52 protein-coding genes (2 of these 52 only partly in view) are annotated in these 57,671 nt (G+C 64.7%); 37 read left to right on the top strand and 15 right to left on the bottom strand.

Annotation, left to right across the window (positions count from 1 at the left end):
• The 5 genes from CXY74_RS08785 to CXY74_RS08765 all read left to right on the top strand — a co-directional run.
• On the top strand, positions 1-2,533 hold the 3' portion of the coding sequence (locus tag CXY74_RS08785) for an FtsK/SpoIIIE domain-containing protein (protein ID WP_104200087.1). The gene continues 398 nt to the left of window position 1, outside the view; 2,533 of the gene's 2,931 nt are visible here — the last part of the coding sequence; its start codon lies beyond the left edge, outside the window; its stop codon occupies positions 2,531-2,533.
• Between the two features lie 240 nt (positions 2,534-2,773).
• Positions 2,774-3,988 carry a PotD/PotF family extracellular solute-binding protein gene (locus CXY74_RS08780; RefSeq protein WP_104200086.1) on the top strand — a complete coding sequence of 405 codons (1,215 nt, stop codon included), beginning with the start codon at positions 2,774-2,776 and terminating at the stop codon, positions 3,986-3,988.
• Complete coding sequence (locus tag CXY74_RS08775; protein ID WP_104200085.1) at positions 3,988-5,187, top strand: ABC transporter ATP-binding protein; 1,200 nt, start codon at positions 3,988-3,990, stop codon at positions 5,185-5,187. Before CXY74_RS08780 ends, CXY74_RS08775 begins: the two co-directional genes overlap by 1 nt.
• A gap of 2 nt (positions 5,188-5,189) precedes the next feature.
• Complete coding sequence (locus CXY74_RS08770; RefSeq protein ID WP_104200084.1) at positions 5,190-6,107, top strand: ABC transporter permease; 918 nt, start codon at positions 5,190-5,192, stop codon at positions 6,105-6,107.
• On the top strand, positions 6,104-6,910 hold the full coding sequence (locus CXY74_RS08765) for an ABC transporter permease (protein WP_199183180.1): 807 nt from the start codon (positions 6,104-6,106) through the stop codon (positions 6,908-6,910). Before CXY74_RS08770 ends, CXY74_RS08765 begins: the two co-directional genes overlap by 4 nt.
• A 5-nt stretch (positions 6,911-6,915) precedes the next feature.
• Here CXY74_RS08765 and CXY74_RS08760 read toward each other — a convergent pair whose 3' ends face one another.
• Both CXY74_RS08760 and gabT read right to left on the bottom strand, forming a co-directional pair.
• The gene (locus CXY74_RS08760) at positions 6,916-7,908 is read right to left on the bottom strand and encodes an asparaginase (RefSeq protein WP_233193295.1); all 993 of its coding nucleotides are present in this window, start codon (positions 7,906-7,908) and stop codon (positions 6,916-6,918) included.
• Between the two features lie 4 nt (positions 7,909-7,912).
• Positions 7,913-9,313: a 4-aminobutyrate--2-oxoglutarate transaminase gene (gene gabT, locus CXY74_RS08755; RefSeq protein ID WP_104200082.1), complete on the bottom strand. Its 1,401-nt coding sequence runs from the start codon at positions 9,311-9,313 to the stop codon at positions 7,913-7,915.
• Between the two features lie 77 nt (positions 9,314-9,390).
• On the opposite strand from gabT, the gene CXY74_RS08750 reads away from it, so the two are divergent.
• From CXY74_RS08750 to CXY74_RS08740, 3 genes are all read left to right on the top strand, one after another.
• The gene (locus tag CXY74_RS08750; protein WP_104200081.1) at positions 9,391-9,873 is read left to right on the top strand and encodes an OsmC family protein; all 483 of its coding nucleotides are present in this window, start codon (positions 9,391-9,393) and stop codon (positions 9,871-9,873) included.
• Between the two features lie 164 nt (positions 9,874-10,037).
• On the top strand, positions 10,038-10,397 hold the full coding sequence (locus CXY74_RS08745) for a PadR family transcriptional regulator (RefSeq protein ID WP_104200080.1): 360 nt from the start codon (positions 10,038-10,040) through the stop codon (positions 10,395-10,397).
• Complete coding sequence (locus CXY74_RS08740; protein WP_104200079.1) at positions 10,394-11,515, top strand: hypothetical protein; 1,122 nt, start codon at positions 10,394-10,396, stop codon at positions 11,513-11,515. The genes CXY74_RS08745 and CXY74_RS08740 overlap by 4 nt, the downstream gene beginning before the upstream one ends.
• Before the next feature lie 106 nt (positions 11,516-11,621).
• On the opposite strand, the gene CXY74_RS08735 is transcribed toward CXY74_RS08740, so the two are convergent.
• On the bottom strand, positions 11,622-12,968 hold the full coding sequence (locus tag CXY74_RS08735; protein WP_104200078.1) for an aminotransferase class III-fold pyridoxal phosphate-dependent enzyme: 1,347 nt from the start codon (positions 12,966-12,968) through the stop codon (positions 11,622-11,624).
• 52 nt (positions 12,969-13,020) lie between these two features.
• Positions 13,021-13,860, bottom strand: coding sequence for a lysophospholipid acyltransferase family protein (locus tag CXY74_RS08730; RefSeq protein ID WP_370446136.1), 840 nt, complete (start codon positions 13,858-13,860; stop codon positions 13,021-13,023).
• A 44-nt stretch (positions 13,861-13,904) separates the two neighbouring features.
• Here CXY74_RS08730 and dxr point away from each other — a divergent pair, with 44 nt between their 5' ends.
• A complete protein-coding gene (gene dxr, locus CXY74_RS08725) occupies positions 13,905-14,987 on the top strand; it encodes a 1-deoxy-D-xylulose-5-phosphate reductoisomerase (RefSeq protein WP_104200077.1) in 1,083 nt (360 codons plus the stop codon).
• Positions 14,988-14,999: 12 nt separating this feature from the next.
• Here dxr and CXY74_RS08720 read toward each other — a convergent pair whose 3' ends face one another.
• Both CXY74_RS08720 and CXY74_RS08715 read right to left on the bottom strand, forming a co-directional pair.
• Positions 15,000-15,530, bottom strand: a complete 531-nt coding sequence (locus CXY74_RS08720) for a mucin-associated surface protein (RefSeq protein WP_104200076.1) — start codon at positions 15,528-15,530, stop codon at positions 15,000-15,002.
• Positions 15,527-16,831 (bottom strand): serine/threonine-protein kinase, encoded by a 1,305-nt coding sequence (locus tag CXY74_RS08715; protein WP_233193294.1) that lies wholly within the window; start codon positions 16,829-16,831, stop codon positions 15,527-15,529. The genes CXY74_RS08720 and CXY74_RS08715 overlap by 4 nt, the downstream gene beginning before the upstream one ends.
• A 108-nt stretch (positions 16,832-16,939) precedes the next feature.
• On the opposite strand from CXY74_RS08715, the gene CXY74_RS08710 reads away from it, so the two are divergent.
• Positions 16,940-18,319 carry an RIP metalloprotease gene (locus tag CXY74_RS08710; RefSeq protein ID WP_104200075.1) on the top strand — a complete coding sequence of 460 codons (1,380 nt, stop codon included), beginning with the start codon at positions 16,940-16,942 and terminating at the stop codon, positions 18,317-18,319.
• 7 nt (positions 18,320-18,326) lie between these two features.
• Here CXY74_RS08710 and CXY74_RS08705 read toward each other — a convergent pair whose 3' ends face one another.
• A complete protein-coding gene (locus tag CXY74_RS08705; RefSeq protein WP_104200074.1) occupies positions 18,327-19,511 on the bottom strand; it encodes an acetyl-CoA C-acetyltransferase in 1,185 nt (394 codons plus the stop codon).
• Between the two features lie 306 nt (positions 19,512-19,817).
• Between CXY74_RS08705 and ispG the strand changes: the two genes are divergently transcribed.
• The 6 genes from ispG (at position 19,818) to rbfA (ending at position 28,003) form a co-directional block, all read left to right on the top strand.
• The gene (gene ispG / locus CXY74_RS08700; protein WP_199183179.1) at positions 19,818-20,972 is read left to right on the top strand and encodes a flavodoxin-dependent (E)-4-hydroxy-3-methylbut-2-enyl-diphosphate synthase; all 1,155 of its coding nucleotides are present in this window, start codon (positions 19,818-19,820) and stop codon (positions 20,970-20,972) included.
• 123 nt (positions 20,973-21,095) lie between these two features.
• On the top strand, positions 21,096-22,874 hold the full coding sequence (locus tag CXY74_RS08695; RefSeq protein ID WP_104200073.1) for a proline--tRNA ligase: 1,779 nt from the start codon (positions 21,096-21,098) through the stop codon (positions 22,872-22,874).
• A 183-nt stretch (positions 22,875-23,057) separates the two neighbouring features.
• Positions 23,058-24,095 (top strand): transcription termination factor NusA, encoded by a 1,038-nt coding sequence (gene nusA, locus CXY74_RS08690; protein ID WP_104200072.1) that lies wholly within the window; start codon positions 23,058-23,060, stop codon positions 24,093-24,095.
• Between the two features lie 8 nt (positions 24,096-24,103).
• Positions 24,104-24,361 carry a YlxR family protein gene (locus CXY74_RS08685; protein ID WP_104127324.1) on the top strand — a complete coding sequence of 86 codons (258 nt, stop codon included), beginning with the start codon at positions 24,104-24,106 and terminating at the stop codon, positions 24,359-24,361.
• Between the two features lie 76 nt (positions 24,362-24,437).
• Positions 24,438-27,302, top strand: coding sequence for a translation initiation factor IF-2 (gene infB / locus CXY74_RS08680; RefSeq protein WP_104200071.1), 2,865 nt, complete (start codon positions 24,438-24,440; stop codon positions 27,300-27,302).
• A 227-nt stretch (positions 27,303-27,529) separates the two neighbouring features.
• A complete protein-coding gene (gene rbfA, locus CXY74_RS08675) occupies positions 27,530-28,003 on the top strand; it encodes a 30S ribosome-binding factor RbfA (RefSeq protein ID WP_104200070.1) in 474 nt (157 codons plus the stop codon).
• 143 nt (positions 28,004-28,146) lie between these two features.
• On the opposite strand, the gene CXY74_RS08670 is transcribed toward rbfA, so the two are convergent.
• From CXY74_RS08670 to CXY74_RS08660, 3 genes are read right to left on the bottom strand one after another with little or no spacing between them, the layout of a single operon-like run.
• Complete coding sequence (locus tag CXY74_RS08670; RefSeq protein ID WP_104200069.1) at positions 28,147-28,650, bottom strand: dihydrofolate reductase; 504 nt, start codon at positions 28,648-28,650, stop codon at positions 28,147-28,149.
• Positions 28,647-29,468: a thymidylate synthase gene (locus CXY74_RS08665; protein ID WP_233193293.1), complete on the bottom strand. Its 822-nt coding sequence runs from the start codon at positions 29,466-29,468 to the stop codon at positions 28,647-28,649. The genes CXY74_RS08670 and CXY74_RS08665 overlap by 4 nt, the downstream gene beginning before the upstream one ends.
• A 31-nt stretch (positions 29,469-29,499) precedes the next feature.
• Entirely contained in the window at positions 29,500-30,396 is an 897-nt protein-coding gene (locus tag CXY74_RS08660; RefSeq protein WP_104200067.1) for an A/G-specific adenine glycosylase, read from the bottom strand.
• Between the two features lie 23 nt (positions 30,397-30,419).
• On the opposite strand from CXY74_RS08660, the gene CXY74_RS08655 reads away from it, so the two are divergent.
• Complete coding sequence (locus CXY74_RS08655) at positions 30,420-31,022, top strand: hypothetical protein (RefSeq protein ID WP_104200066.1); 603 nt, start codon at positions 30,420-30,422, stop codon at positions 31,020-31,022.
• 18 nt (positions 31,023-31,040) lie between these two features.
• Here CXY74_RS08655 and CXY74_RS08650 read toward each other — a convergent pair whose 3' ends face one another.
• The gene (locus CXY74_RS08650) at positions 31,041-32,033 is read right to left on the bottom strand and encodes a ketopantoate reductase family protein (RefSeq protein WP_104200065.1); all 993 of its coding nucleotides are present in this window, start codon (positions 32,031-32,033) and stop codon (positions 31,041-31,043) included.
• A 75-nt stretch (positions 32,034-32,108) separates the two neighbouring features.
• On the opposite strand from CXY74_RS08650, the gene truB reads away from it, so the two are divergent.
• The 6 genes from truB to CXY74_RS08620 all read left to right on the top strand — a co-directional run bounded on the left by truB (position 32,109) and on the right by CXY74_RS08620 (position 36,841).
• The gene (gene truB, locus CXY74_RS08645) at positions 32,109-33,038 is read left to right on the top strand and encodes a tRNA pseudouridine(55) synthase TruB (RefSeq protein WP_104200064.1); all 930 of its coding nucleotides are present in this window, start codon (positions 32,109-32,111) and stop codon (positions 33,036-33,038) included.
• Positions 33,035-33,403, top strand: a complete 369-nt coding sequence (locus CXY74_RS08640; RefSeq protein WP_104200063.1) for a hypothetical protein — start codon at positions 33,035-33,037, stop codon at positions 33,401-33,403. Before truB ends, CXY74_RS08640 begins: the two co-directional genes overlap by 4 nt.
• Positions 33,404-33,463: 60 nt before the next feature.
• Entirely contained in the window at positions 33,464-33,919 is a 456-nt protein-coding gene (locus tag CXY74_RS08635; RefSeq protein ID WP_104200062.1) for a hypothetical protein, read from the top strand.
• Positions 33,916-34,863, top strand: a complete 948-nt coding sequence (locus CXY74_RS08630) for a bifunctional riboflavin kinase/FAD synthetase (protein WP_104200061.1) — start codon at positions 33,916-33,918, stop codon at positions 34,861-34,863. Before CXY74_RS08635 ends, CXY74_RS08630 begins: the two co-directional genes overlap by 4 nt.
• Before the next feature lie 94 nt (positions 34,864-34,957).
• Positions 34,958-35,611, top strand: a complete 654-nt coding sequence (locus CXY74_RS08625; protein WP_104200060.1) for a ScbR family autoregulator-binding transcription factor — start codon at positions 34,958-34,960, stop codon at positions 35,609-35,611.
• Positions 35,612-35,620: 9 nt separating this feature from the next.
• Entirely contained in the window at positions 35,621-36,841 is a 1,221-nt protein-coding gene (locus CXY74_RS08620) for an MFS transporter (RefSeq protein WP_104200059.1), read from the top strand.
• Positions 36,842-36,847: 6 nt separating this feature from the next.
• Here the strand turns inward: CXY74_RS08620 and CXY74_RS08615 are convergent, their stop codons facing one another.
• Positions 36,848-37,792: an ROK family protein gene (locus CXY74_RS08615; protein ID WP_104200058.1), complete on the bottom strand. Its 945-nt coding sequence runs from the start codon at positions 37,790-37,792 to the stop codon at positions 36,848-36,850.
• 126 nt (positions 37,793-37,918) lie between these two features.
• On the opposite strand from CXY74_RS08615, the gene CXY74_RS08610 reads away from it, so the two are divergent.
• From CXY74_RS08610 to CXY74_RS08570, 9 genes are all read left to right on the top strand, one after another.
• Positions 37,919-38,875: a sugar-binding transcriptional regulator gene (locus CXY74_RS08610; protein WP_104200142.1), complete on the top strand. Its 957-nt coding sequence runs from the start codon at positions 37,919-37,921 to the stop codon at positions 38,873-38,875.
• On the top strand, positions 38,872-39,885 hold the full coding sequence (deoC, locus tag CXY74_RS08605; protein WP_104200057.1) for a deoxyribose-phosphate aldolase: 1,014 nt from the start codon (positions 38,872-38,874) through the stop codon (positions 39,883-39,885). Before CXY74_RS08610 ends, deoC begins: the two co-directional genes overlap by 4 nt.
• A 9-nt stretch (positions 39,886-39,894) precedes the next feature.
• On the top strand, positions 39,895-41,442 hold the full coding sequence (locus CXY74_RS08600) for an aldehyde dehydrogenase family protein (RefSeq protein WP_104200056.1): 1,548 nt from the start codon (positions 39,895-39,897) through the stop codon (positions 41,440-41,442).
• Entirely contained in the window at positions 41,439-42,302 is an 864-nt protein-coding gene (locus tag CXY74_RS08595) for an aldehyde dehydrogenase (protein WP_104200055.1), read from the top strand. Before CXY74_RS08600 ends, CXY74_RS08595 begins: the two co-directional genes overlap by 4 nt.
• 58 nt (positions 42,303-42,360) lie before the next feature.
• Positions 42,361-43,881, top strand: coding sequence for an SDR family oxidoreductase (locus tag CXY74_RS08590; protein WP_104200054.1), 1,521 nt, complete (start codon positions 42,361-42,363; stop codon positions 43,879-43,881).
• Between the two features lie 85 nt (positions 43,882-43,966).
• A complete protein-coding gene (locus tag CXY74_RS08585; RefSeq protein WP_104200053.1) occupies positions 43,967-44,527 on the top strand; it encodes a GDSL-type esterase/lipase family protein in 561 nt (186 codons plus the stop codon).
• Positions 44,528-44,722: 195 nt separating this feature from the next.
• Positions 44,723-45,058: a DUF6804 family protein gene (locus CXY74_RS08580; protein WP_233193292.1), complete on the top strand. Its 336-nt coding sequence runs from the start codon at positions 44,723-44,725 to the stop codon at positions 45,056-45,058.
• Between the two features lie 318 nt (positions 45,059-45,376).
• The gene (locus CXY74_RS08575) at positions 45,377-47,563 is read left to right on the top strand and encodes a DEAD/DEAH box helicase (protein WP_104200051.1); all 2,187 of its coding nucleotides are present in this window, start codon (positions 45,377-45,379) and stop codon (positions 47,561-47,563) included.
• Positions 47,564-47,568: 5 nt separating this feature from the next.
• Entirely contained in the window at positions 47,569-48,597 is a 1,029-nt protein-coding gene (locus tag CXY74_RS08570) for a 6-phosphofructokinase (RefSeq protein WP_104200050.1), read from the top strand.
• A 123-nt stretch (positions 48,598-48,720) separates the two neighbouring features.
• Here the strand turns inward: CXY74_RS08570 and CXY74_RS08560 are convergent, their stop codons facing one another.
• Entirely contained in the window at positions 48,721-48,975 is a 255-nt protein-coding gene (locus CXY74_RS08560) for a mycoredoxin (RefSeq protein ID WP_104200049.1), read from the bottom strand.
• 73 nt (positions 48,976-49,048) lie between these two features.
• On the opposite strand from CXY74_RS08560, the gene CXY74_RS08555 reads away from it, so the two are divergent.
• A complete protein-coding gene (locus CXY74_RS08555) occupies positions 49,049-49,522 on the top strand; it encodes an 8-oxo-dGTP diphosphatase (protein ID WP_104200048.1) in 474 nt (157 codons plus the stop codon).
• A gap of 156 nt (positions 49,523-49,678) precedes the next feature.
• Here CXY74_RS08555 and CXY74_RS08550 read toward each other — a convergent pair whose 3' ends face one another.
• Positions 49,679-50,956, bottom strand: a complete 1,278-nt coding sequence (locus tag CXY74_RS08550) for a uracil-xanthine permease family protein (RefSeq protein ID WP_104200047.1) — start codon at positions 50,954-50,956, stop codon at positions 49,679-49,681.
• An 81-nt stretch (positions 50,957-51,037) separates the two neighbouring features.
• Here CXY74_RS08550 and CXY74_RS08545 point away from each other — a divergent pair, with 81 nt between their 5' ends.
• Together CXY74_RS08545 and CXY74_RS08540 are read left to right on the top strand one after the other, a co-directional pair.
• Positions 51,038-52,603 carry a carboxylesterase/lipase family protein gene (locus tag CXY74_RS08545; RefSeq protein ID WP_104200046.1) on the top strand — a complete coding sequence of 522 codons (1,566 nt, stop codon included), beginning with the start codon at positions 51,038-51,040 and terminating at the stop codon, positions 52,601-52,603.
• Positions 52,604-52,669: 66 nt separating this feature from the next.
• Positions 52,670-54,139 (top strand): NCS2 family permease, encoded by a 1,470-nt coding sequence (locus CXY74_RS08540; protein WP_104200141.1) that lies wholly within the window; start codon positions 52,670-52,672, stop codon positions 54,137-54,139.
• A 114-nt stretch (positions 54,140-54,253) separates the two neighbouring features.
• On the opposite strand, the gene CXY74_RS08535 is transcribed toward CXY74_RS08540, so the two are convergent.
• Positions 54,254-55,129, bottom strand: a complete 876-nt coding sequence (locus tag CXY74_RS08535) for a fumarylacetoacetate hydrolase family protein (RefSeq protein ID WP_104200045.1) — start codon at positions 55,127-55,129, stop codon at positions 54,254-54,256.
• Positions 55,130-55,316: 187 nt separating this feature from the next.
• Between CXY74_RS08535 and CXY74_RS08530 the strand changes: the two genes are divergently transcribed.
• The gene (locus CXY74_RS08530; protein ID WP_104200044.1) at positions 55,317-56,702 is read left to right on the top strand and encodes an FAD-binding oxidoreductase; all 1,386 of its coding nucleotides are present in this window, start codon (positions 55,317-55,319) and stop codon (positions 56,700-56,702) included.
• A 31-nt stretch (positions 56,703-56,733) separates the two neighbouring features.
• On the top strand, positions 56,734-57,671 hold the 5' portion of the coding sequence (locus CXY74_RS08525) for a PrsW family intramembrane metalloprotease (RefSeq protein WP_104200043.1). It continues 310 nt past the right edge of the window; only the first 938 of its 1,248 coding nucleotides appear in the window; it begins with the start codon at positions 56,734-56,736; its stop codon lies off the right edge, out of view.

Genomic DNA, 57,671 nt, shown 5'->3' with positions numbered 1-57,671 from the left:
GGGCTCGGCCCCGAGCGGTATCCGACTCGGCGGAGCGAGCGCACCGAACGATAACCGGCAACTGCGGGAGTGGGCCGCAACAGTCACCGGTGCCCCCATCGTCGTCGACCTGGCCCAGGGGCTCGGCATCGTCGGGCCGATGCCGCTCGCGGCAGCCCTCGGTCGCGCCGTGTGTGTGCAGGTCTGTTTTGCGGTGCCGCCGACCGATTTGAGTGTCGCCGGCCCGAGCGATGCCATGTCCACCGATTGGGACTGGGTGGTTCAGCTGCCGCACGTGGCGCCATCGCCGCGCCGGTTCACACTCCTACTGCGCACCACCACCACCAGCGCCACCGATCCAGGCCGTGGTGAACCAGAAAGCGGGCGGCTGCTGCTCGCCGTGGCGATGAGGCTCGACGACCTGCCGCCGGGCTGCGGAACGGTCGTGCGCGTGCTTGGCCCGGCACGGGCGCAGATTATTCGCTCGCCGAATCGTGCGCCGCCTCTGGATTTCTATCCGGAACTTCTCGCCAGGGCCGAAGCCGTCGATTTCGCGGTGTCACTCGCCGGGCAGGCCAAGTCCGCAGGCCTCGTGAGCACGACGGGAGTGATCCCCGCCATGGTTCCGGTCATGCAACTGCTCGAGCACGTCACCGATGCTGCAGCGCTAAACCGGTCGGCGGCACCACCGAGCCTCGCCTGCCCGATCGGAGTGGGCCGTGACGGGCCGGCGTACCTTGACCTGGTGCAGTCCGGACCTCACGCTGTGGTCGGGGGAACGACCGGCAGCGGCAAGAGCGAACTCCTGACCACCTGGGTTGCCGCGCTGGCCGCGACTTTCTCGCCGCGGCAGGTGAACTTTCTCCTGGTTGATTTCAAGGGCGGCGCGGCCTTTCAACCGCTTGCGCGACTGCCGCACTGCGTTGGACTCATTACCGACCTCGACTCGAACGCAGCCACTCGGGCTCTCGCGAGTCTCGGTGCCGAATTACGTTACCGGGAGCGCACGCTGAGCGCGGCCGGAGCGCGAGACGTGACCGACGTACGCCTGGAGCATCCGCTTCCCCGGCTGATCATCGTCGTCGATGAATTTGCGACCATGCTCGGGCTGTTTCCCGAGCTGCACGCTCTCTTTGTGGACATTGCCGCCAGGGGGCGGTCGCTCGGCGTGCACCTGATTCTGTGTACCCAACGGCCGGCCGGGGTCGTGCGCGACGCGCTGCTGGCTAATTGCAGCCTGCGTGTGTCGCTGCGGGTGAATAACCGGGCCGACAGCCAGGCCGTGATCGGCACGGATGCCGCGGCCGGGCTGGCACCGAATCAGCCCGGGCGGTGTTTGGTCGCCACGGAAGACGGAGAACCGGTGCTCTGCCAAGTCGCTACAACGGGCGAACTCGACATTGCGAGCATCATAGCGGCGCCTCTGTCAGCGTCGTGCGGATACGTTCCGAGACGTCCATGGCTCGATGCGCTGCCGCCGATTGTGACCGAGTTCGATCTAGACGCGGCGACGGTGGGGAAGGCGCCGGTGACGGGGTATCCGGTCGGGTTGCTTGATGAACCCGAGCGCCAGCGCTACTGCGTGTTCACCTACAACCCCGACAGTGATGGGCACTTGTTGGTGGTCGGCGGGGCGGGTTCGGGCAAATCCACCCTGCTGCACACGCTCGCCCGGGTAGCCGAACATCGGGTCGCCACCCAGCTATTCACAGCCGATATGGAGTCTGTTTGGGATGCGCTTGCGAGCCTGAGTGCCCGCGTGGAAACCGGGCAGCAGACTTCGGCTTCACCCCGGTTGGTACTGTTCGACGATTTTGATTCCGTCTGCGCCCGCTGGCAGCCCGACCACCGGCTGGCAGCCGTGGATCTGCTCGTCGGCCTGCTGCGGGACGGACCGGCCGCCGGCGTGCATGTCGTAGTCGCCGTGCAACGGCACACGAGCGTCGTTCCCGGGCTGGCAGCTCTGTGCCAGAGCACCCTGCTACTGAAACTGCCGAGCGTGCAGGACCACCTCGCGGCCGGCGGACAATCGGCCGGTTATATCGCGTCGTTGCCGCCGGGTGGGGGAGTGTGGCGCAGCCTGCGCGTGCAGCTATTGGCGCCGACTCCGGGCCTGGTCGTTCCTGCTGTCGTGGTGCCCAATTCGCTACCGGCTGAAGGTCCGCTTCTGATCGTGTCATCATCGCCGACGAGCACGGCCGCCCGCCTGCGCACTGTTATGGGTGTTCCGGTGCTGGAACTTGCCGGAACCAGCGGACCAGAGGCATCCGCTCTGCTGGTTCCAGGCGCTGTGGGCCAAGCGAATGCTGCCGGTCAACTGATTGTCGTCGGTGACGCCGAAACCTGGCAGGCGCACTGGTCTTTGCTAGCACGGCTTCGTGGTTCGACTTCGAGCGAACGAGCGGCCAGCCTGGTGTTCGACCGCTGCAGCTTGTCGGACTTTCGGCTACTCAGTCACCGCCGGGAGCTGCCGCCTCCGCTGGCACCCGGACGTGGACGGGTCTGGGTCTTGCACTCCGACGGAGAGGCCACCAGGGCGATGTTGCCGGGCTAGGTCAAAACCTCGGCCAGCGGTGGGTGCGGCACTCTGGCAGCGCCACCTCCCTGGTCGTGGCATACCGACGATTTAGAGGGCGAATGTTGCAAGTTTGTGCTGATTTCGTGACAGAACGATTGCAAGATCAATGTTTTCACCTCTTTTCGGTGTGTCCAGTACGGATATGTGCAACTATCGACCAACTCGCAACGCAGCGAGCGTGACCGTGTGCGTGCTCAGAACGCTAGGAGAACCATAATGAAGTCCAAGCCGTTGCCCGCCGACCCCCTGATCCGTCAGCTGATTGGCCAGGCGCAGAGCACGCTGATGGGCCGTCGCACGCTGCTGGCCGGTGCCGGTGCTGGTGCCACGACGCTAGCGCTCGCCGCGTGCTCGTCTGGAGCGGCGGCCAAACCCACCGCTGCCGCAGACACCTCGGCCACCGACAAGACCATTCGCTGGGACAACTGGGCGCTCTACATCGACGTCGATGACGCGGGCAATTACCCCACCCTGGCCGCCTTCAAGGAACAGACGGGCATTTCGGTCAAGTACACCGAAGCCGTCGACGACAATAACTCCTACTACGGCAAGGTGAAGGATCAGCTCGCCCTCGGCCAGGACATCGGCGCAGATGTCGCGTGCCTGACCGACTGGATGGTCAGTCGCATGATCAGATTCGGCTACACCCAGGAACTCGACCACGCCAACATTCCCAACCTCGTTAATCTGCTGCCATCGCTGCGGAACGTCGACTTCGACCCGGATCGGGCTATGAGTATTCCCTGGCAGGGCGGGTTCGCCGGTCTGGCCTGGAACAAGGAAAAGTATCCACAAGGCCTCAGATCGGTCGAAGACCTCTGGGCTGCCGAATTGAAGGGGCGTGTCGGGGTGCTCTCCGAAATGCGGGACACAATGGGCTTGATCATGCTCGACCACGGCGTCGATATCTCTGGCACGTGGGGCGAAGAGGAATTCACCGCGGCTATCGACGAGTTCAAGAAGCAGGTGTCCGACGGCCAGATCCGCAACATCAAGGGCAACTCCTACAAGGAGGACCTCGCGAACGAAGACACCCTGGCCGCGATCGTCTGGTCTGGCGACATCGTGCAGCTCAACGCCGAAAACGGCGACAAGTGGGGCTTCGTCGTTCCCGAAAAGGGCGGCACTCTCTGGAACGACAACTTCGTGGTGCCGATCGGGTCGCCCGGTAAGAAGAATGTCGAGGAACTCATCAACTACTACTACGACCCGGCCGTCGCTGCCGAGGTCGCCGCGTATGTCAACTACATCACTCCGGTGGCTGGAGCCAAGGAAGCCATGATGGCCATCGACCCGACGCTTGCCGAAGATCCGCTGATCTTTCCCGACGACGCCACCCTCGCCAACGCCTACGTCTTCCGGGGCCTCGACGGCACCGAGGAACAGACCTTCAATAACCAGTTCCAGGCGATCCTGCTGGGTGCAGCCTGATGGCCGTCGGTGCGTTCGCTGATCGTGGCGCTGACCTGAAGCTGGTCAGCATCGAAAAACGTTTCCCCGGGTTCACCGCCATTGAAAATCTCAACCTGACCATTCCGGCCGGGTCGTTCTTCGCGCTGCTCGGCCCCTCTGGCTGCGGCAAGACGACGACGCTGCGGCTGGTCGCCGGACTGGAGGAACCCACGAACGGTCGCATCCTGATCGGGGGAGCGGATGTGACGAATCAGAAATCCTTCCAGCGGCCAGTCAACACGGTATTCCAAAGCTACGCTCTTTTTCCACATATGACCGTGCTGGAAAACGTCGCGTTCGGACTACGGCGACGCAAGATCGGCGATCCGGTCGCCAAGGCGCACGAGGCGTTGCTCCTGGTGGAACTCGATCACCTCGCCCACCGTAAACCGCAGCAACTTTCCGGCGGCCAGCAACAACGCGTTGCACTCGCTCGCGCCATCGTCAACCGGCCGGCGCTGCTGCTGCTTGACGAGCCGCTCGGGGCCCTCGACCTCAAGTTGCGGCGTCAGATGCAGCTCGAGTTGAAAACCATCCAGGAAGAAGTCGGCCTCACCTTTCTGCACGTCACGCACGACCAGGAAGAGGCCATGACCATGGCCGACACGATCGCGGTCATGAATAAGGGCCGCATCGAACAGATGGGGGAGCCACAACAGCTCTACGAGCTACCCAAGACCGCTTTCGTGGCGAACTTTCTCGGCCAGTCCAACCTGTTTACCGGGCCCGTCGTTGGGACCACGAGCACTGCCATAGCGGTGGATGTCTCCGGTGAGAAGATCGTGGTGCCGGTGCGGCGGGCGCACCGGGCTTCGGGCCAGGTCACGATCGGCGTGCGTCCCGAAAAACTTACTCTGCACACCCAAGGGCCGATCCACGACGCCGGTCGCAACGTGATGGGCCCGGGCCGGGTCATCGACGTGTCGTTCAGCGGGGTCAGCACGCAGTATCTCGTGGCGGTGCCCGGAGTCAAGACTCTGGTCGTGTTTGCCCAGAATGTGGCCTTCGGACCGGCCGTGCACGTCGGAGCCCAGGTCTGGCTCAGCTGGAACATCGACCATGGCTTTGGGCTCGACGACGATCCGGCCGAAGCGCCGCGGTACGAGGCCGATCTTGATACCAAGACCATCGCCCGGCAGCGCCGGTCGTCGCTGATCACGGAGCTTGAGGGCGCCTAACGATGGCGTTCGCCGCATTCTCAACTACCACGACGCCGTCGACCGACCCGGTCGCCCGGCGTCGCAGCCCGGTAGCACTGTTCCTGCTCCTGCCGGGCATCCTCTACTTGATGCTGTTCTTTCTCACCCCGCTGGTGTCTCTGCTTCTAACATCGTTCCAGGCGCCGCGGGAGTTCGGCGACATCGGCCAGTACGACTATGCCTTTCGCTGGCAGAACTACGTCGAGGTCGTCACGACCTACTGGCCGCACATCGTGCGGTCGTTCAGCTATGCCCTCGCCGCGACATTCTTTGCATTGTTGATCAGCTACCCGCTGGCCTACTTCATTGGTGTGAAGGCTCGCAGTTGGCCGCTGCTGCAGAGTCTCATGCTCGTGCTCGTGATCGCGCCGTTCTTCATTAGCTTCCTGCTGCGCACCCTGGCCTGGAAGCAGTTGTTCTCCGACGAGTCCTTCGTTGTGCAATCGCTGAAGGCCCTGTCGCTGCTCGGCCCGGAAGCACACGTGACCGGCACCGCATTCTCGGTGATCTTTGGCCTGACCTATAACTTCATTCCGTTCATGACCCTGCCGTTGTACACGACGCTTGAACGGCTCGACGTGCGCTACCTCGAGGCCGGTAATGACCTCTATGCGAGCCCATTCCAGGTCTTTCGCAAGGTCACCATTCCGCTGTCTATGCCCGGCATCGTGGCGGGAACCCTGCTCACCTTCATTCCCGCGGCCGGGGACTACATCAATGCCAGCCGGGACTTTCTCGGTGGTACCGGCACCCAGATGATGGGAAATGTGATCGAGGCAAACTTTCTCGTGCTGCAAAACTATCCCACGGCAGCGGCGCTGTCGATCATTCTCATGACCGTGATCCTGGTGATCGTCAGCATCTACGTCAAACGTTCCGGAACGGAGGAATTGCTGTGAAGCTCTCCCTCGGCAAATGGTTGTTGCCCGTGTACAGCGGGTTGGCGCTGTTGTTTTTGATGATCCCGATCGGCTACACCTTCGTCTACTCCTTCAACGACTCCCTCAAATCGAACATCACCTGGCGGGGCTTCACCTTCGACAAGTGGCTGGGCATCTGCAACGTGCAAAACGGTGCCGTCTGCCAGGCGTTCGGCAACAGTTTGTTCATCGGGGCCGTTGCCACCGTCGTGGCGACCACCCTCGGCACTATGATCGCGATCGCCATCGTGCGCTACCGGTTCAAGTTTCGCTCGCAAACCAGCCTGCTGTTGTTTTTGCCGATGGCCACCCCTGAGGTCGTGCTTGGCGCCGGCTTGGCGGCACAGTTTTTATCAGTCGGTGTGCCGAAGGACATGCTGACGATTATTCTCGCGCACACGATGTTCTGCATCAGCTTTGTGGTGGTCACGGTGAAGGCGCGTGTTTCGAGCCTCGACCCGGCGCTGGAGGAAGCGGGCCGTGACCTGTATGGCTCGGCCTGGCAGGTGTTCGCTCGCATCACCTTCCCACTGCTGCTGCCCGGCATTCTCGCGGCTGCGCTGCTGTCGTTCGCGTTGTCGTTTGACGACTTCATCATCACGAACTTCAACTCCGGCGCGGTAACGACCTTTCCGAAGTACATCTACATCTCGGCGGCGCGCGGCATTCCGGCCGAGGCCAACGTACTTGCTTCGGCCGTGTTCATCCTCGCGCTGGTCGTGGTCGTGACGGTACAAGTTTCCGGTGCAGCGAAAGCGCGGCGGTTGGCGAAGCTGAAATAGCTTCTTCACACGTAGCTGGCGCGAATCTCGCCGACCGGTAAGCCCCCGCCGGTCACGGTGAGGCCGAGCTCGGGCAGTAGCTCAGCGACAGCCGTTCGCGCGATTGCGCCGGCGTCGGCCAGCAGGCTCAGCGCGACCGCCGCGGCGGCGCGCAGGTTACCGTCGAGGATTTTCAACGCCACGGTGGTGCCGTTCTCGGCAGCAGCGACCATGATGCCCTCGGCGCCGCCCTTCATAAACAGGCCGATCCGGTCGATCACGATGCTGTCGGGATGGCCGGGTCCGGCCACGACCCAGCCATTGGCGCGCACCGCTTCGGCCAGAAAACCGGCCTCGCGGTAAATCGCAAACGGTGAGTTCGACTTGCTCGTACTGATGCGGGCGATGCCACGGGCCAGCCCGGTGAGGGAGATCGCGTGCACCGGGGCGCCGCAGCCATCGACGCCCGAGGCGACCGGCCGTTCGCCGGTGAAACGTTCGAGCACGTCGAGAATACGCTTTTGCAACGGATGCGAAGGGTCCAGATACCCTTCCAGCGCCCAACCGTTCTGCTGGCACGCCACGAGCATTGCCGCGTGCTTGCCGGAACACTCCATATAGATTGGCGCCTTACTGGCACCGAGTCGCACGAGGGTGTCGCGGGCGGCGGAATCGATCGGCCAGGCCGCCGGGCAGGCGAGCGCTGTCTCGGGCACTTGCGCCCGGAAGAGGAGCCCGCGAACGAGATCGACGTGGGCGGCGGTGCCGCTGTGGCTGGCGGTGGCGATGGCAGCATCCGCTCCCCGCAGGGCGGCGCCACTCGCCATGACCGCAACGGCTTGGAAGGGTTTCATCGCCGAACGGGGAAAGATCGGACTGGTTACGTCGCCGAGCGCACGCAACACCTCACCGTTGGTACCGAGCACGATTGCCGCACCGGCGTGACGGGATTCGACGAAGCCGCTGCGCTCGACGACGGCGAGCTCGACGGAATCGTCGACCGTGAAAGTTTCAGTCACGGCGTTAGAGTGACGACTCGGTGAGTGCTGCAGCGTGGGCAGCGATGGCATCGTCGATCACCGAGAGGGCGTCGACGATGAGCGCATCGGACAGCGCCAGGCTCGGCAGGAAACGCAGTACGTTGCCGTGGGTGCCGGCCGTCAGCAGCAGAACGCCGTGCTTGCCGGCGTAGGTGGAGATGGCGCTCACCGCGGCAGCGTTCGGCGTTTTCGTGGTGTCGCCGGTGCCGGGCTGCACGAGCTCGATCGCCATCATGGCGCCGTGGCCCCGAATCTCGCCGATGATGTCGTACTTGTTCTTCAGCGCGGTCAGCCCCGTGGTGAGCGCTTTCCCGATGCGCACTGCTTCACCAAGCAGGTTGTTGGCCTCGATCGCATCGAACACGGCAATCGCGGCGGCGCAGGAGACGGGATTGCCACCGAAGGTGCCACCGAGGCCGCCGGGCTGCGAGGCATCCATGATCTCGGCGCGGCCGGTGACAGCCGCGAGCGGGAAACCGCCGGCAATGCCCTTGGCGGTGAGGACAAGGTCGGGGACCCAACCGAAGTGCTCGCTCGCGAAGTACTTGCCCGAGCGGGCCATGCCGCTCTGAATCTCATCGGCGATCATGACGACACCGTTGGCGGTGCACCATTTCTGCAGGGCCGGCAGGTAGCCATCCGCTGGAACCATGAAACCGCCCTCACCCTGGATGGGTTCGACGACGAGGCAGGCCAGATCGGATGCCCCGATCACCTTGTCAAGGTACGTGATGGTGCGGACTGCCGCCTCGGCACCGGTCAGACCATCGTGGTAGGGGTAGGAACTCGGTGCGTGGTAGACGTCGCTGGCGAGCGGGCCGTAGCCGGTGGCGTAGGGCATGGCCTTGTAGTTCATGGCCATGGTCAGCACGGTGCGACCGTGGTAAGCGTGGTCGAGCACGGCGACGGCGCGACGGCCGGTGTACTTGCGGGCGATCTTCACGCCGTTCTCGACGGCTTCGGCGCCGGAGTTGATGAGCACACTCTTCTTCGCAAAATCTCCTGGGGTGTGCTCGGCGAGCAACTCGGCGACGCGCACGTACTCTTCGTACGGTGTGACAGTGAAGAGTGTGTGAATGAAGTCTTGGGACTGTTCGACGGCCGCCGCGACAACGCTGGCCTCGGTGTGGCCGATCGTGGTCACGCCGATTCCGGCGCCCAGGTCGATGAACTGGTTGCCGTCGACGTCGACGACGATCGCGCCATTGGCCTTGGCAATGTAGACGGGGAGCATGGAGCTCACACCGTCGGAGACGACCGCCCGGCGCCGCTCATGCAACGCTGCCGAGATCGGACCGGGGATCGCGGTGCGGATCTTTCGTTCTTGCGTGACCGAGTATGTCGGTGCGGAAACGGTGGCAGAGTCAGTAAGAGTGTCAGTCATGATGGATCCACTTTACCGACCGTGAGTGCGGTGAACCTGAACCGGCTGCAAGAATCTTGTAGAGCCAAGGGAGAAGCATGAACGGAGTGCACGAATATGCGGTGCGCGTGGAGTGGACCGGCAATCGGGGTACCGGAACGAACCACTACAAGGCGTACGGGCGCGACCACCTGATCTCGCCGGCCGGTCGGGCATCCGCCGACAAGGCGACGATCCAGGGCTCGTCCGACCCGACGTTCCACGGAGACAACGATCGGTGGAACCCCGAAGAGCTGCTGCTCGCGGCGCTCAGCCAGTGCCATCTCTTGTCGTATCTGCACGTCGCTGCCCGAAACGGGGTCACGGTGACGGCGTATACGGATGCCCCGGTCGGCACCATGGAACAGCTATCCGGGGGCGGTGGCCACTTCACGACGGTCACGCTGCGCCCGCGCGTGACGATCACCGACCCCGAGCAGGTCGAGTTCGCGCAGTCGTTGCACGCCGAGGCTGCCCGGGAATGCTTTATCGCGGCCTCGGTCAATTTTCCGGTCGGTCACGAGCCGGTGACCACCGCCTGAGTGCTGGTGCGCTGCCGAGCCGTGGGTGTGAGCGCTTTTCGGCGCTAGAACGAGCCGTAACTCGCGGCTCGGGGAGGTCGGCTTTGATTGTGGATGGCGCAGTACTGCGGTTTGCGGAGTAGTGTGGGGTGCGTTGAAGACGCGTGCTAATCGAAGGGATACCGATGGATACCACCCAGTTGCTTAAGGGGGTGCTCGATATGGCCGTTTTGGCCGTGATCGTTGATGACGACGGCTACGGCTATGACATCGTGCGTCGGTTGCGTGCTGCTGGACTGGATGAGGTCGGCGACGCGTCCGTCTACGGCACACTCCGGCGGCTGTACAGTGCGGGGGCGCTGTCGAGTTATGTCGTTCCGTCCGACGGCGGTCCGCACCGTAAGTACTACGGAATGAACGCGAATGGCCGGGCCATGCTCGCCGAACAACGTGCGAACTGGACTCACTTCGCCGATACCCTCACCCGGCTGCTCGAACAGCCCCAGCCCGCAGTTCCCCTACTCACGATCGGCGACAACTCATGAGCGACACCACCACCACCCAGCCCATTCGTGACTTCGCCCTGGCCGTGCGGGCTGCTCTGAGCGATTTGCCGGCCGACGATATCGACGACCTCACTGACGGCCTCGAAGCCGACCTGACCGAGCAGGCCGCTGACGTCGATGACGCCGATGCTGATGCCGCTGCGCCAAACTTCGAGCTCGGCGATCCGGTCGCCTACGCCGACGAGCTGCGCGGCGCCGCCGGGTTCTCCGTGCGGGGAACGGCACCCATCGTTCGGGTGCCGCGGCTGCGCCGGCTGCGCACCAGGGTCGAGGGCATTCGGTCGAGCACCGCCCAGCGCATCCGCTCGACTGCGGCAGGTGCGGCGGTGCTCGACTTTCTGCTCGTGCTTCGCCCGCTCTGGTGGGTGCTGCGCGGCTGGGTGGTCTACGCGGTCGCAGAGATCTTTGTGGGCGGCGCGATCAGCACCGTGCCGACCAACCCGGTGCGCGCTCTCGCGCTCGCGGCCTTCGTGGTACTGAGCGTGCAGTGGGGGCGTGGCCGGTGGCTGCCCTGGCGCTGGCTACCACGCTTTCGCACCGTGGTCAGCGTGTGCGCGGTTCTGGCGCTGCCGTTGATGCTGAATCTCACGGCGCATCAAGCGGCGAACGCACAGGCCAGCGCGTATTCGGATGACATCTCGTACAGCACGACGGGACTCATGCAGAACGGCGAGCAAGTGACCAACGTGTTCGCCTACGACGCCGACGGCCAGCCGCTCACCGACGTGCAGTTGTTCGACCAGGACGGGCGCGCGCTTAGCGTGGTCTTCGACCCGGCCCGTACGAACAATCTTCCCCAGTTTGATGTGGCCGGCGGGCATGACTTGGTCGTGCCGAGTCTGTTGGTACCGGGGGGCAGCGGCTGGAACGTGTTCCCGCTGCGCTTGGTGAAGTCAGCGGACATCGACTACACCTACGACTACGTCGGGCAGGCCGACCAAACGGATGCCGCGCCCGCGCCGTTCCCGTTCGCCCAGGTGCGGCCGCTCGTCGAGGCGCCGGCGCCGGGGGAGCTGTCGCCCACACCGTCATCGTCGCCTGCGCCCACGCTTTTGCCGGAACCCACAGCATCCGCTGCACCGGTGGCCGGGCAATGACGCGCCTGACGGTCGTGCCGACCGTAATCAGCCCGTCTGCACTCGACCTGCCGCCGACCCAGTCCGTCGACATCACTGACTGGGTCGCGGTGGGCCAGACTGCAGACTAGGCCGGGTAGGCGGCCACCAGGGCGGTCAGTGCTTCTTCGAGCACGGTCGCAGCGTCGTCGATCAGCTCGTCGGAGATCACAACACTCGGCATGATGCGCAGCACGGAATCCCAACTGCCGGCATCCAGCGCGATGACCCCGTTCGTCGTGGCGTGCTTGATCACCGCAGTGAGCGCCTCGGGGTAGGGCTTTCTGGTGCCGGGGTGCACGAGCTCGACACCGAACATGGCGCCCTTGCCGCGAACCTCGCCGACGATGGAGAACTTCTGCGCCCAGTCACCGATCCGTGCCCAGAGTGCGGCCTCGACCCGCTTCGCCTCGCCCAGCAGGTTGTCCCGCTCGATCAGGTTGAACACCGCGAGGGCGGCTGCGGTTGAGACCGGGTTGCCGCCGAAGGTGCCGCCGATGCCGCCAGGCTGCACGGAATCCATGATGTCGGCGCGGCCGGTGACGGCGGCGAGGGGAAAGCCACCGGCGATTCCCTTGGCCGTGGTGACAAGGTCGGGCACGACGTCGTGGTGCTCGATCGAATACCAGACGCCGGTGCGGGCGATGCCAGCCTGAATCTCATCGGCGACGAAGACGATGCCGTTCTCGGTGCAGAATTCGCGAATGCGCTTGAAATAGCCGGGCGCCGGAATGATGATGCCGCCGTCGCCCTGGATCGGCTCGACGAAGAACGCCGCGATCTCGGTCGCTCCGATGTGGGTCGTGATGTAGTCGATGGTCTTCTCGGCCGCTTCGAGCCCGCTGAGCCCGTCGCGGAACGGGTAGCTGGTGGGCACACTGTAAATCTCACCGGGGAACGGACCCATGCCGGCACGTTCCGGCCAGGGGCGATAGGTCATTGTCATGGTCAGGTTGGTGCGTCCGTGGAAAGCGTGGTCGAGGGCCACGATGGCTCGGCGGCCGGTGAACTTGCGGGCAATCTTGACCGCGTTCTCAACGGCCTCAGCGCCGGTGTTGACCAGAATTGAGTGCTTCTCAAAGTCGCCGGGGGTGATCTCGGCGAGCTTCTCGGCCACCGCCACATAGTTTTCGTAGGGAGTTACCGTGAATAGGGTGTGGGTCAGCTTCGCTGCCTGCGCGGATGCTGCCGCCGCGACATCCGGATGCGCGTGACCGATAGTGGTCACCCCGATACCACTGCCGAGGTCGATGATCTGGTTGCCGTCGACGTCGACCAGGATCGCTCCTGCGCCGTGATCCATGTAGATGTTGGCGAGCGTTCCGGCGCCGCGGGCGACCGACTTCTCCCGCCTGGCCTGAAGTTCGACCGACTTGGGCCCGGGAAGAGCCGTGACGAGTTTGCGTTGCTGGGGCACCGAATACATAGCAGTCATTGGTCCAGCCTATGACTGTCGGCGCTTGTGGCCGACCGTCTGAGCTTTACGGTTACAGGCGTTCGCGCGGAAAGACGCGGCGAGCGAGGCGATTCAGCGTGCCGACCGGTGGCGATTCGTTGTAGGCATGAGCCAATTCCTGGCCGGACAGGCCGTGAATGGCCGCCATGATCTCATCCGTTGCCTGGCGGCGGGCCTTCCCCGATGTGGCCTGGCCGTGATGGCTGAGGTCGAGCGGCTTGCCGAAAGCGACCGTGACCTTGCGGATGCGCGGCAGGGTGGTTCCCACCGGCTGAATCTCTTGCGTGCCGATCAGTCCAACCGGAACCACAACAGCGCCCGTGGTGAGGGCCAGCCAGGCAACGCCGGTGCGTCCCTTATAGAGGCGGCCGTCGAGTGAACGGGTGCCCTCCGGGTAGATCGCGAAGGCGCCTTCGGCGTCGAGCACCGCGCGGCCCTCATCGAGAGCAACCTGCGCTGCCTGACCGGCGCCGCGTTCCACGCCAATGGCCCCGATCGCGGTGAAGAAGGTTCGGGAGACCCAGCCCCGAAAACCGGTTCCGGTGAAGTAGGTCGATTTGGCTAGAAATTGCACCCGTCGGGTAGCGACCAGCGGTATGACGATGCTGTCGATGAAGGAGAGATGATTACTGGCCAGAATGACGCGTCCGGTAGCAGGGATGTTCTCGCGGCCCAAGATTCGTGGGCGAAACACGACGCGGGCGACGGGGGCCATGATGCCGTAGCCGAGAAAATAGACAAAACCCGGACGTTTCACGCGTTCGGGTTCGTCGGGCTGGTCGGCAGCCGGGTCTGGCGTGACGGCTGCGGGAGTGCTGTCGCTCGTGTCGGTTGCATCAGTCTTATCGGGTTCTGCTTTGGCACCAGTCACCCGTTGACACTACCTCTCCGGCGGCGTGCATCTAGCATGGAGGGGTGCAGAGAGTAATTATCCTCGGGTCCACGGGCTCGATCGGAACCCAGGCCCTCGACGTCATCCGTTCCCACCCTGACCGATTCGAGGTGGTTGGCCTCGCGGCCGGCAGCAACCGCGACCTGCTCGCGGTGCAAGCCCTCGACTTCCAAGTCGAGCACACCGCCCTGGGAGCGGATGCTGCCGAGCAGCTTGTGCGAGACATCGACGCCGACGTCGTGCTGAACGGCATCACCGGTTCGGTTGGTCTCGGACCGACGCTCGCCGCATTGAAGGCTGGTCGCATCCTGGCCCTGGCCAATAAGGAGTCGCTCATTGTCGGCGGTGATCTGGTGAAGTCGCTGGCGGCACCCGGGCAGATTGTGCCGGTCGATTCCGAGCACTCCGCCATTGCGCAGGCGTTGCTCGCCGGAACCCCGCAGGAGGTACGTCGACTCGTGCTGACGGCATCCGGTGGGCCGTTTCGAGGTTGCACCCGGGAGCAGCTTGCCCGGGTCACTCCCGCGCAGGCCCTCGCCCACCCGACCTGGAACATGGGCCTCGTGGTGACCACTAACTCCGCCACCCTCGTGAATAAGGGCCTGGAGATCATCGAGGCGCACCTGCTGTTCGACGTGGAATATGACCGCATCGACGCTGTCGTCCACCCGCAATCAGTGGTGCATTCGATGGTCGAATTCGTCGATGGGTCGACGATCGCGCAGGCAAGCCCCCCGGACATGCGGCTGCCGATCTCGCTCGGGCTGGACTGGCCGAACCGGGTGGCCGCGGTTGGCACTCCGATCGACTGGACCGTGCCGCACAGCTGGACTTTTGAACCCCTCGACAACGCCGCCTTTCCAGCGGTCGAACTGGCCAAAAAGGTCGGCCGCATGGGTGGCACCTATCCTGCGGTATTCAACGCGGCCAACGAGCAGGCCGTTGCTGCTTTTCACGCTGGCCGCATCGGCTTCTTGGATATCGTCGACACGGTGCTGCGCGTGGTCGAATCCCACGAACAGGCACCAGAGCTTACCCGGGAGTCGCTGGCTGAGGCCGAACGGTGGGCGCGTGACGCCGCCGACAAGCTGATAGCCAAGCGCTGACGGACTACTGCGCTAGTTGCACTCGCCGGCCTCGACCTTGTCCCTATCGTCGAGGCAGTCCTCTAGGGCTTTTTTGGCCTCTTCCGCGGCGTCTTTGGCGTCTTCCCGAGCGTTTTCTGCGTCTTTCCTATCCTGTTCGGCGCGGTTCTTGGCCTCTTCGTCGTTCTGTCGTGCGGCCGCCGCTGCGGCCTCCGCAGCGGCCCGAGCTGCGGCCTCCGCGGCCACCACGGCGGCATCGATCTCAGCGGTCAAATCACCTCGTACCAGATTGATCGCGGATTGTATCGATGCCGATCGTTCTGAGCTGACCTGACCAGAAGCGGCCGCCGTGCGCAGATTATCTTGCATGGCGGTGAGCAACGACTGGGCGTTGGCGAAGTCTCCGGCGGCGGAGGCCTCACTGATCGCCAGAATCTCGCCTTGCAGCTGCTTGGCCGTGGCAGCCGGCAGGTCGATAGGGGGCGCCGTGCAACCGGTCAGCGGCAGGAGGAGCAGGGCGGCGACGGACAGGGTCAGTCGATAGCGTCGATAGCGTCGATTCACGGGTTCACGCTTTCCTGAAGAATCTGAAGGTGGGTGCCAAGCGTGCCGTCCACGGCCGGATAGCTCGGTGGTACCGCAACTGGTGCTTCGGCCGGGTTGAGCAGGAGCAGGGCGGCGACGGCGATGGCGATCAGGGTGAGCCCACTCGTGACCATGAGCAGTACCTGGCGGCGCACGGGGCGGCGCGGCTTGGCGGGGATGCTGGACGCGGGGATGCTGGATGCGGGGATGCTGGATGCGGGGATGCTAGATGCGGGGATGCTGGACGCAGGGATGCTGGCGGGAGCATCCGTCTTCAGAATCTCGGTCTCAGCGTCAGCGTCAGCCGGCAGCAACAACGTGGGGTCGGGCACGGCGGCCGGCAGCAGCAGGGTGGCAGTGGGCGCCGCCGCAGGCAACAGTGCGGTGGACGCATCGGCATTGCTGCTGCCGGTGGCTAGCGCACGCAACAACCCGGCGGCATCGGCGGCAGTGGGCCGGTCGGCGAAATCGCGGGCGGTCATGGCACGGAGGACTTCGGTCCACTGGCGGCCGAGCTGGCTAGGAATCTCCGGCTGACGCTGCAGACGAGCCATCGCCGATTCCACGGCGGTCCCGGGGTAGGCGCGCACTCCCGTGAGGCATTCCAGCAGCACCAGGCCGAGCGAATAGACATCCGTTGGCGCAGCGATAACTCCACCGAGCGCCTGCTCGGGACTGAGGTAGCTGGCGGTACCGAGCAACGACCCGGTCGCCGTCAGGCGGGTCTCATCGAGGAGCCGGGCAATGCCGAAATCGGCCAGCTTGGCGTGCATGCCGCGCCCGGGAAAACCCGACGGCGCCAGTAAGACGTTGGCCGGCTTGACGTCGCGATGAATGATGCCCTGCTCGTGCACGTAGTGCAGCGCTTCGGCAAGGTCAGCGCCCATTATGGCCACATCGAGGCTCGGCAGCGGGCCGCTCTCGATGCGGGTGCGCAGGTCGGGGCCGTCGACGAGTTCCATCACGATATAGGCGCGTGGGGCGCCGTCGACGATCGCAGTGCCGGCGTCGAACAGGGTGACCAGAGCGAAATGATTCAGGCTTGCCAGCAGGGCGATTTCGCCGCTCTGGCGTTCGGGGTCGGAGGCGCCTCCATCGGCTCGAAACAACTTGACGGCTACGGTGCGTCCGAGCGCGGTATCGTTCGCTCGGTAAACGGATGCCATCCCGCCTGCGCCGATCAGGCTCTCGATCGAAAAGCGGTCGGCCAACAGACTGCCGACCGGGCCAAGTGTGGCCGGAACGGGCAGCTTCTGCGTGGGAACAGGTTCGTAAGACACGGTACCTCCTGATGCTTCTGCGCGCTAGCAAAGCACATGCACCCCCGGAATGGCTGGACGATATTCACAGCCAGCCGCTTTGCAGCTTGATGCAGATACTCTACAACAGTGGAAACCGTACTGCTATTTATACTGGGCGTCGCGATCGTCGTCGTCGGACTAGCCGTGTCCATCGGCCTGCATGAAATCGGCCACCTCGTGCCCGCGAAGCTCTTCGGCGTCAAGGTCACCCAATACATGATCGGCTTCGGACCCACGATTTGGTCGCGCACCAAGGGCGAGACGGAATACGGCGTTAAAGCGCTGCCTCTGGGCGGCTATATCGCCATGATCGGCATGTTCCCGCCTTCCAAGAAGGGTGGAGCCCCCCGAAGCACCACCACCGGCTTCTTCGACCAGATGGTGCAGGAGGGCGCACCGGAGAAGAAAACCAGCGCCCTGTCCACCCTGGTCGACGACGCACGTCAGGCCAGCGCGGAGACCATCGGCGAGGGTGAAGATCACCGCGCGTTCTACCAACTGCCGGTCTACAAACGCGTGATCATCATGCTCGGCGGGCCGACCATGAACCTGCTCATCGCGATCGTGATGTTCGCAATTTTGCTCATGGGATTCGGCAGCGCGCAGGTCAGCACCACCGTTGGCAGCGTGAGTGAGTGTGTGCTGCCCGCATCGAACGACCGACAGACCTGTGCGGCCACCGATGAAGCATCGCCCGGTGCCGCTGCCGGTCTACTGCCCGGTGACCGACTGGTCAGTATCGGCGGCACCGCCATCGCGAGCTGGGAGCAGTCGACCGAGATCATCCGCTCGGCATCCGGTCGCACCCTCGCCGTCGTCGTCGAACGGGCCGGTGCCGACGTCGATCTCTCGCTCACCCCCAAACTCACCGAACGATACGTTTATACCGCCGATAACAAAGTCAAAACGGATGCTTCCGGCGCTGCGATTACCGAGGAGGTCGGCTTCGTCGGAATCGGAGCGGCCAGCGAACTCGTACCGCAGCCGGCGACCGCCGTGCTACCTGCAGTCGGCGACAACATCGCCGGAGTCGCGCACGTGATCCTCAACCTGCCCAACCGTCTCGTGGCCGTGGCCAATGCTGCGTTCGGCCCGGGGGAGCGCGACCTGAACGGACCGATCAGCGTCGTCGGTGTCGGCCGGGTGGCCGGCGAACTCGCAAGCATGGACACGATCCCGGTCGCGACCAAAGTTGCCAGCATGCTGGGCTTGCTCGGATCGCTCAATATCGCCCTGTTCGTCTTCAACCTGGTGCCGCTGCTGCCGCTCGACGGCGGCCACGTTGCCGGGGCGCTGTGGGAAGGCATCCGTCGATTCTTCGCGAAACTGTTCAAGCGGCCCGACCCGGGGCCGGTCGACATGGCCAAGCTCATGCCCCTTACGCTGGCGGTCGTTGTTCTGCTCGGCGGCATGAGCCTGTTGCTTATCTACGCCGACATCGTCAAGCCGATCAACTTCTTCGGGTAGCAGAGCGCTACCGCGACAGTAGCAGCGCTTCGCCCTGGCCGCCGCCGCCGCACAGGGCCACGGCGGCCTTGCCGGTGCCGCGACGCGCCAGCTCGAGCGCGGCATGCAGGGCAATGCGCCCGCCGCTCGACCCGATGGGATGACCGATCGCGATGCCACCGCCGTGAATGTTCACCTCGTCGGCGCTCACCCCGAGCACCTTCGACGACTGCGCCACGACCGAGGCGAAGGCCTCGTTGATCTCGATTACGTCGAGGTCCGCCACGGTCCAGCCCTGGCGAGAGAGTGCATGCGTGATCGCGTTGGCCGGTTGGGAGTGCAGGGAGTTGTCGGGGCCAGCGACCTGGCCGTTGGCCTCAATCACGGCCAGCCAGGGCAGGCCGTGCTTCTCGGCCCAGGCGCGGCTGGTCACGACGATCGCGCTCGCGCCGTCGCTCAATGGTGCAGCGTTGCCGGCGGTGATGCTTCCCGCCGGGTCGAATGCCGGGCGCAATCGGCCGAGCGTCTCGGTTGTGCTCTCGGCACGCACTCCCTCGTCGGTGCTGATCACGAGCGGCTCGCCCTTACGCTGCGGCACGCTGATGGGCGTGATCTCGTCGTGAAAAACGTCATGGGCTGCGGCCGCGGCGGCCCGCTGGTGCGAGGCGGCGGCGATTTCGTCCTGCTCGAGCCGGGTCTGGCCAAGTTCAACGTTGGCGCGCTCGGTCGAGAGTCCCATCGAGAGGCCGTCGAATGCGTCGGTGAGCCCGTCGTGGGCGGCGTGATCGAGGGCCGATACGGTTCCGTAGGCCCAGCCTTGACGTGCGCCGGGCAGCAGGTGGGGAGCGCGCGACATGGATTCCTGGCCACCGGCCACGACGACTTCCGCTTCGCCGAGCCGCACCAGCCGGGCGGCGTCGATCACGGCGGCCAAGCCGGACAGGCAGACCTTGTTGAGCGTCATGGCCGGCACGTTCCAGGGGATGCCGGCAGCCACGCTGGACTGCCGAGCCGGGTTCTGCCCGCAGCCGGCTTGAAGTACCTGCCCCATGAGCACGAAGTCGACCTGCTCCGGAGCTACTCCGGCCCGGGCGAGGGCCCCTTGGATGGCGGCGGCGCCGAGGTCAACGGCGGTGAGAGACGAGAGTTGTCCGTTCACGCGACCCTGCGGGGTGCGGGATCCGGCCAGGATTACGACGTCGGTTTCGGTCATCGGGACTCCTTTGTCAATGAGATGCTACATACCACCTTCCCAGCATATTGGGGTGCGCCGCAGATATCTTCAGAAAACTCTGGACTGCGCCATCGCAAAACCTTGGATTGCTGGAATTGGCCAACCCGCACGGCGGCAGTGCACGCAGTGTACGACGTGTGGACACGACGAGTCACGAGTGCCGGCCGTTCCCAGCCCCGGTGTCGGCGGAGACCTGTTCTCTGGCCAGTGGCGTGCACGGCAGCAGGGCGAGGATGAGGGGGCGGCATTCAGCTTGGCGCACACTGCGACAACTAAGCTGGGTCCGTGGCTGCAATCAACTTGGGGATGCCCAAAGTACCTGAGGTACTCGCTCCCAGACGTAAATCCCGTCAGATCAAGGTCGGAAAGGTCCTGGTCGGTGGCAATGCTCAAGTGAGCGTGCAATCGATGACGACGACTCCGACGACGAACATCAATGCAACGCTCCAGCAGATCGCCGAACTCACGGCAACCGGCTGCGATATCGTGCGCGTGGCGGTACCGACCCGCGACGACGCCGAGGCGCTGCCGATCATCGCGAAGAAGAGCCAGATTCCGGTGATCGCGGATATCCACTTTCAGCCAAACTATGTCTTCGCCGCAATCGACGCTGGCTGCGCTGCCGTGCGGGTCAACCCCGGCAACATCCGCAAGTTCGATGACCAGGTCGGCAAGATCGCTGCTGCCGCGAAGGCGGCGGGCGTGAGCCTGCGCATCGGCGTCAACGCCGGATCGCTCGAGCCGAGCCTCATGCAAAAATACGGTAAGGCTACCCCTGAGGCGCTCGTCGAGAGCGCCGTCTGGGAGGCGAGCCTCTTCGAGGAACACGACTTTCACGACTTCAAAATCTCGGTCAAGCACAACGACCCGGTGATCATGGTCAAGGCCTACCGTTTGCTCGCTGAACGTGGCGACTGGCCCTTGCACCTCGGCGTCACCGAGGCTGGCCCGAGCTTCCAGGGCACGATCAAGAGCGCAACAGCATTCGGCATCTTGCTCGGCGAGGGCATTGGCGACACCATCCGCGTGTCCCTGAGCGCCCCGCCGGTCGAGGAGATCAAGGTGGGCCTGCAGATTCTGCAATCGCTCAACCTGCGCGAACGCAAGCTGGAGATCGTCTCCTGCCCGAGCTGCGGCCGGGCGCAGGTGGATGTTTACAAGCTCGCCAACGATGTCACCGACGGACTCGAGGGCATGACCGTGCCGCTGCGTGTCGCGGTCATGGGTTGCGTCGTCAACGGACCGGGGGAGGCACGTGAGGCCGACCTCGGCGTGGCAAGCGGTAACGGCAAGGGGCAGATCTTTGTGCGCGGCGAGGTCATCAAGACCGTGCCCGAATCCGAGATCGTGGCCACGCTCATCGAAGAGGCCAACCGTCTCGCCGCGGAGATGCCTGCCGCCGACCTCGGCAGCCCCACGGTGTCTGTCGGCGCGAAGTAGCAGGTCCAATCTCGAGGCGAGCGGATTCGTCAGTAACGTCACAAAGACGCTGTTGCGCGGAGGAGAGCGAACGTACGCAGCGAACGTACGGAGCGGATGGCGACGCCCGCGTAAGGTAGACGGGTGCCTACACGTCTCTCCAACTACTTCCTCCGTACTCTCCGCGAAGACCCATCCGACGCCGAGGTGACCAGCCACCGCCTGCTCGTGCGGGCCGGCTACATCCGTCGACAGGCTCCGGGTATTTTTGCCTGGCTGCCGCTCGGACTGCGGGTGAAAGCCAAAGTGGAGCGCATCATCCGTGAGGAGATGACCGCCGCTGGTGCGCACGAGGTACACTTTCCGGCCCTGCTTCCGCGCGAACCCTACGAGGTGACCGGCCGCTGGGACGAATACGGCGAGGGGATTTTTCGCCTGAAAGACCGCAAGGGCTCCGACATGCTGCTGGCGCCGACCCACGAAGAGGTCTTCGCGCTGCTGGTGAAAGACCTGTACGGCAGCTACAAAGACCTGCCGCTGGCGATTTACCAGATTCAGGATAAGTACCGCGATGAGGCACGCTCGCGGGGCGGATTGCTGCGCGGCCGCGAGTTCACCATGAAAGACGCGTACTCCTTCGACTACACCGACGCCGGCCTCGACGTCAGCTACCAGCTGCAGCGCGATGCCTATGAGCGCATCTTCACCCGTTTCGGCCTCGATTACGAGATCGTGCAAGCGGATGCCGGCGCGATGGGTGGCTCCAAGAGCGAAGAGTTCCTGCACCCCACCCTCGTCGGCGAAGACACCTTCGTGCGCAGTGCCGGCGGTTACGCGGCCAACATCGAGGCGTTCCGTACCCTCGTGCCGGCCGACAAGGATTTCACCGCGCTGCCCGCCGCGCAGGTCTTCGACACCCCCAACACCCCGACTATCCAGACACTGGTCGACAAGGCCAACGCCGAACACCCCCGCCTCGATGGCCGGGAGTGGACGGCAAGCGACACGCTCAAGAACGTCGTGCTCGCGCTCACCAGCCTGGACGGCACGCGTGAACTCATCGCGATCGGCGTTCCCGGCGACCGCGAGGTCGACCTCAAACGCGTCGAGGTGGCGTTCGCGCCGGCCGAGGTTGAGGCCGCCAACGAGGGCGACTTCGCTAAGAACCCCGGTCTGGTCAAGGGTTACATCGGCCCATGGGGTGCTGCGCAGGGCGCCGTACTCGGCACAGCGTCGACCACCGGCATCCGTTTTCTGGTCGACCCGCGCGTGGTCTCTGGCACTGAGTGGATCACCGGCGCCAACGAAGCGGGCCGCCACGTGTTCGGTCTCGTCGCCGGCCGCGACTTCGCCATCGACGATGTGGTCGAAGCCTCCGATGTGCGCGCCGGCGACCTTGCGCCCGACGGCTCCGGCCCGGTCGAACTCATTCGCGGTATGGAAATCGGGCACGTGTTCCAGCTCGGCCGCAAGTACGCCGAGGTACTCGGCCTCAAGGTTCTCGACGAAAACGGCAAGCTGGTCACGGTTACGATGGGTTCATACGGCATCGGCGTCACCCGCATCCTCGCGGTCATCGCCGAACTCAACAACGACACAAAGGGCCTGATCTGGCCCGAATCGGTCACCCCGTTCGACGTACACGTGATCGCCACCGGCCGGGACGAGATCGTCTTCGACACCGCGGAGGCCGTCGTCGCCGCGATCGAGGCCACCGGCCGCGACGTGCTCTACGACGACCGCCGCAAGGTCTCACCCGGCGTCAAGTTCGGTGACGCCGAACTCATCGGCGTGCCGTGGATCGTCATCGTCGGCCGAGGCGCAGCTGACGGCATCGTCGAGCTGTGGAACCGCCGTACCGGCGACCGCGAGCAGGTCGACGTCACCGACGTCGCAACGCACTTCGCCCAGCACTTCGCCTGATCGACCGCATCGCGAGCGGATGCTGCCGGCTGGCTGAGCCGGCAGCATCCGCTCTGCAGCGAACCCGCCCCACCGACCGGGCGCGGGGGGAGTGGGTGACGGGACGCCGCAGATTCGGGTACCGTTGACTTCAGCCCGCTGCGCGGTTTCGCGGCGGCAAGATCTGAATAGAGGAGGCCGGCCATGGACATCGACCTCAGTGTTTTGCGGCTACTGGAGCGCGAAAAAGAGATTCCCTTTGAGGAACTCGTGCACATCATTGAACAGGCGATTCTGATTGCCTATGGCAAGCACATCCAGCAAGATGTGACGAAGCTTGAAGCTTCGAAAATTGCCGATGCCAAGCATGACATCCAGGTAGCTCCCGAAGCGCGCGTCGTTCTCGACCGCAAGACCGGGCACGTCGACATCTACGTTCCCGAGCACGATGACGAGGGCAACGTCGTCGGCGAAGCCGTCGACAACCCGACCGACTTCGGGCGTATCGCAGCCTTCGCCGCCAAGCAGGTCATCAACCAGCGTCTGCGCGACCTGGCCGACGATGCTGTGCTCGGTGAATTCAAGGGTCGCGAGGGTGACATCATCGCCGGAATCATTCAGCAGGGACCGAACCCCCGAATGATCCACGTCGATCTCGGCACGATCGAAGCGATCATGCCCCCCGAGGAGCAGGTTCCTACCGAGAGCTACGTGCACGGCGCGCGCATTCGCGTGTTCGTCACGGCCGTCGGTCGCGGACTCAAAGGCCCGCAGATCACCGTGTCGCGCACCCATCCCTCGCTCGTGCGCAAGCTGTTCGCTCTCGAGGTGCCCGAGATCGCGAGCGGAGTCGTCGAGATCGTCTCGCTCGCTCGTGAAGCCGGACACCGCACCAAGATCGCCGTGCGCGCCACGGAGCCCGGCGTCAACGCCAAGGGTGCCTGCATCGGTGAGCTCGGCCAGCGCGTACGCGCCGTGACCGTTGAGCTCAACAACGAGAAGATCGACATCGTCGACTTCTCGCCCGACCTCGCGACCTTCGTCGCGAGCGCCCTGTCGCCGGCCAAGGTCACCAGCGCCTACGTGATCGACGAGTCGATCAAGGCTGTGCGTGCCCTCGTGCCCGACTACCAGCTGTCCCTTGCGATCGGCAAGGAGGGTCAGAATGCCCGTCTCGCGGCCAAGCTGACCGGTGCGAAAATCGACATCCAGCCGGACAGCATTCTGGAGGATGCCGAATAGGGGGTACGATGGAACCCGTTAGAACGTGTATTGGCTGCCGTTCGCGCGCCCCTCGATCCTCACTTTTGCGGATCGTTGCTGGGAAATCAGAAATTGTGGTGGATGAAACCGCCACAATCCCCGGTAGAGGTGCGTGGCTGCATGCCCGCCACTCGTGCTTTCAGGATGCCGTAAGGCGACACGCTTTCGGGCGTGCCTTTCGTGTGACCAGGTCACTGGACGCGAAACAACTAGAGAACAGGCTGAATTGGCTTATGGATAACTAATGAGCGGCTCGAAATGAGACCCGTCCGTTACTAACGGCCTGCCCCTTTCCGGGTGCAGGCCCGGAACAGGAGAATTGTGGCTGCGAAACCACGCGTACACGAGATCGCTACCGAGCTCGGAGTCGACAGCAAGGTAGCCCTTGCTAAATTGAAAGAAATGGGCGAGTTCGTCAAGGGACCGTCTTCCAGTGTTGAACCGCCGGTAGCGCGTCGCCTTCGCGCCGCTCTCGAGTCGGAAAGTGCCGCTGCTAAGGCTGCAACACCCGTGCAGGCGACTGGTGCTGTCGCCGGTGCTACCACTACGGCAACGCCTGCTCGCCCGAGCCACGGCGCCAAGCCGGGTGCTCGTCCCGGCCCCAAGCCCGTTGCTGAACCGGTAGCCCCGGTCGTTGTCGAGTCTGTCCCGGCAGCGGATGCCGCGCCCCTTCCGGTCGCGCCGCTGACCGTGGCCGAGCGCCAGGCGCAGGCCGCCCAGAAAGCTGAAGCTGCCCAGAAAGTCGCCGCTGCCGACCAGGCCGCCGCGGCTGACGCCGCTGACAAGCCCGGCACCGAGACCCCCAAAGCGAAAACTCCGGAAGGATCGGCTACGCCGGTCAAGCCCGGTATGCCTCGTCCCGGAGCAGCACGTCCGGGTAACAACCCGTTCGCCAGCAACCAGGGCATGGGCCAGCGTCCGACCCAGCCGCCGCGTCCGGGTAACAACCCGTTCGCGAGTGCGCAAGGCATGGGCCAGCGTCCCGCGACACCTACCCCAAGCAACATTCCGCGCCCGCCGGCACCTCGTCCCGGCGCTCCGCGCCCCGGCGGACCCGGTCAGGCCGCTCGACCGACCGGGTTCGGCCAGCGGCCAGGCGCTTTCCAGCGTCCTGGTGGCGCCCCGGGCGGAGCCGGCGCAGCACGCCCCGGATTCACTCGTCCCGGCGCTCCTGCCGGAGCCCCCGGCTTCGGCCCGCCTCGCCCTGCCGGTGGTGGCGGTGGAGCCGGTCGCGGTCGCGGCCCCGGCGGTGGCACTGCTGGTGCCTTCGGACGCGGTGGCGGCAAGAACAAGGCGCGCAAGTCCAAGCGCACGAAGAGAGCAGAGTTCGAGCTGCGCGAGGCCCCGTCGCTGGGTGGAGTATCCGTACCCCGCGGCGACGGTGGAACCGTTGTTCGTCTCCGTCGCGGAGCGTCCATCACGGACTTCGCCGACAAGATTGACGCGAGTCCTGGAAACCTCGTTACCGTACTGTTCCACCTCGGTGAAATGGCTACGGCTACAGAGTCCCTTGACGAGGCGACGTTCGATGTGCTCGGCAGTGAGCTTGGCTACAAGATTCAGATGGTCTCTCCCGATGACGAAGACCGTGAGCTGCTGCTCGCGTTCGACATCGACATCGACCAGGAACTCGAAGACGAAACCGACGAAGACCTCGAGATTCGTCCTCCCGTCGTCACCGTCATGGGTCACGTCGACCACGGTAAGACCGCGCTCCTGGACGCGATCCGTAACGCCAAGGTCGCTGAGGGTGAAGCTGGTGGAATCACGCAGCACATCGGTGCGTACCAGATCATCACCGAGCACGAGGGTATCGACCGTGCGCTGACCTTCATTGACACACCGGGCCACGAGGCGTTCACCGCCATGCGTGCCCGTGGCGCGCAGGTCACCGACATCGCCATTCTCGTAGTCGCTGCCGATGACGGCATCATGCCCCAGACCATTGAGGCGCTCAACCACGCCCAGGCCGCCAACGTTCCGATCGTGGTCGCTGTGAACAAGATCGACAAGCCCGGCGCGAACCCGCAGAAGGTGCGTCAGCAGCTCACCGAATTCGGCCTCGTCGCGGAAGAGTACGGCGGAGACGTCATGTTCGTCGACGTGTCGGCCAAGAACAAGACCGGTATCCAGGAAATTCTTGACGCCGTGCTCCTGGTCGCCGATGCCGGACTCGACATGCGCTCCAACCCGAACAAGGATGCCCGTGGTGTCGCCATCGAGGCTCGCCTCGACAAGGGCCGCGGCGCGGTGGCAACCGTGCTCATCCAGTCCGGAACGCTCCACGTTGGAGACTCCATCGTCGCCGGAACGGCCTACGGCCGCGTTCGTGCGATGGCCGACGAAAACGGTGTCGCCGTTCTCGCCGCCACTCCGTCCCGCGCGGTCCAGGTGCAGGGTCTCTCGAGCGTCCCGCGCGCCGGTGACACCTTCCTCGTCATCGAGGAAGACCGCACCGCCCGTCAGATCGCTGAGAAGCGTGAAGCCGCCGAGCGCAACGCCCTGCTGGCCAAGGCCCGCAAGCGCATCAGCCTCGAAGACTTCACCCGTGCCCTCGAAGAGGGCAAGGTCGAGTCGCTCAACCTCATCATCAAGGGTGACGTTTCCGGTGCCGTTGAAGCCCTGGAAGAGTCGCTGCTCAAGATCGAGGTCGACGATTCGGTTCAGCTGCGCATCATCCACCGCGGTGTCGGTGCGGTCACGGAGAGCGACGTCAACCTCGCCACCGTCGACAACGCCATCATCATCGGGTTCAACGTTCGCCCCGACACGAAGGCCCGCGAGCGTGCCGCTCGCGAAGGCGTCGACGTGCGGTTCTACTCCGTCATCTACTCCGCCCTCGAGGACATCGAGAATTCCCTCAAGGGAATGCTCAAGCCCGAGTACGAAGAGATCCAGAGTGGTGTCGCCGAAATTCGCGAGGTCTTCAGCTCGTCGAAGTTCGGAAACGTCGCCGGTGTCATCGTGCGCTCCGGTACCATCACCCGAAATGCCAAGGCTCGCGTTATTCGCGAGGGCATCGTGGTGGGGGACAACCTGGGCATCGAGTCGCTGCGTCGCTTCAAGGACGATGTCACCGAGGTCCGCACGGACTTCGAGTGTGGTATCGGACTGGGCAAGTTCAACGACATCCGAATTGGCGATGAGATCGAGACCATCGAAATGAAGGAGAAGCCGCGCGTCTAGCGTTGGTTTTGGGGGTCGGACTTGGTTTTTGCGAGTTCGACCCCTTTTGGGGTCGAGTCTTCATGATTTCCTACTCAACGGAAAGAGCGAGGCCCGTACCCCGATTCCCATTTAGTGGGAAATTCCGCTCGGTCACTCAATTGGTAGGCGGATGTCCGTCATCCTGTGGCGGAGAAAAAAGTTTAGGAAGACCGGGCGCATCGGCGCCCGCTAATAAGGAGTGAATCATGGCAGATCCGGAACGCGCCAGAAAGATGGCGGACCGCATTAAGGTCATCATCGCCAAGCGGCTGGAACGTGGCCTGCGCGACCCAAGGCTCGGGTTCGTGACTATCACCGACGTGAAAGTCACCGGGGATCTCCAGCACGCCTCGGTGTTCTACACCGTGTATGGTTCGATCGAGGAGCGCACCGACAGCGCAGCCGCTCTGAAGGCCGCAACCGGCCTCATGCGCAGCGAAGTCGGCAAGAACATCACCGCGAGGCTCACGCCGTCTATTGAATTCATCGCCGATGGCATCCCCGAAAACGCGGCCTTGATCGATGACCTGTTGCGCGAAGCGCACGACCGCGATACCGCGACCGAAGACGAAAAGGGCACGGCGACGTATGCCGGCGACGCTGATCCGTACAAGAAGCCGCGCGAATACGACCTCGAAGAAGACGACGAGCCTGGCGCCGAGAGCACCGCGAAGCACTAGCGCACCCCGCCCCACCTCCTCACTCCGCCCCACCTCACTCGGGACGGGGCCCGGGCCCCGTCCCCGGGCCCAGGCTATAAACTGGGCCCGCGTTCCGGGCCCGGGCCCCGTCCGACTGAGGCGCCGCTGCACACTGCGGCCGGCTAGCGGATGCCGGGGGACCGCTCGTAGCGGGTGAAACGGTAGGGGAGCGCCGTACTGGAGCTGAGCCATCCGTTCGCGGGCTCTGTCTTGACGAGGGTCCAGGCAGCGTCGAGGGTAGGCGCGAGAGTGTCACCGGCGATCGAGGCGTTGATCTCGGTCACCTCGAGGGTGTCGGCCTGGGGCAGGGCCAGCCGAAAGATTTCGGCGCCACCAATCACCCAGACCGGCCCCACGGTATGCGCGAGGGCGTCGTCAAGACTGTGCGCAATGGATGCTCCCGCCGCGGCCCAGCCCCGCTGCCGGGTGATCACGACGTTCTGCCGCCCCGGCAGGGGACGAAAACGCTCTGGAAGCGAAGCCCAGGTGCGTCGTCCCATAATGACGGCGCCTCCCCGGGTTACGGTACGAAAATGGGCGAGGTCTTCCGGCAGGTGCCAGGGCAGGACTCCGTCAGCCCCGATGACGCCAGTGACCGTCTGCGCCCAGATCAGGCCCAGTTTCATACCGCGACCGCGCCCTTGATGGCGGGATGATGCTGGTAATTCTCGAGGACGAGGTCGTCGAATTCGTAGTCGAACAAGCTGGCGCGACCCGGCTTGATGCGCAGCCGGGGGGAGGGAAACGGCGTGCGGGAGAGCTGTTCGTTGACCTGCTCGACGTGGTTGTCGTAGATGTGGCAGTCCCCACCGGTCCAGACGAACTCGCCGAGCTCGAGGCCGGCCTGTTCGGCAACGAGTTGGGTGAGCAGGGCGTAGCTGGCGATATTGAACGGTACCCCGAGAAAAAGATCGGCGCTGCGCTGGTACAGCTGGCAGGAAAGCTTGCCGTCGGCGACGTAGAACTGGAACAGGGCGTGGCAGGGAGCGAGCGCCATTTTCGAGAGGTCGGCTACATTCCAACTCGAGACGATCATGCGCCGCGAGTCCGGGTCGGTGCGCAGGGTGTTGAGCACGTCGCTGATCTGGTCGATGGTCTCTCCGTCGGGGGCGGGCCAGGAGCGCCACTGCACCCCGTAGACCGGGCCGAGTTCGCCGTTTTCATCGGCCCATTCGTTCCAGATGCGCACGCCCTTTTCCTGCAGCCAGGTGACGTTGGAATCGCCGCGCAAAAACCAGAGAAGTTCGTAAGCGATCGACGCGAAGTGCACTCGTTTGGTGGTCACGAGCGGAAAACCGTCGGCCAGGTCGAAGCGCAACTGGCGGCCGAACACGCTGCGGGTTCCGGTTCCGGTGCGGTCGGCCTTGCGAGCGCCGTTCTGGAGGGTATCGCGAAGAAGCGTTGAATACTGGGCATCGGCAGCAAAAGAAGTGGTTACGGTCACCATTCAATCGTACGCGGCGAAGCCGGGACGGCTAGTCCGGCAGGGTGTAGCCATCGTGCACCGGTATGGCCAGACCGTCGGCCACGAGACTGGCCAGTGCGCGCTGCAGTTGCGACGGATCCGGCCACAGTGTGTTGATCTCGGCATCCGTCACCGACCGGTGAGTGGAGCGCAGCTCGGCCATGATCAAGCCACGCACCTGCCGGTCGCTGCCCGCGAACTTCTTTTGCACCGTTTTGCGGGCACCGGTGTACTCGGGGTAGTCGGCGGCTCGCCAGGCACATTCATTCCGAATTGGGCATACCTCGCAGTGGGGGCTGCGGCTGGTGCAGACCACCGCGCCGAGTTCCATGATCGCGGCGTTGAACAGCGCCGCTTCCTGCACGCTCTGTGGTAGCAACTCGCTCATCGCATCAAGGTCGCGGCCACGATTGGGCGGCGAAGGCTCGCCCGCTCCGACGATCGCACGGGCGATCACCCGTCGTGTGTTCGTGTCGACCACCGGATGCCGATGGCCATACGCAAACGCGGCCACCGCTCGCGCGGTGTAGTCACCGATGCCGGTCAGGGCCAGTAGTTCGTCGATGTCGGAGGGTACGACACCCCCGTGCAGTTCGGTGATCTGCACCGCTGCGGCATGCAACCAGAGCGCGCGCCTCGGGTAGCCGAGGCTGGACCAGGCCCGCACCGCCTCGCTCGGCGGCACCGCGGCCAGCGCAGCCGGCGTGGGCCAGCGCGCCAGCCACTCCTCGAGCCGCGGAATGACTCGGTTCACCGGAGTCTGCTGCAGCATGAACTCACTCACCAGAATGCCCCAGGCCCCGAAGCCGTCCCGCCGCCATGGCAGGTCGCGGGCGTTCGCGACGAACCACGCATTGAGCGCGGCGCTGACGCCGTCCGTGGCGGGAATCAAAGGTGTGACGTTCATCCGTTCTAACCTAGGCTCGATTCATGAAGCTGGTTTCCACACCGCGCATCGAATTTCTGCGCACCCTCGCCGCCGAGATCCTGCACAACTACGGCCGCGGCCGCACCATCATTGCCATCGACGGGCCGGATGCCGGTGGTCGTACCGCCTTCGGTGATGACCTGGCCGCGGTGTTCCGGGAAGATGAACTGCACGTATTCCGGGCCAGCCTGCGCTACTTCCAGCACTCCCGTGCCGAACAGCTGCGTTTAGCGCCCGACACACCGGACCATCGCTACCGAGTCGGCTACGACTACTCAGCGCTTCGCCGGGTGCTCGTCGAGCCCTTTCGCATGGGCGGCAGCACCGGCTTCGTCACCGAAGAGTTCGACCCCGATCGGGATACCTGGATTCAACCGACCTGGCAGACCGCTCCCGCCGACGCCATCCTGATCATCGACGGTGACTACATCAACCGGCCCGAACTACACGGACTTTGGCTGTACAGCGTGCTGCTGGAAGGCGCAGCGGTAAACGCTTCTGATCTGCGGTACCACGCCGAAGTGCATCCGCGGGACGTCGTGTCGGCTGTGGTCGACACGACCGACCCGGCTGTTCCGCGCCGCGTGCTGACGGATCGCTGCTGACCGGTTGCGGCTGAGTGCTTACCAGTGCCGGGCCCGAACCTCGGTCGGGGTCAGGAACCGACCGCTGCGCTCGACCTCGTGCACGAGTTTGGTCAGCAGCGCGTTCACCGGCGCGGCCACGCCCGCTTCAGCTGCGGCTTGCACCACCGCTCCGTTCAGAAAATCGATCTCGGTGCGTTGGCCGCGCGCGAGGCTCTGCAAGGTCGAACCCTGGTTTGCCACCTTGCCCATACGTGCGCGCATCGACAGCGGCAGCACCTGGCCGGCCCAGAGCGGCGCAACCGCAAAGGCACGCAGCCGCCGGTGCGACAGTCCCTGCAACGTGTGAAACCGAACCCCGCTGGCGAGGCCTACCCGCACGGTTTCGCGCATGCTCCGGGTCATCAACCGGCGAAGGTCCGCCTGCCCGATCACCTCCTGCACGCTGAGCCCGGTGATGGCAGGCAGGGCGTTGAGCATATTGACGACGAGCTTGGTCCACTGGGCGCCGACGAAGTTATCGAGGGCGAGGGTGGGTACAGCGGCGTCAAGAACCAGCTGCCAGCGCCGGGTCGCCGCATCGACCGGGCCGTCGCCTCGCCCAAGATAGCTCGGCGCCGCCGTCGTCACTCGAACCCGGCCCGGCCCTTCATAGTGGGCGGCAATGATCGTGATCAGTCCGAAACATTCTGACCGCGGCAGCAGCCTTTCGGCGGTGGTGACCCCGTCCAGTCCGTTCTGTACGACGAGCACGGGGGTTCCGTCCAGCGCTGCGGCATTCTCAGCAATCGCCGCCGCAGCATCCTGTGCCTTGGTGCAGATCAGCGCGAGGTCACACGGTTCGACCAAGCGTTCAACGGCCAGCGGCCGGGCGAACCGATCACCGTAGCCGCCCGTCACATGGATACCGTCGGCCAGCACCGCTGGCAGCGAGGCCCCGCGCATGGTCACGACCAGATCGTGCCCCTGCTCAGCGAGCAGGCAGGCGAACGTACTGCCCAGGGCACCAGCACCGATCACCGCGATTCTCACGGCTCATATACTACGGGCCGGGGCTGGCAGCCGATTCGCACCATGCCCCCAGTCCCACGCTGATAACCTCAGCTAGTGACCAGCGGCCTTTTACTCATTGATAAGGCGCAGGGCTGGACCAGCCATGACGCTGTCGCCAGGACCCGGCGTCTCGCCGGCACACGCAAGGTAGGCCACGCCGGTACTCTCGACCCCATGGCCACCGGGCTGCTGGTACTCGGCGTCGACAGTTCGACCCGGCTGCTCACGTATGTCGTCGGCCTCGACAAGGAATACCTCGCGACCATCCGCCTCGGCCAGTCCACCACAACGGATGATGCAGAGGGCGACGAACTCACCCGAGCGACTGACGAGCAGGTCTCCGCTATCAGTGCCGCGGCCGTCGCGGCCGGAATCGCGGACCTCACCGGTGAGATCAGCCAGCAGCCGAGCGCGGTCAGCGCCATCAAGGTCGACGGCAAACGCGCCTACGCCCGAGTGCGCGCGGGCGAAGACGTGCAATTACCGTCTCGACCGGTTACCGTGAGCGAGTTCGAACTGCGTTCCAGCACGCACGGAGACGGTTTTCTCGACCTCGAGGTTCGCGTCGTGTGCGCTTCTGGCACCTACATTCGCGCCCTGGCACGTGACCTGGGCAGCGCGCTCGGCGTCGGCGGACACCTCACCGCGCTCCGCCGCACCCGCATCGGCCCGTTTCGAATCGAAAACGCCGCCACCCTCGAGCGGATCGATGTCGTCGCGCAGCTCATTTCGCCAGCGGATGCCGCCACCCGTCTGCTCCCACGCCTCGACCTGTCGACAGAAGAGGCCATCGACCTCGGCCACGGCAAGCGCATCACCATCGAGAGAGACCCCACCCGCACCGGACCGGTCGCCGCGATCGCTCCCGACGGCCGACTGGTCGGACTGATCGAATATCGTGGTGATCAGGCCAAGGTGCTGCTCAACTTCGCGCCGGATAAACCCGACGCATCAGACGCCAGCGAATCGACACCGACCCCATGATCGAATGGTTCACCTGGCTGCAACTGGCCATCGCCGTGCCCGGCGGGCTGCTCTGTGTCGTCCTCGGCCTCGCCGGGCGCAAACCCACCGACCTCACCATGGGCGCGACCGCACTCGTCGAGTTGTTGTTGATCGTGCAGCTCGCGGCCGCAATCGCGGCGCCGCTGGCTGGCAACGACGCCACCGGCAGCCTGCTCGAGTTCTACACCTACCTGGTCAGCGCCATGCTGCTGCCGGTCGTGGCCGGATTCTGGGCGCTGGTGGAACGTAGCCGCTGGAGCACGGTCATTCTCGGGGTGACATGCCTGTCGGTCGCCGTCATGATCTACCGCATGAACCAGATCTGGAACGTGCAGGGCAGCTGACGCGGTTTCGGGTTCGCTGCGGATGCTGCAATAATTGTCGAACCAGATGAATGCCGAGCAATGACACAATCCGACGCTGAAATGCCCTCCCCATCCCACCGAGTGAGCGGCATTGGGCGACTCCTCATTGCTGTCTACGGGGTGCTGGCCCTCGCCGCCACGGGGCGTTCATTTGTTCAGATTGCCTCCGAGTTTGAAAACGCCCCGCTCGCGTACTCGCTGTCGGCCCTCGCCGCTGTCGTCTACGTCGCCGCAACGGTTGCACTGATCAAGCGCAGCCGCCGCTGGTATCGCATTGCCTGGATCACCATCAGCTTCGAACTGCTCGGCGTGCTCGTCGTGGGAACGTTGAGCCTGGTCGACCCCGCGCTGTTCCAGCATAAAACGGTCTGGTCGGTCTTCGGTCAGGGCTATGGTTTCGTTCCCCTCGTGCTGCCACTTCTGGGCATGTGGTGGCTCAGACGCCACCCGGTGTCGGTGGCCGCCGGCCCGGCAGTCACCGAGAGTCGCGCATGAAAACCCTGTACGGTATCGACTCGGTACCAAACGACTGGCCCGCCTCGGCCGTCAGCATCGGAAAGTTCGACGGCGTGCACACCGGGCACCGGGCCGTGATCGCCGAGCTCAAGGCCATCGCCGACCGGAAACAACTTGCGACCGTCGTTGTCACGTTTGACCGGCATCCGCTCGCCCTGCTCTCTCCAGCCACCTGCCCGAGCACGCTGGTCAGCGCCCAGCAGAAACTCGACTTGATCGCCGAGACCGAGGTCGATGCGACGTTGTTGCTCGAGTTCAACCACGCTCTCTCCAGCCTTCCCCCGCGCGAATTCATCGAACGCATTCTGGTCACCGCGCTGCACGCCCGGTTTGTGCTGGTCGGTCGTGACTTTCGCTTCGGTACCGGCGGTGCGGGCGATATTGCCCTGCTCCGTGACCTCGGCACCGAGTTCGGCTACGAGGTGGCTCTGATCGACGATGTGAAGCCCGACGGGCAACGCCGAGTGTCATCTACCTGGATCCGCGAGCTGCTCGGCAGCGGCGCGGTGACCGAGGCCGGCCGGTTGCTCGGCCACCTGCCCACCGTGCGCGGAGTCGTCGTGCACGGTGCCGCGCGCGGCCGCGAGCTGGGCTTTCCCACTGCCAACCTGTCGGCCGACTCCGACGGCCTGATCCCTGCCGATGGCGTCTATGCCGGCTGGCTGACGGATGCCGGATCGCGCTACCCGGCAGCCATTTCGGTAGGCAATAATCCCACCTTCGATGGAGTGGCCCAGAAGCAGGTCGAAGCCTACGTGCTGGACGAGGTCGATCTAGACCTGTATGACCACGTCGTGGAGGTATCGTTCGTGGAACGGATTCGCGGCATGGTCGCTTACTCGGGCATCGATCCGCTGATCGCGCAGATCCGCGATGACGTTGTGCGGGTGCGGTTAATTCTGGGCCGCGAAAGCCTCGGTTAGTCACCACCGTGGGCGGCACCGGTTTCGGAGGGCAATCCATCGAGGCCAGTTTGCCCGGGTACGCTGGGCAGACCAATATTTTCCTGGGGGTTCCATGCAGCAACAAGCACGAGCGATAGAAACGCGGGCGGCGATCATTCGCGGCGCCGCGGAAGCCTTCGAGCAGCGCGGGTATGGGAGCACGTCGCTCGCGCAGGTGAGCGCTGCCGCGGGCGTGACCAAGGGAGCACTGTACTTTCACTTCGATTCCAAGGAAGCCCTCGCGGTCGCCATAATCACGGCTCAGCACGAGAAATCGGTCGATGCCGGTCGTCAGCTGCTTGAGAACAACATGCCCGGCCTGCGTGCGCTCGTTTCCATGTCCTACGAGCTGGCTCGCCAACTGCGCGATGACCAGGTCGTCAGCGCCGGTGTACGCCTGACCATCGAGGCCGTGAACTTCTCGACGCCGGTGTCTGCGCCTTACCGGGACTGGATGGTCGCCTGCGAGGAATTTTTGCGTCGGGGGATCGCCGACGGAGATGTAGCGCCAACGATCGATGTATCGGCCGCGGCACGGTTTTGCACCGCCGGTTTCACGGGGGTGCAGGTTGTCTCGGACGTGCTGACTCGGCGTGGGGACATCGACCAGCGACTGACCGAGATGTGGGCGTTGCTATTGCCCGGACTCGTTGCCCCCGGGCGCTGGGATGACCTGAAGAATCTGGCTGCCGACGTGCAGCGGCAGCGCGCCGCGGATCGGCCGTAGACTAACCGAGTGAATACCGCCGTGTCCCGCCGACTGTGGCCCGGACGCAGCCTCGCTCTCCTGGGCATCATCCTGGTCGCGGCAAACCTGCGCACCGCCGTCGCCGCCCTCTCGCCGATCGTGGCCGAAATCAACGTCGACATTTCCCTCGGCGCGGTGTCGCTCGGGGTACTCGGCATGCTCCCACCGGTGTGCTTCGCCCTGTTCGGCATCTTCACCCCCATAATCACCCGTCGCCACGGCCTCGAAGTACCACTCGTACTCGCCCTCGTGGCGATTCTGCTCGGTCATGTCACCCGCGGCCTGTCCGGCTCGATCACCATGCTCATCATCGGCAGCGTCATCGCTTTCGCCGGGCTCGGCATCGGAAACGTGCTGCTGCCTCCGCTGGTCAAGAAGTACTTTCCCGACCAGGTTGGGCTCGTGACGAGCCTCTATGTCACCGTGGTCTCCCTGAGCACCCTGGTACCGCCACTGATTGCAGTTCCGGTAGCGGATGCCGCCGGCTGGCGCATCTCGCTCGGCATGTGGATGCTCCTCGCCCTACTCGCCCTGGTGCCTTGGATCACCATGCTGGTGCGGCATCGTGGGCGAACGCCGGACGCGAACATCGAGGAGGCCGACGCCACCATTCTCGGGCGCCTCTGGAAGTCGTCGATTGCCTGGGCCCTCGCGGGCGCGTTCGCGGTCTCGTCGCTCAATGCCTACTCGATGTTCGCCTGGCTGCCGCAGCTACTCGTCGACACCGCCGGCGTGAGTCCTGCCCAGGCCGGAACGCTCCTGGCGCTCTATGCCAGCATGGGCATTCCGTGCGCACTGATCATTCCAGTCCTCACCGCCCGCATGACCAACGTCGGGCCGCTCGTCTACGTCGGTGTGTTCGCGTTCGTCGCCGGTGACCTCGGGCTGTTGTTCGCACCGGAAACCCTGACCTGGCTCTGGGTCAGTCTCGCCGGGCTCGGGCCATTGTTCTTTCCCCTCGCACTCGTGCTGATCAACCTGCGCACCCGCACTCACGCCGGCGCAGTGGCCCTCAGCAGCTTCGTACAGAGCATCGGCTACACCCTGGGAGCGCTCGGGCCGCTGGTCTTTGGTCTGCTGCATGAACTCAGCGGCGGGTGGACCTGGCCGCTCATTTTCTTGTTGACGACCGCGCTGGCCATCGTCATCGCCGGCAGGGTGATCGGGCGTCCGCGCATGCTGGAGGACGACTTGACGCTCACTCGCTGATCGCCATCACGGCACGAGATGGGCACGGTGGATGAGTGCTGCGGCGCCGATCAGCGGGCCGTCGCCGGACAGCGCTGACGGTACCACTCGCACCCGGGTCGCGTAGGCGAACTGCACCCGCCGCGCGATCGTTTCCCGTGCGAAATCGAGCAGGTCGGGGGTGACGTTGGCGAAGCCGCCACCGATAGTGACCACGTCGAGATCGAGCAGCGTCGCGGCGGACGCAATGGCGTGACCGAGTGCCCGGCCGCTGCGCGTTACGGCGGCGATCGCAATCGGATCGGCGGTCGAGTAGGCCGCCGCGAGATCTTCTCCCGACTCGCCCTTGAATCCCTGCGTCCGTGCCCAGGCGACGGTCTTCGGCCCTGAGGCGATCGCCTCGATGCAGCCGATTCCACCGCAGGCGCAGGGATCGTCAAAGCCGCCGACCTCGATGTGGCCGATGTGGCCGGCATTCCCGGTTGGTCCCGACACGGTGACGCCACCGAGAATCAGGCCGCCGCCGATGCCGGTCGAAACGATCATGCCCATCAGGTTGTCGACGCCCTTTCCCGCTCCCACCCAGTGTTCGGCGAGTGTGATGCAGAGCCCGTCCATACGCAGGCGCACCGGCAGATCGGGAACGAGCGCGGCGACTCGATCTTTCAGGGGATACTCGCGCCAGACCGGCAGGTTCAACGGTGACACCGCCCCCTGCTGAAGGTGAATCGGCCCGGCACAGCCGATGCCAACTCCGACCAGGGCCGCACCGGTGGGCAGGCTCAAGCGGGTCTGAGTGACCGCATTCGTGACAGCGACGGCGAGTTGTTCGCTCGAAGCGCTCGACCCGGTCGCCGCGCGGTGCCGGCTGGGTGTGAACACCAGGCCGTGGTCGTCGATGAGGGCGGACTCAACCTTGGTACCCCCGACATCGACGGCGAGAACGAACCGGGACGCTGCACTGGTGCTCATGTGTTGATCGTACTGGTCGCGATCCCGGCCCGGTATTTGCTCATGTGAGCAACAATCCCCACGACTGTTGATTCGCGCGGCGGGTCGACGTAGGCTGGAGTCAAACGATTGGACCGCGACAGCGACATGAGCGATACCGACGAACTCCTCTCTATTCGTGCCGCCGAGCTTTACTACGAAGAGAACCAGACCCAGGACGAGATCGGTGTGATTCTGCGCCTGACCCGCTGGAAGGTCGGCCGGTTGCTGGCAAGCGCCAGGGCAAACGGGTTCATCCGCATCGAGATCGTGCACCCGCGCGCCCGCCGCCTGCCGATCGAACGGCGCCTCCGTGAATCGACCGGCCTCACCGATGCGATCGTCGTTTCCTCCGCGGGGGTGTCGAGCGAAGCCGAACTGCAGTCGCGTACCGCGCAGGCCGCCGCAGACTTTCTCACGAGCCTGCGCCCGATCCCGCGCACCCTCGGTATCAGCTGGGGTCGTACCCTGCACGACGTGTCCTTGCACCTGAAGCAGGGCTGGGCGCCGGGCGTGAACGTGGTTCAGATCAACGGTGGCGTCAGCCTGAACCAACGCACCGGCACCGCAGCATCCACTGCCGTGACCATCGCTCACAAGGCCGATGGCTCGGCCACCCTGCTGCCAAGCCCCGCCGTCTTCGAACGCCTCGAAACCAAGCAGGCGATGGAAGCGGACCGCGCCGTCGCCGGGGTACTCGCCCTGGGCCGCAACGCGCAGGCCTACCTCTTCAGTGCCGGGCAAGCAGATGCGAATTCCGCTCTCGTCGACAGCGGTTTCCTGACCGTGGAACAGATCGATGACCTCGTCTCGCGCGGTGCCGTCGGCGACGTCGTCGGCCGCTATATCGATGCGAACGGCCGCATCGTCGACCCTGAACTCAATGAACGAACGGTCGGTATTCAGATCGACCAGTTGCGCCGTGCCCCGCTCACCATCGCGGTCATTTCGGGAAACGATAAGCATGCCATCGCCCGCGCCGTCGTGCGCAACGGGTTGTGCACCGTGCTGGTGACCGACGAAGACACCGCGAACGCTTTGCTCCAGGAAAAGGACACCCTATGACCAACAGCCCTCTGGCCACCTACCAGCCTGACCAGCGTGCCCTCGCGTTGATCGGTGGGGAGGCCACCGATGCCAACCTGCGCCGGTACCTGCACGGAATCCCGGGAATCGACGCCGTCGGCCTCGAAGCCCGCGCCGCCGACCTCGGCACCCGTTCGATCAAGACCAGTTCCAAACGCTGGGCGATCGACACCATCATCGGCCTGATCGACCTCACCACCCTCGAGGGCGCCGACACCCCCGGCAAGGTGCGCTCGCTCGTGGCCAAGGCCCTCGTGCCCGACCCGGGCGACCCGGGTACACCCCGCGTCGCAGCGGTCTGCGTCTACGGTGACATGGTCGGTTCAGCCGTCTCGGCGCTCGGCTCAGCCCATGCGGCCGGCGGAACCGACGGTGTCAACGTTGCCGCCGTCGCCACCGCGTTTCCGAGCGGCCGCGCCTCCCTCGCGATCAAGCTCGCCGATGTGCGCGAGGCGGTCGCGGCCGGCGCTGACGAGATCGACATGGTCATTGACCGTGGAGCGTTTCTGGCCGGCCGGTTCGGCCAGGTCTACGACGAGATCGTCGCCGTGAAAGAGGCCTGCCGCCGCGCCGACGGGTCGATGGCTCACCTCAAGGTGATTCTCGAAACCGGCGAACTGAACACCTACGACAACGTGCGTCGAGCCTCTTGGCTGGCCATTCTGGCCGGCGGAGACTTCATCAAGACCTCCACCGGCAAGGTCGCCCCAGCCGCGACGCTGCCCGTGACGCTGTCGATGCTCGAGGTTGTGCGGGACTGGCACCGCCTCACCGGTGTGCGCATCGGCGTGAAGCCCGCCGGTGGTATCCGCACCTCCAAGGACGCTATCAAATACCTCGTGACGGTCGCCGAGACGGTGGGGGAGGAGTGGCTCAGTCCGCGCCTGTTCCGGTTCGGCGCCTCCAGCCTGCTGAACGACGTGCTGCTGCAGCGCCAGAAGATGACGACCGGGCACTATTCCGGCCCCGACTACGTGACGATCGATTAGGGAACGACCATGAAATTTCTCGACTACGCCCCCGCCCCCGAATCCCAGGCCCTGCTGAACCTCAAAAGCGACTACGGCCTGTTCATCAACGGCGCGTTCACCGCCGGTCGCGGAACCCCGTTTCACACAATCAACCCGGCCACCGAACAGCAGATCGCGATGATCGCCACCGCCAACGAAACGGATGTCGACGCTGCCGTTTCGGCCGCCCGTCACGCCTACGACGGTGTCTGGTCCCGCCTGTCCGGCAGCGACCGGGGCAAGTACCTGTTTCGCATCGCCCGACTGGTGCAGGAACGCGCCCGCGAACTGGCCGTCGCGGAAACACTCGACAACGGCAAGCCGATCAAGGAAACCCGCGACGTCGACATCCCCCTCGTCGCTGCCTGGTTCTTCTACTACGCCGGCTGGGCGGACAAGCTCGACCACGCCGGAGTGGGACCGAACCCGGCGTCCCTCGGCGTCGCCGCTCAGGTCATCCCGTGGAATTTCCCGCTCATGATGCTGGCCTGGAAGATCGCCCCGGCGCTTGCCGCTGGCAACACCGTCGTGCTCAAGCCCGCCGAAACGACCTCCCTCACCGCGCTCCTGTTCGCCGAGATCCTGCAGCAGGCCGACCTGCCGGCCGGTGTCGTGAACATCATCACCGGCGACGGAAGCACGGGAGCGACTCTCGTCAACCACCCCGGCGTCAACAAGGTCGCGTTCACCGGTTCGACCTCGGTCGGTCGGGCCATTGCCCGTTCGATCGCTGGAACCGACAAAAAGCTCAGCCTCGAACTTGGCGGCAAAGGCGCCAACATTGTTTTCGATGACGCCCCGATCGACCAGGCCGTTGAGGGAATCGTGCGCGGCATCTTCTTCAACCAGGGCCATGTCTGCTGCGCCGGCAGTCGCCTGCTCGTGCAGGAAAGCATCCACGACGACGTCATCGACCGGCTCAAGCGCCGCATGCAGACGCTGCGGTTGGGTGACCCGCTCGATAAGAACACCGATATCGGCGCCATCAACAGCGCCGAACAGCTCGCGCGCATTCGGGAACTGTCCGATCTGGGCGAGCAGGAGGGCGCCGAACGTTGGAGCGCCGACTGCGAAATTCCGGCGAACGGTTTCTGGTTCGCGCCAACCATCTTCACCAACGTGTCTACCAGCCACCGCATCGCCCGTGACGAGATCTTCGGACCGGTGCTCTCCGTGCTCACCTTCCGTACCCCGGCCGAGGCCGTCGCAAAGGCCAATAACACCCCCTACGGTCTTTCCGCCGGAATCTGGAGTGACAAGGGCAGCCGCATCCTCGCCGTCGCCGACAAGCTGCGTGCCGGCGTGGTGTGGGCGAACACCTTCAACCAGTTCGACCCGTCGAGCCCCTTCGGCGGCTACAAGGAAAGCGGCTATGGCCGCGAAGGTGGCCGCCACGGCCTCGCCGCCTACCTGAAACCCGCCGTGCGCAGCGGCTCGCGGTCGATCATCGCCGCCGACCACCGAACACCGTCCGTTACCAAGAAGTCCGCATCCGCCGGCAAGAAGTCCGTATCCGCAGAGAAGGCCGCCAAGTGAACCGCCTCGCCATTCCTAAAACGTACAAGCTCTACATCGGCGGCAAGTTTCCGCGCAGCGAATCCGGCCGCGTCTACGAGGTGCTCTCGCACACAGGCGACTTTCTCGCCAATGCAGCCAAGGGCAGCCGCAAGGATGCCCGTGACGCGGTCGTCGCCGCCCGGAGTGCGCTCGGTGGGTGGGCCGGCGCCACGGCCTACAACCGCGGCCAGGTGCTGTATCGCATCGCCGAACTGCTTGAGGGCCGCCGGAACCAATTCATCGACGAGATCGAGAGCAGCGAGGGCGTCAACGCCGCCGTCGCGAGCGCTCAGGTCGACGAGGCTATCGATCGCTGGGTCTGGTACGCCGGCTGGGCCGACAAATACGTGCAGGTCGCCGGCAACGCCAACCCGGTTTCCGGCCCGTTCTTCAACCTTTCCGTACCCGAGCCGACGGGTGTCGTCGCGATCATCGCGCCACAGGGCACCGAATCGCTGCTCGGCCTGGTCAGCGCGATCGCGCCAGCCCTCGTCGCCGGCAACACCGTCGTCGTCGTCGCCAACGAGCACGCTCCGCTGTCGGCGATCAGCCTGGGCGAAGTGCTCGCTACGAGCGACGTGCCCGGCGGTGTCGTCAACATCGTGACCGGTTCGCCGGCCGAGATCGCGCCGTGGCTGGCCACCCATGCCGACGTCAACGCCCTCGACCTCGTCGGTGCTGGCAACTTGGACTGGGTGGAGCTGCAGATCAGCGCCGCCGACACGCTCAAGCGGGTGCTCCCGCCCGAGGCAGGAGCGGATGCCGCCACGCCGGCGCTGAATCGTATCCTCGCCTTCACCGAACTGAAAACGGTCTGGCACACCAAAGCTATTCTCTAAAGCGAAAGCGTGGGAGGACACTCAGCCGAGGGCCAAGAGAACGGGATAAACTCCCCGCATGACTCTACGCAGAGCACTTGTCACCGGTGCCACGGGCTACATCGGGGGACGCCTCGTACCAAAACTCCTGGAAGCCGGCTTCACGGTGCGAGTGCTCGTGCGCACCCCGTCCAAACTGCGCGATGTGCCCTGGGTCGACCAGGTGGAGGTCGTGCGGGGTGACCTCGGCGACCTGGACTCGGTGCAGCGCGCCTGCCCCGACATCGACGTGCTCTACTACCTCGTGCACTCGATGGGTGCGGCCGATGACTTTGAGAAAACCGAGCACCTGGCCGCCGAGAACGTCGCCCGTGCTGCTGCCGAAGCCAACGTTCAGCGCATCGTCTACCTCGGTGGTCTGCACCCCGACACCGACACGCTCTCGGCCCACCTGCACTCCCGCAGGGAGGTCGGTCGTATCCTGCTCGAGAGCGGGGTACCGACCATCGCGTTCCAGGCCGGCGTCGTCATCGGTTCCGGCTCGACCTCGTTCGAGATGATCCGCCACCTCACCGACGTGCTACCGTACATGCCCGCGCCCAAGTGGGTACGCAACAAGATCCAGCCGATCGCCGTGCGCGACGTGCTCTACTACCTGCAGGCCGCGGCAGACCTGGCACCCGACGTGAACCGCACCTTCGACATCGGCGGCCCCGACGTGTTGCGCTACGGCCAGATGATGAACGGCTACGCCCTCGAGGCCGGACTCAAACAGCGGGCGATCGCCGCGCTGCCCGTGCTGACCCCGTGGCTGGCCTCGCAGTGGGTGAACCTGGTCACTCCGATTCCGCGCAATCTCGCCATTCCCATTATCGCCTCGCTGCAATACGACTGCGTCGTGCACGAGAGCGACATCGACGAGTACATCCCCAAGCCGGAGGGCGGGCTCACCGGCTATCGACGGGCGGTTCGCCTCGCGCTTGGCCGTATGCGTAACGGTGACGTCGAGACCAGCTGGCGAAACTCCTCGATCGAGGGCGCGTCGAGCAACCCCCTGCCAAGCGACCCGGACTGGTCCGGCCACGCTTTCTACACCGACCTGCGTGAGAAGTCCACACCGGCGGCTCCGGCCGCGCTCTGGCGGGTGATTGAAAGCATTGGCGGCGAAAACGGCTGGTACTCCTTTCCGCTCGCCTGGGCGGTGCGCGGCCTGATGGACAAGGCGGTGGGCGGTGTAGGACTGCGCCGCGGCCGCCGCAACCCCGACCACCTGCACACGGGTGAAGTACTCGATTTCTGGCGAGTCGAGCAGATCGACCACGGTAGCTTCCTGCGGTTGCGCGCCGAGATGCGGGTTCCCGGGCGGGCCTGGCTTGAAATGAGCGTCACCCCGACGGATGCCGGTGGCTCTCTCTACCGGCAGCGTGCGGTGTTCTTTCCCCGCGGCCTCGGCGGCCGGCTGTATTGGGCGGCGATCCTGCCGTTTCACGGGATCATCTTTGAGGGAATGGCCACCCGCATCACGGCGACGGCCGCGGCGGAACGCGTAGTCGAGGCGAAACATTCGCTCGGGGCGGTGTCGCGCTCTGACAATTACTGATTCGGGGGTAGAACGTGCGTATACTCTGAGAATTCTGGCCACTCGACCCGGTTCGGGGCATGATGGTTACGAGTAGGAGGTCTCTATGTCTGTTTCTCTCGCCTTTCTGGGTGACGGCCTCGTAGCGGGCGGTCAATGGGATGAATGGTTTCCCGGGCACGACGTGCACAATCTGGCAGTGAGCGGCAACTCCACCGACGAGGTGATCGTGCAACTTGCCCAGGTTATTGAATTGCGGCCTGACGCCATCGTGATCGGGGTCGGGACCAATGATCTCGGCTGGCGCAGGTCCGACGAATACGTAGTACGTAACCTGGAAACCATCCTGCACACGCTGCGGCGCGCGCTGCCGGAAACCCGCATCATGGTGCAGTCGGTTTTACCCCGTGAACAAGAATTTGCCGCGACAATCCGCTCCATCAATCGGCATATCTGGCAGTACGCTCCGACCCAGCACGTGCAATACCTCGACCTCTGGCCAGCCCTCGCGCTGCCTGACGGCGAACTCGATCCAGCTCTGGGCATCGACCGCCTGCACCTGAACCCAGCCGGTTACGCGGCCTGGCTGGCCGAGTTGAAGCCGAGCTTGGAGATGTTGTTCGAACGTCCACCGTCAACGACGTCGATTCCCATCCAGCACGCCTGAGGGCGAAGTGTGCCAGGGGCTGGGGAGCGGCCTCTGCGCTCGGTAGAATAGAGTCATGCTTTGCTCCGCCCACCCCGCACGTATCCTCACTCTCGGTGCTAGTGCATCCTCCACGGCCACGGCCACGACCGCATCGCGCGTAACGACCTCTCCGAGTTCCGTCCACGGTTTGTCTCGCGGCTGCGCCGGCGTCTGATGGGCACTCCAGCCGCACCGACATTCACCCGTTCGGCTCTCGCGCCGGGCCTTTTGGGAGCCATCGTTCTACTCGCGGGACTCGCGCTTTTGGACAGTGAGAGTTTCATCATCATTCGTTACGCGGTCAGTATCCTCGCCCTTATTCTCTGTGTCTTCGTAATTCAAGCGCGTTCCTGGTACTGGCTGGTCGGTCTCGTTCCGATGGCCGTCCTCTGGAACCCGGTCGTACTTTTCGACCTCAGCGGTCAGGGGTGGGTTTCGGCGCAATTCATCGGGGCGATCACTTTCATCGCGGTCGGTCTGCGCACCAAAGTTCCGGTTCGCAAGGTCTGAACGTCGGGCGTAGACTACTATCGCGTTGAGAGAACCCGGTCAGGTCTCTGCTGTGCACTGGTAGCCGGTGGAAGTTTCCGTACACTCAATGTTGTGACATCGTTGATTTGACGGCACCGGCGCTGCGATAGCATGCGCCTGGCCTTGGGTCTGGCGTCAGATCGCGACCCGTGCCACGTTTCGTGAATCGAATGTTTCCGCACACGATTAGACGATTTGCGCAAATGCAGCGTTCCGGTAATACCAGAATGACCGTGACCGGCACGTTCGGACAGATACAGCCGGTACCCGTACCGTGCTGCTTCGAAGTGGAGAACAATGGCTTATACCCGCACCGATGCCTCGGGCAGCCGGAACAATCTCGGTCGTAACGGAGTCACCCGTAATCGGGCTCATCCACGCTCCCGCGACGACGACGCCCCGATCATTCCGATTCTTGCTCGTAAGGTGCGCGAGGTCGAGGCCAAGGCGCAGTCCGGTACCAAGCTCGGGCCGACCAATCGCACGAAATACCAGGTCATCGCCCTGTTGATGCGTGAAGAACGGTCCAGGGTCAAAGGCGACAAGGAACTCTCCGACGCGAACCGAGCAGAGTTGCTCAAACGCCTCGACGGGATCGCGCAAATTCTGGCCAAGACTGCCGCCAGGGACACAAGCCTGATCACGCTGCTCGAGCCCGATGCCGGCGTCTCCACCGTCGCCCAGCGGTTTCGGCGTGATTGGCTGCTCGAATCCGGTGCCGAGCTCAGCCCCGACGAGCTCATCATCACCCGCGAGCCCGAGGCGGCGCCGGTCGTGCTGCAGAACCAGGTCATCCCCCAGTCGGTGAAAGCCAGGCAGCTCGCCAACCCGTTCCTCGCCCCCGACTTCAGCGCCGCCGCTCAACCGATCGTGCACCCGCGTCGGCTCGCCAACTGGGAACTGCTCGGCCCGCTGTTCAAATCATTTGAGTACGGTTCAGGCGGCCAGGCGGCCAGCATGGACATGCCGGAGGCACCTGGCCGTGACCGGCTCTCGCCGGGCGGCATGGAACTCATGCGGCACCAAGCCCGCTTCATCGAGAGCGCCCGGCTCGGGCACCGTAGTTACCTGCTCGCCGACGAGCCGGGCCTCGGCAAGACCGCGCAGAGCCTGCTGGCGGCATCCGTTGCCAACGCCTACCCGTTATTGGCCATCGTGCCCAACGTGGTGAAGATGAACTGGGCGCGTGAAGTGGAACTGTGGACGCCGCACCGGCGGGCAACGGTCATTCACGGCGACGGCGACAGCCTCGACGCTTTCGCCGATGTGGTGGTGGTGAACTACGACGTTCTCGACCGGCACCTGGCCTGGCTCGGCACGCTCGGGTTCAAGGGAATGGTTGTCGACGAGGCGCACTTCATCAAGAATCTGTCGTCCCAGCGGTCCAAGCACGTGCTCTCGCTCGCGGACCAGATTCGTCGCAGAACCCCGGGCGGTAACCCGCTGCTGATGGCACTCACCGGAACCCCACTCATCAACGACGTCGATGATTTTCGTGCCATCTGGCAGTTCCTCGGTTGGATCGATGGCGACAAACCGGCCCCTGCGCTGCTGAAACGCCTGGAAGAGACCGGCCTGACCCCGGCCGACATGGGCTTCTACAAGGAAGCCCGTGCTGCCGTCATCGACATGGGCATCGTGCGTCGCCGTAAGGTCGACGTAGCTGCCGATCTGCCGGCCAAGCGCATCGCCGACCTGCCGGTGGAACTTGATGACGACCTCGGCCGATCGATCCGCCAGGCCGAACGCGAACTGGGGGCCCGACTGGTCACCCGGTACCACGCGCTCGTGGCCGCCAGGCATGCCGGCTCCGGCGGCCCGGCCGTTCCCGACGAAGACCAGCGGGATGCTTACGTTCGCGCCATCGCCCACGCCGAACTCGAAGATTCCAAAGGCCAGACCACCGGGGAAAACGTGTTCACGATGGTGCGCAAGATCGGCCAGGCCAAGGCCGGGCTTGCGGCGGACTACGCCGCGCAACTGGCGCGCTCGGTGGGCAAGGTGGTGTTCTTCGCCAAGCACATCGACGTCATGGACACGGCAGAGGAGATCTTCGCCAAGCGCGACCTGAAAACGGTGTCGTTGCGCGGGGATCAGAGTGCAGTGGCCCGCCAGGCTGCGATCGACTCCTTCAACAACGATCCCGATGTCGCCATCGCGGTGTGCTCGCTGACCGCGGCCGGGGTTGGCGTCAACCTGCAGGCCGCGTCGAACGTGGTGCTGGCCGAACTGAGCTGGACCGCCGCCGAGCAGACTCAGGCTATCGACCGGGTGCACCGCATCGGTCAGGACGAACCGGTCACCGCCTGGCGCATCATCGCAGCGCACACCATCGACGCACGCATTGCCGACCTGATCGGCAGCAAAGAGGGTCTTGCAGCTCGCGCCCTCGATGGTTCCCAAGCGGAGTACTCGACCACCGAATCGGTACAGGCGAGTGCTCTTATCTACCTGCTCACCCAAGCCCTCGACGGAAAGCTGTAGATCGTATGAAGATCGGTATTCTCACCAGCGGCGGCGATTGCCCCGGACTCAACGCGGTTATACGCGGTGCCGTGCTCAAGGGTGTGCGCACGCACGATTTTGAGTTCGTCGGAATTCGCAATGGTTGGCGCGGACTCGTGCAGAACGAGTTCATGCCCCTCGACCGCCACAGTGTGCGCGGCCTGTCCCGCCAGGGTGGAACCATCCTCGGCAGTTCCCGCACCAACCCGTTTGAGGGCGAGAATGGCGGTCCGGAGAATATCCAGCGCACTCTCGATGCACAGGGTATCGATGCCGTGATCGCCATCGGCGGTGAGGGCACACTGACCGCCGCGCACCGCCTCACCGAAGCCGGCCTCAACATTGTCGGGGTTCCGAAAACAATCGACAACGACCTCGAGGCTACCGATTATTCTTTCGGTTTCAACACCGCTGTCGAAATCGCCACCGAGGCGATCGACCGTCTGCGCACCACTGCCGAGTCCCACGGCCGCTGCATGGTTGTTGAAGTCATGGGACGCCACGTCGGCTGGATCGCGCTGCACTCCGGGATGGCCGGTGGCGCCCACGCCATTCTCATTCCCGAGCAGCCCAAGTCGATCGCGCAGATCTGCGAGTGGGTGGAGCGTGTGCGTGACCGTGGCCGAGCCCCGGTCATCGTCGTTTCGGAGGGCTTTTTGCTCGCCGGCATGGAGGAGGCGCACTCGACCAAAGGGCTCGACGCTTTTCACCGGCCCCGTCTCGGCGGAATCAGCGAGATCATCGCCCCGCTCATTGAGGAACATACCGGCATTGAAAGCCGGGCAACGGTGCTGGGCCACACCCAGCGTGGCGGGGCGCCATCGGCCTACGACCGAGTGCTCGCCACCAGGCTCGGAATGGCAGCGGTCGACGCGATCCACAACGAGCAGTGGGGTTCCATGGTGTCCCTGCGCGGCACCGAGATCGATGTCGTAAGCATTGCCTCGGCCACCATCGGCCTCAAGCGGGTCCCACCGGCCCGCTACGACGAGGCGTCTGTACTGTTCGGCTAGGCCGGCGTACTGTTCGGCTAGGCCGGCGTACTGTTCGGCTAGGCCGGCGTACTGTTCGGCTAGGCCGGCTAGGCCGGCTAGGCCGGCTAGGCCGGCTAGGCCGGGTCGAGCGGGGCGATCCGGTCAGGCCAGTTTGGCCTGCACCTGGGCCAGCGAGGGGTTGGTCGCAGCCGATCCGTCGGGGTACAAAATGGTCGGCACCGTCTGGTTGCCGTTGTTGAGGCTCATCACAAGTTCCGGCGTACCGTCAACCCGCTCGATGTTCACCTCGGTGTAGCCGATCCCGGCGCTGTCGAGTTGCTTCTTCAATCGTTTGCAGTAACCGCACCAATCGGTCGTGAACATGGTGATGGTTCCGGTAGCGGGTACAAAGTCCATACAGGCAGCTTATCCGCACTGCCTTAGAGTGCACTCCGTGCGCACGGCTTTGAACGAGCATTAAGATACATCAATGACTTTGCCCCAGGTGTGCGTGTGCTATCTCACTCGACTATCTCCCGAAGGTGACCGGCAGGTACTGCTGGGGCGCAAGAAGAAAGGCCTCGGCGTGGGCAATATAGTCGGCGTCGGCGGCAAGCTCGAAATCGGTGAAAGCGCAGTGGATGCGGCCGTTCGCGAAATCGAGGAGGAATCCGGACTCGTGGTGGCGGCATCCGCCCTGACCGAACGCGGGTTTCTCACGTATCTGTTCCCGCACCGCGAAGAGTGGAGCCAGGAGTCGACCGTGTTCGTCTGCGATGAGTGGTCGGGAACTCCGCGGGAATCGAACGAGCTGAACCCGGTCTGGTTCGACATCGAGAGCCTGCCCGTCGATGAGATGTGGGATGATGCCCGGCATTGGCTGCCGGGAGTGCTCGCCGGGACTCCGGTGCGTGCCACGTTCACCTTCGGTGCTGATCTGAAAACCGTTGTGTCTCGTGCCTGAATTCAGCTGGAACCTGATCACCTGATCACCTGATTGGTGGGCCTGCCGTCGAGCCCGAGCCATGCGCTGTTCGGTGGTCTGATTGGCGCCACGATCATCAGCGTCGGCGCCCACAGCTCAGACCGGCACGTTCATCCGCTCGTCGCGCGGGGCGGGTCAGGCGGTTTTGCGCACTCGGCCGAGCCAGGTCATCAGATGATAGATAACGATGGCCGCTACCGTTCCGAGCGCGATGCCATTGAAGCTGAGTGTTCCGGCGTTGATGGTGAAGTCGGCGATACCGATAATGAGCGCGGTCGCGGCGGTGAACTGGTTCACCGGCTTGGAGAAGTCGACCTTATTGTCGAACCAGATCTTGACGCCGATGACACCGATCAGCCCGTAGAGCGCGGTGGTGACACCGCCGAGCACGCCATCGGGAATTGTGAAGATGATCGCACCGACCTTGGGGGAGAGGCCGAGCAGAATAGCGACGATTCCGGCGACCCAGTAGGCCGCCGTGGAGTAGATGCGGGTCGCCGCCATGACACCGATGTTTTCGCCGTAGGTGGTGGTTCCGCTGCCGCCGCCAAAACCGGCGAGCATTGTGGCCAGACCGTCGGCGAGCAGGGCCCGACCGGTGAGTCGGTTCACCTTCGCATCCGTCATCTGGGCCACACCTTTGATGTGGCCGACGTTCTCAGCGATGAGCACGAGCACGACGGGAAGAAAAGCGGGCAGCACCCCGAACACGGCCGCCGGGTTCTCGAAGGGGTTGGCCGGCGCGGTGAACGGAGGCAGGCCGATCCAGGCCGCGTCCGCAACGCGGCTGAAGTCCACCTCACCGAAGAAGATCGCAGCGACGTAGCCCACGAGCACGCCGAGAAAGATTGAGAGCCTGCCGAGGATGCCGCGAAACAGCACTGTGCACAGAATCACCGCGACGAGCGTGATGAGCGCGGTGAGAGGTGCCTTGTCGAAATTGGCCTTGGCCACCGGGGCCAGGTTGAAGCCGATGAGGGCCACGATCGCACCCGACACGATCGGCGGCATCAGTCGGTCGATCCAGCCGGTGCCGGTGAGCTGCACGATGATGCCGACCAGGGCGAGCAGCACCCCGACGGCCATGATGCCGAACAGGGCGCTGCCCATGCCGACCGAGGCCGTTGCCGCGGTGATCGGCGCGATGAACGCAAACGACGACCCGAGGTAGCTGGGCAGTTTATTACCGGTGATCAGGAGAAACAGTAGGGTGCCTATGCCGGAGAACAGCAGGGTCGTGCTCGGCGGAAATCCGGTGAGCAGGGGCACCAGAAAGGTAGCGCCGAACATGGCGACGACATGCTGCGAGCCGATGCCGATCGTCAACGGCCAGTTCAGTCGTTCGCCAGGGCTGACGACCGCCTGCGCCTCGACGGTTTTTCCGTCACCGTGCAGTGTCCAGGGCAGTGCCATTTGCGTTCTCGTTTCGTCTGGTGCGGTATCTGTGTCGAGCGTAGTCGCAGCCGGTCAGCACCGCGGAATAGACTCGATTCCATGAGCCAGCTCGCTGATCCGACCACCCAGCAGGGTCTCGAAGTGCGAGTGTCGGGCGGTTTGCTCCGCGGAGTTCGGGAACGCGGCGTCGTGGCCTGGCGGGGCATCCCCTACGCGGCCGCTCCAGTGGGCGATCTACGGTTTCGTGCCCCGCAGCCAGCCCCGACCTGGCACGGTGTGCGTGACGCGAGGGTGTGGGGATTGATTGCCCCGCAGAGCCACAAGGGCCAGTTTCGCGGCGCCCACCCACGCGTCCCGCAGGGGGAGGACTGTCTCAACCTCAACGTGATCGCACCCGACGAACGGATTCGCCCCGGTGCGCAGTTGCAAGACGCCCTCCGGCCGGTGATGGTGTTCATCCACGGCGGCGCCTACAGTGTGGGTTCCAGCCGCGAGGTGCCACGACAGGGGGAGGGGCTCGTGCGGCGCGGCGGCATCGTCTACGTCAGCCTGAACTACCGGCTGGGTGCCCTCGGGTACCTGGACTTTTCTCGATTTGGTTCGCCGGAGCATCCGTTTGAGAGCAACCTCGGGCTGCGAGACCAGGTCGCCGCCCTGCAGTGGGTGCGAAAGAACATTCACGCCTTCGGCGGTGATCCGAATGCGGTCACCCTGTTCGGCGAGTCGGCCGGCGGCAACGCGGTCACCACACTGATGACCGTGCCGAGCGCGTCGGGCCTGTTCCAGCGGGCGATCGCGCAGAGTGCGCCGCCGAACGCGGTCTACCCGAGTGACATCACGGCGCGCTGGGCTGGCGAGTACGTGGACAGCCTGAGCGAAGCCCCGGGTCCCTGCAGCACCGCCGACGCGGCACGTCTGTTGCTGGCCGCCGACCCGGCACTGCTCGCCGCCGCCACGACCGCGCTGACCCTGCGTACGCCCGATCAGGACCCGGGTACGATTCCGCTCTGCCCGGTCATCGACGGTGATTTTCTGCCGGAGCGACCGCTCGACGCTTTTCGGGATGGCCGTGCGGCGCGCATCCCGCTCATCATCGGCACGAACGCGCGGGAGGGCTCGCTGTTCAGCGGCCGCATCGATATTCTCGCCACGACGCCCGCGCGCATCCGTGCGATCTTCAAAAAGACCAAGAAGAAGGCGAAGAAGGCCCTCAAAGCGCAGTATCCAGGCATTCCGGCGCTGCGGGCCGCGCTGGATTTCGGCGGTGATTACTCATTCTGGTATCCAAGCGTGAAGGTCGGCGAACGACACTCCCGGTACGCACCGGTGTACTTCTACCGTTTCGATGCCGCTCCACGGCTGCTGCGGCTGATGGGCCTTGATGCCACGCACGGTCTCGAACTCTTTCCGTTGTTCGATCGCCTCGACGGCTGGTTCGGCCGCGGTATGACGGCGCTCGGCGGGCGTCGCACGTTTCAGGACATCGCAACACGGATGCAGGGCTGGTGGCTGTGCTTCGTGCACGGTGGGGTGCCATCGGCCGAGTGGCCGCTCTACGACGAAACCACGCGCGCGACGCTCATCATCGATCAGGACGACCAGGTCGAGTCGGACCCGCACCGGGAACGGCGCCTGGCCTGGGGACGGTTCGTGCCACACGTTTAAGTGGTGTGCCTGGCCTGGTCGTAGACTTAGACCTTGCGTTTAGAGCCACGGCACCGGGAGTACACCATTTCGAGCACTGAAACACCCACTACTGCCGCGTCGCGTGGCCTGAAAGCCCGCGTCGACGCGTACTTCGAGATCTCCAGCCGTGGCTCCACCTGGTCAAGAGAATTCCGTGGCGGAGTCGTCACCTTCGTCACGATGGCCTACATCGTTATCTTGAACCCGCTCATTCTCGGCGGGTTCAGCGCCGACCAGGCCGCCGTCGACGTCGAGGGTGGCTGGCTTCCCAACGAGCAGGTAGCCGCCGTCACGGCGCTGACCGCCGGAGTCATGACTATTCTGTTCGGCGTCATCGCCCGTCTGCCCTACGGTTTCGCCGCCGGGCTCGGTATCAACTCGTTCCTCGCCGTGAGCGTCGTCGGCCAGGTCACCTGGGCCGAAGCGATGGGCCTTGTTGTCATCAATGGGCTCATCATCGTGCTGCTCGCCTCGACCGGCCTGCGCGAACTGATCTTCAACGCCATTCCCCGGCCGTTGAAAATCGCCATCACGGTAGGAATCGGCCTGTTTATCGCCTTCATCGGCCTGGTCGACTCCGGTTTCGTGCGGGCCAGTGGTGCGAACTCGCCGCCGGTGCAGCTCGGCGACGCTGGCTCGATCGCAACGTTGCCGACGGCGATCTTCGTGATCGGGCTCATCATCATGGGAGTCCTTGTGGCCCGTAGGGTGAAGGCCGCCCTGCTGATCGGCATCGTCGTGACGACCATCATCGCCGTCATTCTCGAGGCAATCTTCAGGGTGGGGCCCTCGTTCGGTATCAACCCGGCCGGTTGGAACCTGAACGCGCCCGTGCTGCCGACGAGTGTGGTCGCCCTGCCCGACTTCGGACTGATCGGCCAGGTGTCCTTCGGCGCGTTCGAGCGCATCGGCATGCTCGCCGCCGTGATGCTCGTGTTCACCCTCGTCTTCACGAACTTCTTCGACGCCATGGGAACCATGACCGGCCTGGCCAGTGAGGCCGGACTGGCCGACAAGGACGGAAAATTCCCGCGGCTGAAGTCCGCGCTCATCGTCGAGGGTATCGGAGCCGTTGCCGGTGGTGCGACGAGTGCCTCATCGAACACCGTGTTCATTGAATCGGGGGCCGGCATCGGAGAAGGAGCCCGCACGGGCGTTGCCAACATAGTCACCGGCATCCTCTTTCTGGCCGCCATGTTCTTCACCCCGCTCACCCAAATCGTGCCGCTCGAAGTGGCTGCCGCGGCGCTCGTCATCGTCGGAGCGCTCATGGTGTCGCAGATTCGCCACCTCGACTTCACCGAATTCTCCAGCACGCTGCCGATCTTTCTGACGATCATCGTGATGCCGCTGACCTACTCAATCGCCAACGGTATCGGTGCCGGGTTCATCAGCTGGGTGCTCGTGCGCAGCCTCTCCGGCAAGGCACGTGAGATCAGTCCGCTGTTGTGGGTCGTCGCCGTCGGTTTCATACTCTTCTTCGTACGTGGTCCGGTCGAGGCGCTGATCGGCTGAGTGTTCGAAGACATCGTCGGGGCGGGAACGTAGGTGCCCGACGACGACAGGCCGTGGTTCGGCCCGCGGCAGCCGCGAACGGATGCCGCGGCGCAGTGCGACTTGATCTCGCGACTAAATCTCGCGACAGTGCGTCGTGAGCATGCCGATCTTGTCGATCGAAATGGTCACGGTCGACCCGTCACGTAAAAAAATCGAAGGTTTACGGCTGTAGCCAGCGCCGCCTGGACTGCCGGTGGAGATCAGGGTTCCCGGCAGAAGAGTGGAGGTTGTGGACAAGTAAGAGATGATCTCCGCGACGGTGCGCACCATGTCGCCGCTCGAAGCGTCCTGCAGAATACGGCCGTCGACGTGGGTGGTCAGCCACAGATTCTGCGGGTCACCTATCTCATCGGCGGTGACGACGAGCGGGCCGGTCGGGGTGAAGCCATCAAAGGATTTGCAGCGAGACCACTGTGCCTCTGAGAACTGCAGGTCGCGAGCGGTGATGTCGTTCACGACCGTGTACCCAAAGACATAGTCCAGGGCGTCGGCGACTGACACGTTGCGGGCCGGGCGGCCGATGATGACACCCAATTCGGCTTCGTAGTCGACCTGGGTGGTGAGGTCGCGCGGCCAGGTGATGGTCGAGCCGTGCCCGGTGAGCGAGTTGGGCCAGAGCGAGAACACGGTCGCCGACGTTTCGAGCCGCAGGCTCAGCTCGGAGGAGTGAGCGGCGTAATTGGCGCCGATCGCGATGATCTGCGGCGGTCTGAGCACCGCAGAAGAGTGTCGCAGTTCGTCTACCGGGGTGAGTGCGGCGCCGTTGGAGGCGGCGTCGAGGCTGATCGCGCGGATGCGTTCGTACTCGGCGTCGCCCTGTTCGAGCAGGTCTTGCAGGTCACGCGGGGCGTCGTCAATGACGTCGTCCAGGAACAGCGCCGCATCGTCAAAGATCACGGCCAATCGGGGAACGGATGAGCCGTCAACTCTCAAATGCGCAAATTTCACTCTATTAGGCTAACGGGCGCGAACCCGGGTTGGCTTGTGGGGGGCTCCAACCCTCGGCTTGTCTGCTTGGAGGAAACGGGCGAAGTGCTGCTGTGGCCCCGGTGCAAGCGCAGGCGCAGGCGCAGGTGCAGGTACACTCCGGCGTATCTGCGCCACCGGGCACGGAGCGGCTCGATAGACTGTGGCGATGAACGCACTGCTGCGCCTCCAGTCCGAGCTCGGCGCAATCGTCAGCGTCGATCCCCTCGACCTTGCGGCCAACCGCGCCGACAAATCCGGCTGGGTGGCCGACGGTACGCCGCTTGCCATCGTGCGCGCTACGACGGTCGATCACGTTCAAGCGGCGCTGCGCATTGCAACCGAATTTCGGGTACCGGTCATCACTCGTGGCGCCGGAACCGGACTGTCGGGTGGAGCCTGCGGTACCGACGGGTCCATCGTGCTGAGCGTGGCCGGACTGACCCGCATCATCGAAATCAACCCCGACGACGAACTTGCTGTCGTCGAGGCCGGCGTGATCAATCAGCACTTCAACGACGTCCTCGCGAAACAGGACCTCTGGTTTGCCCCGGACCCGGCCAGCAAGGGCATCTCCACCGTCGGCGGTAACATCGCCACAAATGCCGGCGGGCTGCTCTGCGCGAAGTATGGGGTCACCCGGGAAGCTGTGCTCGGCCTGACCGTCGTGCTCGCCGACGGCAGCCTGCTGCGCACCGGGCATCGCACGGTCAAGGGCGTCACCGGCTACGATCTCACCGCGCTGCTCACCGGATCCGAGGGTACCCTCGGCGTCATCGTCGACGCGACGGTGCGGGTGCGCGCGCTGACCGCTGGCACCGTTGCCACCATCGGTGCGGTTTTTGACACGGTGATGGCGGCGGCCGCAGCCAGCGCTTCGATCGCTGCCGCACGGATCCGTCCCGCAGTGATGGAACTGATCGACCCGGTAGCGCTCGGCATGGTGGCCGCGTACCTCGGGCCCGACGGCTCGGCCGGCCTGCCACTCAGCCAGGGTGCGTTTCTGCTCGTGCAGACTGACGGACCGGCGGCGCTCGCCGAAGCCGAGGCGGCCGTGGAGGTGCTGCGGAGAGCTGGCGGCCAAGCCAGTTTGTCAACGGATGCTGCTTCCGGGGACCGTCTGCTGGCCATTCGTCGCGCCATGCACCCGGCCCTCGAACAGTTCGGTCGGGTACTCATCGAAGACGTGTCGGTGCCGCGTTCGCGCATGGCCGAGATGTTCGCCGTCATCGCGGAGATCAGCGCACGCACCGGCATCCCCATTCCCACCGTCGCCCACGCCGGCGACGGTAACCTGCACCCGAACTTCGTCATTCCGCGTGGCGGTGCAGACGATGCGATGGTGCCCGATGAGATCTGGGCCGCCGCCGACGAGATGTTTCAGGGTGCGCTCGCCCTGGGCGGTACGCTCACTGGCGAACACGGTGTCGGCGTGCTGAAGCGTCGCTGGCTGCGTGATGAGATCGGTGACACGAGCCTTGTCTTGCAACGCCAGCTCAAAGCGGTCTTCGACCCGCTGGGCCTGCTGAACCCCGGCACCATGTTCGACGCCTGAACTGCTGATTCGCAGCCGGTATTGTCGAGTAATGAGCCTCGACCAGCCGCCAGGCCAGCATCCCACCGAACAGCGGTCGGGCCAACACCTTCCAGTGCAGGCGAGTCAGGCTCCGGTACAACCGGTCTGGAGCCAGCCGGTGCTCCCGTCTCGCGCCGGCCCGATCGTACTGGCCGTGATCGGCATCGTGTTCGCGGGGATGGCCCTGCTCGCCGTGTTTTGGTACCTGACCACATTCCTCGGCGCCGATGCCCTGCTCGTCGGGCTGATCCTGGCGCTACTGCCACTTACGGTGGTGCTGCTGGCGGTGCGCTGGATCGACAGCTGGGATCCGGAGCCGCGACCCGCCCTCATTTTCGCCCTGCTGTGGGGCGCGGGAATCTCCGTCGTCACCGCCTTGGTCTTCGATCTTGGCGTGCAGGTCACGATTGCGGCCAGCGCGGGGGCCCTGACCGGGAGTGATTTCGCATCCGCTGTCGTCCAGGCCCCGATTGTGGAAGAAGTCGCCAAGGGCTTCGGTGTGCTCGCGCTATTCTGGGCAGTGCGCAGGCACTTTGACGGGCCAGTCGACGGTGTCGTCTACGCCGCGACGATTGCGGCCGGCTTTGCCTTCTCGGAGAATATTCAGTACTTCGGTCTGGCTCTGACCGAGGGCGACGCGCAAAGACTCGGCGCGACGTTATTGCTGCGCGGGGTCTTTTCGCCGTTCGCGCACGTCACTTTCACGATCTGCACCGGGCTTGCCCTCGGCCTGGCTGCGAGGCGCAGCGCCAGCCGGGGCGGGGCGGTCGGTTATTTTCTGATCGGTTTGCTACCCGCGATCATTCTGCACGCCCTCTGGAATGGCAGCACCTTCTTCCTCGACGGCGACGCCTCCGTGCTCGCCTATTACGCAGTCGTGCAAGTGCCGCTGTTCATCGCCGCCATTCTCGTAGTTGCCTTTTTGCGCCGACGAGAGGCTCGCACCAC

This window comes from Cryobacterium sp. Y29 (assembly GCF_002929825.1).
Lineage (GTDB): Bacteria > Actinomycetota > Actinomycetes > Actinomycetales > Microbacteriaceae > Cryobacterium.
This window is presented reverse-complemented; position numbering and strand designations above follow the sequence as displayed.

Bases quoted from the DNA above. Each gene is read 5' to 3' on its own strand.
- CXY74_RS08560 (WP_104200049.1), bottom strand. From the start codon at position 48,975: ATGGACTTTGTACCCGCTACCGGAACCATCACCATGTTCACGACCGAT.
- CXY74_RS08615 (WP_104200058.1), bottom strand. From the start codon at position 37,792: ATGAGCACCAGTGCAGCGTCCCGGTTCGTTCTCGCCGTCGATGTCGGG.
- CXY74_RS08740 (WP_104200079.1), top strand. From the start codon at position 10,394: ATGAGCGACACCACCACCACCCAGCCCATTCGTGACTTCGCCCTGGCC.
- CXY74_RS08685 (WP_104127324.1), top strand. From the start codon at position 24,104: ATGGAACCCGTTAGAACGTGTATTGGCTGCCGTTCGCGCGCCCCTCGA.
- nusA (WP_104200072.1), top strand. From the start codon at position 23,058: ATGGACATCGACCTCAGTGTTTTGCGGCTACTGGAGCGCGAAAAAGAG.
- CXY74_RS08570 (WP_104200050.1), top strand. From the start codon at position 47,569: ATGAAGATCGGTATTCTCACCAGCGGCGGCGATTGCCCCGGACTCAAC.
- CXY74_RS08635 (WP_104200062.1), top strand. From the start codon at position 33,464: ATGACACAATCCGACGCTGAAATGCCCTCCCCATCCCACCGAGTGAGC.
- CXY74_RS08735 (WP_104200078.1), bottom strand. From the start codon at position 12,968: ATGACTGCTATGTATTCGGTGCCCCAGCAACGCAAACTCGTCACGGCT.
- CXY74_RS08555 (WP_104200048.1), top strand. From the start codon at position 49,049: ATGACTTTGCCCCAGGTGTGCGTGTGCTATCTCACTCGACTATCTCCC.
- CXY74_RS08705 (WP_104200074.1), bottom strand. From the start codon at position 19,511: ATGACCGAAACCGACGTCGTAATCCTGGCCGGATCCCGCACCCCGCAG.
- deoC (WP_104200057.1), top strand. From the start codon at position 38,872: ATGACCAACAGCCCTCTGGCCACCTACCAGCCTGACCAGCGTGCCCTC.
- CXY74_RS08780 (WP_104200086.1), top strand. From the start codon at position 2,774: ATGAAGTCCAAGCCGTTGCCCGCCGACCCCCTGATCCGTCAGCTGATT.
- CXY74_RS08745 (WP_104200080.1), top strand. From the start codon at position 10,038: ATGGATACCACCCAGTTGCTTAAGGGGGTGCTCGATATGGCCGTTTTG.
- CXY74_RS08600 (WP_104200056.1), top strand. From the start codon at position 39,895: ATGAAATTTCTCGACTACGCCCCCGCCCCCGAATCCCAGGCCCTGCTG.
- CXY74_RS08530 (WP_104200044.1), top strand. From the start codon at position 55,317: ATGAACGCACTGCTGCGCCTCCAGTCCGAGCTCGGCGCAATCGTCAGC.
- CXY74_RS08655 (WP_104200066.1), top strand. From the start codon at position 30,420: ATGAAGCTGGTTTCCACACCGCGCATCGAATTTCTGCGCACCCTCGCC.
- CXY74_RS08750 (WP_104200081.1), top strand. From the start codon at position 9,391: ATGAACGGAGTGCACGAATATGCGGTGCGCGTGGAGTGGACCGGCAAT.
- CXY74_RS08625 (WP_104200060.1), top strand. From the start codon at position 34,958: ATGCAGCAACAAGCACGAGCGATAGAAACGCGGGCGGCGATCATTCGC.
- CXY74_RS08585 (WP_104200053.1), top strand. From the start codon at position 43,967: ATGTCTGTTTCTCTCGCCTTTCTGGGTGACGGCCTCGTAGCGGGCGGT.
- CXY74_RS08630 (WP_104200061.1), top strand. From the start codon at position 33,916: ATGAAAACCCTGTACGGTATCGACTCGGTACCAAACGACTGGCCCGCC.
- CXY74_RS08670 (WP_104200069.1), bottom strand. From the start codon at position 28,650: ATGAAACTGGGCCTGATCTGGGCGCAGACGGTCACTGGCGTCATCGGG.
- CXY74_RS08775 (WP_104200085.1), top strand. From the start codon at position 3,988: ATGGCCGTCGGTGCGTTCGCTGATCGTGGCGCTGACCTGAAGCTGGTC.
- CXY74_RS08580 (WP_233193292.1), top strand. From the start codon at position 44,723: ATGGGCACTCCAGCCGCACCGACATTCACCCGTTCGGCTCTCGCGCCG.
- CXY74_RS08770 (WP_104200084.1), top strand. From the start codon at position 5,190: ATGGCGTTCGCCGCATTCTCAACTACCACGACGCCGTCGACCGACCCG.
- CXY74_RS08610 (WP_104200142.1), top strand. From the start codon at position 37,919: ATGAGCGATACCGACGAACTCCTCTCTATTCGTGCCGCCGAGCTTTAC.
- CXY74_RS08550 (WP_104200047.1), bottom strand. From the start codon at position 50,956: ATGGCACTGCCCTGGACACTGCACGGTGACGGAAAAACCGTCGAGGCG.
- CXY74_RS08575 (WP_104200051.1), top strand. From the start codon at position 45,377: ATGGCTTATACCCGCACCGATGCCTCGGGCAGCCGGAACAATCTCGGT.
- rbfA (WP_104200070.1), top strand. From the start codon at position 27,530: ATGGCAGATCCGGAACGCGCCAGAAAGATGGCGGACCGCATTAAGGTC.
- gabT (WP_104200082.1), bottom strand. From the start codon at position 9,313: ATGACTGACACTCTTACTGACTCTGCCACCGTTTCCGCACCGACATAC.
- CXY74_RS08545 (WP_104200046.1), top strand. From the start codon at position 51,038: ATGAGCCAGCTCGCTGATCCGACCACCCAGCAGGGTCTCGAAGTGCGA.
- CXY74_RS08660 (WP_104200067.1), bottom strand. From the start codon at position 30,396: ATGAACGTCACACCTTTGATTCCCGCCACGGACGGCGTCAGCGCCGCG.
- CXY74_RS08640 (WP_104200063.1), top strand. From the start codon at position 33,035: ATGATCGAATGGTTCACCTGGCTGCAACTGGCCATCGCCGTGCCCGGC.
- CXY74_RS08590 (WP_104200054.1), top strand. From the start codon at position 42,361: ATGACTCTACGCAGAGCACTTGTCACCGGTGCCACGGGCTACATCGGG.